Annotated in this window: 43 protein-coding genes and 4 pseudogenes (2 of these 47 cut by a window edge); 22 read left to right on the top strand and 25 right to left on the bottom strand. The window is 70.7% G+C overall.

What is annotated here, in order from left to right; translation table 11 throughout:
• The 4 genes from WME89_RS25160 to WME89_RS25145 form a co-directional block, all read right to left on the bottom strand.
• Positions 1–2,867 carry the 5' portion of an efflux RND transporter permease subunit gene (locus WME89_RS25160; protein ID WP_438011613.1) on the bottom strand. The gene continues 292 nt to the left of window position 1, outside the view, so only the first 2,867 of its 3,159 coding nucleotides appear in the window; it begins with the start codon at positions 2,865–2,867; its stop codon lies off the left edge, out of view.
• Positions 2,868–2,876: 9 nt separating this feature from the next.
• Positions 2,877–4,292 (bottom strand): efflux RND transporter periplasmic adaptor subunit, encoded by a 1,416-nt coding sequence (locus tag WME89_RS25155; protein WP_438011612.1) that lies wholly within the window; start codon positions 4,290–4,292, stop codon positions 2,877–2,879.
• Between the two features lies 1 nt (position 4,293).
• Entirely contained in the window at positions 4,294–4,641 is a 348-nt protein-coding gene (locus tag WME89_RS25150) for a hypothetical protein (RefSeq protein ID WP_438011611.1), read from the bottom strand.
• 315 nt (positions 4,642–4,956) lie between these two features.
• Positions 4,957–5,313: a hypothetical protein gene (locus WME89_RS25145; protein ID WP_438011610.1), complete on the bottom strand. Its 357-nt coding sequence runs from the start codon at positions 5,311–5,313 to the stop codon at positions 4,957–4,959.
• Between the two features lie 86 nt (positions 5,314–5,399).
• Here WME89_RS25145 and WME89_RS25140 point away from each other — a divergent pair, with 86 nt between their 5' ends.
• From WME89_RS25140 to WME89_RS25130, 3 genes are all read left to right on the top strand, one after another.
• Complete coding sequence (locus WME89_RS25140) at positions 5,400–5,732, top strand: YnfA family protein (RefSeq protein WP_438011609.1); 333 nt, start codon at positions 5,400–5,402, stop codon at positions 5,730–5,732.
• A gap of 1,396 nt (positions 5,733–7,128) precedes the next feature.
• On the top strand, positions 7,129–9,864 hold the full coding sequence (locus tag WME89_RS25135; protein ID WP_438011608.1) for an RICIN domain-containing protein: 2,736 nt from the start codon (positions 7,129–7,131) through the stop codon (positions 9,862–9,864).
• Between the two features lie 277 nt (positions 9,865–10,141).
• The gene (locus WME89_RS25130) at positions 10,142–11,089 is read left to right on the top strand and encodes a glycosyltransferase family 2 protein (protein ID WP_438011607.1); all 948 of its coding nucleotides are present in this window, start codon (positions 10,142–10,144) and stop codon (positions 11,087–11,089) included.
• 66 nt (positions 11,090–11,155) lie between these two features.
• Here the strand turns inward: WME89_RS25130 and WME89_RS25125 are convergent, their stop codons facing one another.
• Entirely contained in the window at positions 11,156–12,094 is a 939-nt protein-coding gene (locus WME89_RS25125; RefSeq protein WP_437627760.1) for a UDP-glucuronic acid decarboxylase family protein, read from the bottom strand.
• Between the two features lie 216 nt (positions 12,095–12,310).
• Here WME89_RS25125 and WME89_RS25120 point away from each other — a divergent pair, with 216 nt between their 5' ends.
• The 3 genes from WME89_RS25120 (at position 12,311) to WME89_RS25110 (ending at position 15,034) form a co-directional block, all read left to right on the top strand.
• The gene (locus WME89_RS25120) at positions 12,311–13,279 is read left to right on the top strand and encodes a radical SAM/SPASM domain-containing protein (RefSeq protein ID WP_438011606.1); all 969 of its coding nucleotides are present in this window, start codon (positions 12,311–12,313) and stop codon (positions 13,277–13,279) included.
• Entirely contained in the window at positions 13,272–14,072 is an 801-nt protein-coding gene (locus WME89_RS25115; RefSeq protein WP_438011605.1) for an SDR family NAD(P)-dependent oxidoreductase, read from the top strand. The genes WME89_RS25120 and WME89_RS25115 overlap by 8 nt, the downstream gene beginning before the upstream one ends.
• A gap of 74 nt (positions 14,073–14,146) precedes the next feature.
• Positions 14,147–15,034, top strand: coding sequence for a sugar transferase (locus WME89_RS25110; protein WP_438011604.1), 888 nt, complete (start codon positions 14,147–14,149; stop codon positions 15,032–15,034).
• A gap of 70 nt (positions 15,035–15,104) precedes the next feature.
• On the opposite strand, the gene WME89_RS25105 is transcribed toward WME89_RS25110, so the two are convergent.
• Positions 15,105–16,373, bottom strand: coding sequence for an oligosaccharide flippase family protein (locus WME89_RS25105; RefSeq protein WP_438011603.1), 1,269 nt, complete (start codon positions 16,371–16,373; stop codon positions 15,105–15,107).
• Between the two features lie 241 nt (positions 16,374–16,614).
• Here WME89_RS25105 and WME89_RS25100 point away from each other — a divergent pair, with 241 nt between their 5' ends.
• Genes WME89_RS25100 through WME89_RS25075 form a run of 6 tightly spaced genes read left to right on the top strand, consistent with a single transcriptional unit; the run spans position 16,615 to position 22,345 of the window.
• Complete coding sequence (locus WME89_RS25100) at positions 16,615–18,033, top strand: radical SAM protein (protein WP_438011602.1); 1,419 nt, start codon at positions 16,615–16,617, stop codon at positions 18,031–18,033.
• Entirely contained in the window at positions 18,030–18,809 is a 780-nt protein-coding gene (locus WME89_RS25095) for a WecB/TagA/CpsF family glycosyltransferase (RefSeq protein ID WP_437663599.1), read from the top strand. The genes WME89_RS25100 and WME89_RS25095 overlap by 4 nt, the downstream gene beginning before the upstream one ends.
• Positions 18,806–19,975 (top strand): DegT/DnrJ/EryC1/StrS family aminotransferase, encoded by a 1,170-nt coding sequence (locus WME89_RS25090; protein ID WP_438011601.1) that lies wholly within the window; start codon positions 18,806–18,808, stop codon positions 19,973–19,975. Before WME89_RS25095 ends, WME89_RS25090 begins: the two co-directional genes overlap by 4 nt.
• A gap of 36 nt (positions 19,976–20,011) precedes the next feature.
• Positions 20,012–20,638: a YdcF family protein gene (locus WME89_RS25085; RefSeq protein ID WP_438011600.1), complete on the top strand. Its 627-nt coding sequence runs from the start codon at positions 20,012–20,014 to the stop codon at positions 20,636–20,638.
• Between the two features lie 2 nt (positions 20,639–20,640).
• Complete coding sequence (locus WME89_RS25080; protein WP_438011599.1) at positions 20,641–21,081, top strand: hypothetical protein; 441 nt, start codon at positions 20,641–20,643, stop codon at positions 21,079–21,081.
• Positions 21,082–21,085: 4 nt separating this feature from the next.
• The gene (locus tag WME89_RS25075) at positions 21,086–22,345 is read left to right on the top strand and encodes an MFS transporter (RefSeq protein ID WP_438011598.1); all 1,260 of its coding nucleotides are present in this window, start codon (positions 21,086–21,088) and stop codon (positions 22,343–22,345) included.
• Between the two features lie 16 nt (positions 22,346–22,361).
• On the opposite strand, the gene WME89_RS25070 is transcribed toward WME89_RS25075, so the two are convergent.
• Positions 22,362–23,996 carry an amidase gene (locus WME89_RS25070; protein ID WP_438011597.1) on the bottom strand — a complete coding sequence of 545 codons (1,635 nt, stop codon included), beginning with the start codon at positions 23,994–23,996 and terminating at the stop codon, positions 22,362–22,364.
• 260 nt (positions 23,997–24,256) lie between these two features.
• Here WME89_RS25070 and WME89_RS25065 point away from each other — a divergent pair, with 260 nt between their 5' ends.
• Positions 24,257–25,177 (top strand): alpha/beta hydrolase, encoded by a 921-nt coding sequence (locus WME89_RS25065; protein ID WP_438011596.1) that lies wholly within the window; start codon positions 24,257–24,259, stop codon positions 25,175–25,177.
• 8 nt (positions 25,178–25,185) lie between these two features.
• Here WME89_RS25065 and WME89_RS25060 read toward each other — a convergent pair.
• Positions 25,186–25,551, bottom strand: a pseudogene (locus tag WME89_RS25060) (nuclear transport factor 2 family protein); the annotation flags it as partial.
• Positions 25,552–25,746: 195 nt separating this feature from the next.
• On the opposite strand from WME89_RS25060, the gene WME89_RS25055 reads away from it, so the two are divergent.
• Entirely contained in the window at positions 25,747–27,033 is a 1,287-nt protein-coding gene (locus tag WME89_RS25055; RefSeq protein WP_438011595.1) for a rhamnogalacturonan acetylesterase, read from the top strand.
• Positions 27,034–27,193: 160 nt separating this feature from the next.
• On the opposite strand, the gene WME89_RS25050 is transcribed toward WME89_RS25055, so the two are convergent.
• From WME89_RS25050 to WME89_RS25040, 3 genes are all read right to left on the bottom strand, one after another.
• Positions 27,194–33,208: an AAA family ATPase gene (locus tag WME89_RS25050; RefSeq protein ID WP_438011594.1), complete on the bottom strand. Its 6,015-nt coding sequence runs from the start codon at positions 33,206–33,208 to the stop codon at positions 27,194–27,196.
• Between the two features lie 65 nt (positions 33,209–33,273).
• Positions 33,274–34,260, bottom strand: coding sequence for a response regulator (locus WME89_RS25045; protein ID WP_438011593.1), 987 nt, complete (start codon positions 34,258–34,260; stop codon positions 33,274–33,276).
• Between the two features lie 682 nt (positions 34,261–34,942).
• On the bottom strand, positions 34,943–35,167 hold the full coding sequence (locus WME89_RS25040) for a DUF3459 domain-containing protein (RefSeq protein ID WP_438011592.1): 225 nt from the start codon (positions 35,165–35,167) through the stop codon (positions 34,943–34,945).
• 11 nt (positions 35,168–35,178) lie between these two features.
• On the opposite strand from WME89_RS25040, the gene WME89_RS25035 reads away from it, so the two are divergent.
• On the top strand, positions 35,179–36,120 hold the full coding sequence (locus tag WME89_RS25035) for a hypothetical protein (RefSeq protein WP_438011591.1): 942 nt from the start codon (positions 35,179–35,181) through the stop codon (positions 36,118–36,120).
• 153 nt (positions 36,121–36,273) lie between these two features.
• Entirely contained in the window at positions 36,274–36,492 is a 219-nt protein-coding gene (locus WME89_RS25030; protein ID WP_438011590.1) for a hypothetical protein, read from the top strand.
• A gap of 67 nt (positions 36,493–36,559) precedes the next feature.
• Here the strand turns inward: WME89_RS25030 and WME89_RS25025 are convergent, their stop codons facing one another.
• The 3 genes and pseudogenes from WME89_RS25025 to WME89_RS25015 all read right to left on the bottom strand — a co-directional run.
• Positions 36,560–37,768: a metallophosphoesterase gene (locus WME89_RS25025; RefSeq protein WP_438011963.1), complete on the bottom strand. Its 1,209-nt coding sequence runs from the start codon at positions 37,766–37,768 to the stop codon at positions 36,560–36,562.
• A gap of 119 nt (positions 37,769–37,887) precedes the next feature.
• On the bottom strand, positions 37,888–38,865 hold the full coding sequence (locus tag WME89_RS25020) for a HAMP domain-containing sensor histidine kinase (protein ID WP_438011589.1): 978 nt from the start codon (positions 38,863–38,865) through the stop codon (positions 37,888–37,890).
• A 145-nt stretch (positions 38,866–39,010) separates the two neighbouring features.
• A pseudogene (locus tag WME89_RS25015) lies at positions 39,011–39,589 on the bottom strand (response regulator transcription factor); the annotation flags it as partial.
• A gap of 334 nt (positions 39,590–39,923) precedes the next feature.
• Here WME89_RS25015 and WME89_RS25010 point away from each other — a divergent pair.
• The 5 genes from WME89_RS25010 (at position 39,924) to WME89_RS24990 (ending at position 46,601) form a co-directional block, all read left to right on the top strand.
• On the top strand, positions 39,924–40,430 hold the full coding sequence (locus tag WME89_RS25010) for a hypothetical protein (protein ID WP_438011588.1): 507 nt from the start codon (positions 39,924–39,926) through the stop codon (positions 40,428–40,430).
• Positions 40,415–41,848 carry a hypothetical protein gene (locus WME89_RS25005; RefSeq protein WP_438011587.1) on the top strand — a complete coding sequence of 478 codons (1,434 nt, stop codon included), beginning with the start codon at positions 40,415–40,417 and terminating at the stop codon, positions 41,846–41,848. The genes WME89_RS25010 and WME89_RS25005 overlap by 16 nt, the downstream gene beginning before the upstream one ends.
• Positions 41,849–41,853: 5 nt before the next feature.
• On the top strand, positions 41,854–42,366 hold the full coding sequence (locus WME89_RS25000) for a hypothetical protein (protein ID WP_438011586.1): 513 nt from the start codon (positions 41,854–41,856) through the stop codon (positions 42,364–42,366).
• 595 nt (positions 42,367–42,961) lie between these two features.
• Positions 42,962–44,950 (top strand): transketolase, encoded by a 1,989-nt coding sequence (tkt, locus tag WME89_RS24995; protein WP_438011585.1) that lies wholly within the window; start codon positions 42,962–42,964, stop codon positions 44,948–44,950.
• A gap of 712 nt (positions 44,951–45,662) precedes the next feature.
• Positions 45,663–46,601: an AEC family transporter gene (locus WME89_RS24990; RefSeq protein WP_438011584.1), complete on the top strand. Its 939-nt coding sequence runs from the start codon at positions 45,663–45,665 to the stop codon at positions 46,599–46,601.
• Positions 46,602–46,741: 140 nt separating this feature from the next.
• Here the strand turns inward: WME89_RS24990 and WME89_RS24985 are convergent, their stop codons facing one another.
• Positions 46,742–48,292: an Hsp70 family protein gene (locus WME89_RS24985; protein ID WP_438011583.1), complete on the bottom strand. Its 1,551-nt coding sequence runs from the start codon at positions 48,290–48,292 to the stop codon at positions 46,742–46,744.
• Between the two features lie 155 nt (positions 48,293–48,447).
• Positions 48,448–49,623, bottom strand: a complete 1,176-nt coding sequence (locus WME89_RS24980) for a hypothetical protein (protein WP_438011582.1) — start codon at positions 49,621–49,623, stop codon at positions 48,448–48,450.
• A 557-nt stretch (positions 49,624–50,180) separates the two neighbouring features.
• Here WME89_RS24980 and WME89_RS24975 point away from each other — a divergent pair.
• Positions 50,181–50,972, top strand: coding sequence for a hypothetical protein (locus WME89_RS24975; RefSeq protein ID WP_438011581.1), 792 nt, complete (start codon positions 50,181–50,183; stop codon positions 50,970–50,972).
• Between the two features lie 83 nt (positions 50,973–51,055).
• Here the strand turns inward: WME89_RS24975 and WME89_RS24970 are convergent, their stop codons facing one another.
• From WME89_RS24970 to WME89_RS24930, 9 genes and pseudogenes are all read right to left on the bottom strand, one after another.
• A complete protein-coding gene (locus WME89_RS24970) occupies positions 51,056–51,661 on the bottom strand; it encodes a hypothetical protein (protein WP_438011580.1) in 606 nt (201 codons plus the stop codon).
• 24 nt (positions 51,662–51,685) lie between these two features.
• Complete coding sequence (locus WME89_RS24965; protein WP_438011579.1) at positions 51,686–52,768, bottom strand: NADH:flavin oxidoreductase/NADH oxidase; 1,083 nt, start codon at positions 52,766–52,768, stop codon at positions 51,686–51,688.
• A gap of 231 nt (positions 52,769–52,999) precedes the next feature.
• Positions 53,000–54,127: a substrate-binding domain-containing protein gene (locus WME89_RS24960; protein WP_438011578.1), complete on the bottom strand. Its 1,128-nt coding sequence runs from the start codon at positions 54,125–54,127 to the stop codon at positions 53,000–53,002.
• A gap of 382 nt (positions 54,128–54,509) precedes the next feature.
• On the bottom strand, positions 54,510–54,875 hold the full coding sequence (locus WME89_RS24955; RefSeq protein ID WP_438011962.1) for a DUF5110 domain-containing protein: 366 nt from the start codon (positions 54,873–54,875) through the stop codon (positions 54,510–54,512).
• Positions 54,767–55,030, bottom strand: coding sequence for a hypothetical protein (locus WME89_RS24950; RefSeq protein WP_438011961.1), 264 nt, complete (start codon positions 55,028–55,030; stop codon positions 54,767–54,769). The genes WME89_RS24955 and WME89_RS24950 overlap by 109 nt, the downstream gene beginning before the upstream one ends.
• A gap of 45 nt (positions 55,031–55,075) precedes the next feature.
• A pseudogene (locus WME89_RS24945) lies at positions 55,076–55,318 on the bottom strand (TIM-barrel domain-containing protein); the annotation flags it as partial.
• Between the two features lie 103 nt (positions 55,319–55,421).
• Positions 55,422–55,655 (bottom strand): annotated as a pseudogene (locus WME89_RS24940) (NADH:flavin oxidoreductase/NADH oxidase); the annotation flags it as partial.
• A 227-nt stretch (positions 55,656–55,882) separates the two neighbouring features.
• The gene (locus tag WME89_RS24935; RefSeq protein ID WP_438011577.1) at positions 55,883–57,010 is read right to left on the bottom strand and encodes a substrate-binding domain-containing protein; all 1,128 of its coding nucleotides are present in this window, start codon (positions 57,008–57,010) and stop codon (positions 55,883–55,885) included.
• A 507-nt stretch (positions 57,011–57,517) separates the two neighbouring features.
• Positions 57,518–57,671: the 3' portion of a glycoside hydrolase family 31 protein gene (locus tag WME89_RS24930; protein ID WP_438011576.1), read on the bottom strand. It continues 2,375 nt past the right edge of the window; the window shows 154 of its 2,529 coding nt (coding positions 2,376–2,529); its start codon lies beyond the right edge, outside the window; it ends in the stop codon at positions 57,518–57,520.

The raw sequence follows: 57,671 nt of genomic DNA, 5'->3' as shown, positions 1-57,671 counted from the left end.
CGCCGCTCGGCCGCGAGCTCGATCGCCCGGCGCACGGGGACGCCGGCGGCGACGAGCTGCCGCAGGGTGGAGACGAGCACCATGTCCCCGAGCACCGCGACGCCCGACAGCGCCACGAAGCCGACCCCGGCGGAGATGCTGAACGGCAGGCCGCGCAGCCAGAGCGCGACGACCCCGCCGACCGCGGCGAACGGGACGCCGGTGAACACGCGGACCGCGTCGAGGAGCCGCCCGTAGGTGACGTGCAGCAGGAGCAGGATCAGCCCCAGCGCGATCGGCACCACGACGAGGAGGCGCGCCTGCGCCCGCTCGAGGTGCTCGAACTGCCCGCCGAAGCGGACGTAGTAGCCGGGCGGGAGCTCGACCTCGCGATCGAGCCGCGCCCTGGCCTCGTCCACGTAGCTGCCCACGTCGCGGCCGCGCACGTTGGCCTGCACCACGATGCGGCGCTTCGCCCACTCCCGCTGGATCGCGGCCGGTCCCTCGACCGTGCGGATCTTCGCGAGCCGCGCGAGGGGGATGCGCTCGCCGCCGGCCGACGCGACGAGGATGCGGCCGATCGAGGCCGGGTCCTCCCGGTAGCGGTCGTCGATGCGCAGCGCCACGGGGAACCGGCGCTCGCCCTCCTGGATCTGCCCCACCTCGCGGCCGCCGAGCGACTCGACCACCTCGAGCACGTCGGCGGCCGCGATGCCGTGCCGCGCGATGGCGTCGCGGTCGACCTCGATCTCGAGCACCGGCTGCCCCGTGATCTGCTCGGTCACGACGTCCGCGGCGCCCGGGATCTTCCTGAGCGCCGCCTCGATCTCGCGCGCCTTCTGCTTCAGCGTGTCGAGGTCGTCGCCGAACAGCTTCACCCCGAGATCGGACCGGATCCCGGCGGTCATCTCGTTGAGCCGGAGCTCGATCGGCTGCGTGTAGATGACGCGCATCCCCGGCAGCCCCGCGAGCTCGGACTCCATCGCCTGGACGAGCTCGTCCTGCGTCGCGGCGCGCTTCCAGCGCTCCCGCGGCCGCAGCGTGATGAACACGTCGGAGACCTCGAGCCCCATCGGGTCGGTCGCCACCTCCGCCGTGCCCGTGCGCGTCCAGACGCGCTCGACCTCGTCCGGGAACCGGTCGACCAGGACCCGCTCGATCTGCGTGCCGTACCGGATCGACTCGCCGACGGAGACCCCCGAGAGCCGCACCGTGTTGGCGACGATCGTCCCCTCGCGCAGGCGCGGGACGAACTCCGCGCCGAGCCGGGTCGCGAGGAAGGCCGCGTTGGCGAGGAGCAGCGCGGCGCCGGCGAGCACCGCCCACCGGAAGCGGAGCGCGCCCCGGAGGACAGGCAGGTACGCCCGCCGGAGGAGGCGCGCGACCGCGCCCTCGCGCTCGCTCGGGCGGCGCGGCAGGAGCAGGCTCGAGAGCGCCGGCATCAGCGTGACCGACAGGATCATCGAGCCGAGGAGCGCGAAGATCACGGTGAGCGCCATCGGCCGGAACAGCTTCCCCTCCGCCCCCTCGAGGGCGAGGATCGGCAGGTAGACGATCATGATGATCAGCTCGCCGAAGAGGGTCGGCTTGCGGACCTCGAGCGACGCGTCGCGCACCACGTCCGCGGCGCTGCGGTCGGTCCGGTCCTCCGAGAGCCGCCGGACCGAGTTCTCGACCATGATCACCGAGCTGTCGACGATCAGGCCGAAGTCGATCGCGCCGAGGCTCATCAGGCTGCCGGCCACGCCCGCGCGCAGCATGAGGCTCCCGGCGAAGAGCATCGACAGCGGGATGGCCGACGCCACGATGAGCCCCGCGCGGAGGTTGCCGAGGAAGGCGAAGAGCACGGCGACGACGAGCAGCGCGCCCTCGAGCAGGTTCCGCTTCACGGTGGCGAGCACCCGGTCGATGAGCTCGGTGCGGTCGTACACGACCGCGACGTCGACCCCGGGCGGCAGGCTCTTCTTCACCTCGTCGAGGCGCGCCTTGAGCCGCGTCGTGACATCGTGGCTGTTCTCGCCCATCAGCATGAAGCCGAGGCCGAGCACGACCTCCCCCTGGCCGTCCGCGGTGACCGCGCCGCGCCGGATCTCGCGCCCCTCGACCACCCGGGCCACGTCGCGGACCCGGATCGGCGCCCCGGCCTTCGCGGCGACCACGATCTCCTCGATGTCGCGCGGGCGGGTCGCGATGCCGATCCCCTGGATCAGCAGCGTCTCCCCGGCCTGATCGAGGTTGCCCCCGCCCACGTTGGCGTTGTTGCGCTGGAGCGCCTCGGCGACGTCGCCCAGCGACAGCCCCCGCGCCGTGAGCTCCGCCGGGTCGACGAGGACCTGGATCTGCCGCTCGTCGCCGCCCCAGGTGTTCACCTCGGCGACGCCGCGTACCGAGCGGAGCTGCGGCGCGATCACCCAGTCGTGGACCGCGCGGAGCTCGCCGAGCGGCACGCCCTTGCCCGTGACCACGTAATGGAGCACCTCGCCGAGGCCGGTGGCGACGGGGCCGAGCCGCGGGCGCTCGATGCCTGGCGGCAGCGCCACGGTCTGCAGCCGCTCCAGGACCACCTGGCGCGCCAGGTAGATGTCCGTGTCGTCCTCGAAGCGGACCGTCACCTGGGAGAGGCCGAAGCGGGACAGCGAGCGGACCTCCTCGAGGCCCGGCAAGCCGGAGATCGCCTGCTCCACGGGCGCCGTGATCTGGCGCTCGATCTCGACCGGCGAGAGGGCAGGGGCGACGGCGTTGATCTGCACCTGCACCGGGGTCGTGTCGGGGAAGGCGTCGATCGGCAGGCGGCGGAACGCCCAGAGGCCCGCGAGCGACAGGGCGATCGCCGCGAGGATCACGGCGAGCCGGTGGCGCAGCGACCAGGTGATGACGGCGTTCAGCATGGCCGCGCCTCAGTCCTCGCCGCAGCAGCCGGCGCCGATGCTCTCCTTGAGGGTCTCGGTCTTGAGCAGGAAGCTCCCTTCGGTCGCGACCTCCTCGCCCGGGCGCACGCCCTTGACCACCTCGACGAGGTCACCTTCCGTGGCGCCGATCTCGACACGCCGCGCCTCGAACTGGTCGTCCGCGAGCCGGACGAAGACGAGCTTCGCCGTGCGCGCGCGCTGGATCGCGGCGCGCGGCACCATGACCGCGGCGCGCGCGGGGGCGAGGATGCGCGCCCGGCCGAACATGTTGGCCCGCAGCGCGCCGCCCGGGTTGGCGAGCGGCACGCGCGCCCTGGCCGTGCGCGTCGCCGGATCGATGGCCGGCGACACGTAGGTGATCTCCCCCTCGAGCTTGCGCCCCTCGATGCCGTCGACCTCGATGACCACCGGCTGCTTCAGCGACACGGCCGGGAGCTCGGTCTCCGGGACGTCGAGCTCGGCCCACATGGTCGAGACGTCGACGATCTCGAACAGGGTCTCCTCGACGCCGACGAGCCGGCCCACGGTCGCGCGCCGCTGGGTCACGACGCCCGCGAGCGGGGTCGCGAGCGTGTAGCCGCTGCCCCCGCCCGCGCTCGCGCCCACGACGGCCAGGGAGGCCGCGAGCGACGCGTGCTCCGCGCGCGCGGCGTCGAGCTCCTGCTGTGCGGCGAGGACGCTCCGGCGCGACGCGAGCCCTTCCTTCTCGAGCTGCTCCTCGCGCCGCAGGTTCTCCTCGGCGGCCCTCGACCGCGAGAGCGCGCCGGCGAGCCGCGACCGGTCGGCGCCCACGTCGGCGCTGTCGATGACCGCGAGCGGCGCGCCCCTCTTGACCTCGGATCCCACGTCCACGAAGAGCTTCTGGACGACGCCCGGGGCGCGGGCGTTGATCTCGGCGACCTTGAGCGCGTCGTAGACGATCCTGGCGGTCGCCGGGATCCCGCCGCCGCCCTGCCGCTCGACGGCCTTCGCCGTGAGGATGCCGGCGAGCCGGGCCGTGTCCCTGGCCCTGAGCTTGACCTTGGTCCCGTCGGCCGGCGCCTCGTCGCGGCGCACGTCCGCGGCCGGCTTGCCGCCGCGCTCGGGGTGGCAGATCGGGCAGATCGACTCGGGGAGCCCGTGCTCTTCGCACCAGTCGCCCTTGGCCTGGAAGACCGGGGCGAGCCTCGGGTTGCACTTCGTGCAGAGCGCCTCGAGCACGCCGTGCTCCTTGCACAGGGCGCCGTCGGCGCTCGGCCCGGCCGGGGCCTTCGCGGCGGCCTTCTCGGGCTCCTGCGCGGCCCTGTCGGCCTCGCGACGCCCGCAGCCCGCGACGGCGGCGAGGAGCAGCAGCAGGACGACGTGGACGCGAACGGCGTGGACGCGGGTTGCGTGGACGCGAACGGCGTGGGTGCGGCGGGCCATGTCAGCTGCCCTTCGGCGGTCTCACGATCTTCAGGTCGGGGTTGCACTTCAGGCACTGCGACTCGGGCAGGCCGTGCTCCGCGCACCAGTCGCCTGTCGCCTTGAAGGCCGGGATCAGCTCCGGGTTGCAGCGGCTGCACTGCGACTCGGGCACCTGGTGCTCGCCGCACCAGTCCTCATGCGACCCGGGCTTCACGCCGCCGGGCGCGTGCGCCGCGTTGGCCGGGGCCTGCGCGGCCCCTGTCGGCGGTTCGGGCGCGGCCTTCTCCGCGCTCGGCGCTTCCCTGGAGCACGCCGCGCCGCCGAGGGCGAGGGCGCAGAGGGCGAGCGAGATGAGATGAATCTTCATGGTGGTCTCCGTCGTTGTCCTTCGTGCTGCCTTCTCATGACCGATCATGACGAGCGGACACTGGCGTGGCGTCGCGCTCGCGCGGCGACCCGCCAGTGTCCGCTCGCCCGGGCGCCGAGGTCCGGGCGCGCGCTCGTGGAGGCCTCCGTGCGGCAGCGCCGGTCGATGCCATGCCTCCGGCCGACCGCTTGCCTGGGCCTACGTGCAGAACGGGGGCGCCGAGCCTCGCCGCGAGCGGTCCGGGGCCCGTGAGGCCGGTCCGAGAGGCCTCCGGGCATCCGAGTCGTGGCCCCGCCTCGGGCGCGCGGCAGCGCTTCAGCGCCTCGCCAGCGGCTTTGGGACGTGCAGCACCTCGCGCGCGTCTGCGGACGGCGGCGCGCGCTCGGCGAGCAGCAGCAGGCGCTCCACGGCGGAGGGCCGGAACAGGACAGGCACGCTGGGGGAGAGCGGGATTCCGGCGACCCGCACGGCGCAGCACCCCGCGGCGCAATCCAGGGGGCAATCGCAGCCGTCGTCGTCGTCCGGGCACGACTCTTCGCAGCCGTCCAGGACCACGAAGGCGTACGCCGCCGCCGACTGGCTCACGACGAGGGCGAGCAGCAGCGCCGAGAGCAGCCGGACGACCTGCCGGGCCCATCTGGACGGGGAGCGCTGCTTTCGACGCCGGAGCACGTGCTGGCGGAGCGTACCACGAGTCCCCGGGAGCGCGAGCGCCGCCCGCGCGGCCTCCGCGCCCTTCCTTCTGGTAAGCTGCGCGCATGCGGGCTGGGCTCCTGTTCCTCGCCGCGGGTCTCCTCGAGATCGGCGGCGGGTATCTCGTGTGGCTCTGGCTGCGCGACCAGCGCAGCGTGGTCCTCGGCATGGCCGGGTTCGCCGCGCTCGCGGCGTACGGCGTCGTCCCCGCGATGCAGGCGGCGGAGCACCCGTTCGGGCGCATCTATGCCGCGTACGGCGCCGTCTTCATCGCGCTCTCGATGCTCTGGGGCTGGAGCGTCGATCGGAAAGTCCCCGATCGGCGGGACTGGATCGGCGCGGCGATCTGCCTTGTCGGCGCGGCGGTCATGCTGTGGCCTCGCCCGCCGCAGCGCTGACGCGCTGTCCCTGGAAGACGAAGGCCAGGGGCTGAACCGCCGCGCTCCTCCGCCTCACCCGGAGATCTCCGGGGCACGTGGCTCTGGACGCTTCGAGCTCGACGGCGAGGGAATCCTGGCGCCGCCCACGACGCGTGGCTCCAGGAGGAAGAGCGAGTCGCTCGCTCTTCCGGACAAGGCTGCTGAACGCCTCGCCACCGGACACACGGTCTTCGGCTCCTGTCGAAGCACGGGAGTCGACCCGCTCGCTCGGGCAGCGGGCGTGCTCGACAGCGAGCCAGGCTGCTGCGTCCACGACCCGACGAGCTGCTGCCCGACGCGCGGGCAAGGTGGCTTCTCTGGAGAGCCAACCGCCGGCGACGCCGGCGTGCCCTGAACGAGGCGGGCGGCGGGTGGATCGACGACCTCGTGCGGCGCGCATCTGCGCACCCCATCACACACCGTCTCTTGCCTGGCCGGGCCTGGCCCGAGTCGATGCCGCCGCGCCCGGCTTCGCTGACGTGCGATCGAACGTTGATCGCGTGATCAGATCGTCCTTGCTCGGGAATTATCAATAATGACCCTTGGATCTCGATCGGCTCCGTTCACCTGGACGGGATCGACGGTCGATCAGCGCGCGCTGCAGGCGCCAGCGCGGGCTTCAAGCGGCCCGGCCCATCCGCTTGGCCGGTCCGAGGCAGCGCAGGAGCCCGGATCGAGAAGGTCCGACAGTGACGCGAAAGGCGCCAAGAGCTCTGATAGGCCTGGATATCTGCAGGCACCAGAGAAAGCGACACCCTGGTCATCGGATGATCCATCGAGTGCCTGGTCATCGATGATCCAGCGAGTGCATGGTCATCGATTGATCCAGCGAGTGCATGGTCATCGATTGATCCAGCGAGTGCCAGCGCGTCTTGATTCAGGGACAGGGGCCCGAATTCCCGCACGAATCGGCGCTCGTAGGGATCTGGCATAGACCTGGTCATCAGTTGATCCAGCGCGCGTCAGCATGTATTATTCAGGCTAAGCTTAACCAGTTCAGCTGCTCTCGCGGCAGAGCCTGACCGGGGACCGCGCCATGTCGGATACTGCGCTACCCACCATCGCCCCCGCAACTGCCATTGTCGTGACTCCGGAATAGTCAGGTCGTCTCGCAAAATCTCGCAAAACGCATGATCGTCTTGACTCACAACCCGATATAGAACAAGAATCATCCTCTTCGCAGTGCCTGACCCACACGGAACGAGCCGACCCGCTCCGCGCACCGCGTGATTGAGATTCACTCCAGGATGATGGCCGTCGCGGTCATCCCTCGGAAGGCTTCAGCGCGCGGCGAGCGCCCCGATCATCGCAAGGGCAGCGTCGAGCTGTAGACAGATCGGTTTTTTTACTTACTCATTGTAATGAGGGGAGTCCTATGAGATTCGCATCCAGGCGTGTCTTGCTTGCCGCCGCGACGGGTCTTCTCGCCGTCTCATGCGTCGCCGGTGAGATTTCCGACAGCGAGGATGGAGACGCGCTCGACGGCGCCATCACCATCGACCCGAGCGCGGTCTATACGATCGTCGGCCGGCAGAGCAACAAGTGCGTGGAGATCCGGGGCGGGAGCACGGCGGCCTCGGCGGCCGCGCAGATCGCCACCTGCGTCGCCGGCGCCACGAGACAGCAGTTCCGGGCGGAGTCCGCCGGTGGCGGATACTTCCGACTGAAGAACGTGAACAGCGGCCTCTGCCTCGGGGTCAACGGCTCGTCGACAGCGAACGGCGCCACCATCGTCCAGTCCACCTGTGGCACCGGCACGAACCAGCAATTCCAGTTCGCCGACGTCGTCACCGACGTTCAGCGGATCAACATCCGCAGCAGCGGCAAGGTGTTCGACGTCACGGGGCGGTCGACCTCGGACGGCGCCGGCCTCCAGCAGTACGGCTGGGCGAACGGCGATAACCAGAAGTTCTCGCTCAGGGCCGTGGGGGGCACCTCGAGCTCGAGCTCGAGTTCGACATCGACATCGACATCGACCTCCACCTCGACATCGAGCTCGACCACTGGCACCGGCGGCGCTGGTGGCGCCGGCGGTACCGGCGGTACCGGCGGCACGGGCGGCACCGGCGGCACCGGCGGCACCGGCGGGACGGGCGGCACCGGCGGCGGCCCCGTCGGCTCTGGCGACGTGGGGGTCAAGCCGGCGGCAGGGTGCGGGATCGGCTATAGCCAGCTCCCGAACGGCAAGGGCGGTTACAACGTCGAGCCCGTCTGTCTCCCGAGCGACTTCAACATGGCGACGTCGCTGGCGTCTTTCCAGGAGACGGTCTACCCGCTGCTGAGGACCAACTGCGGGGGCTGCCACAGCTCGACGGGCAAGGCCCAGGCGCCCATGCACTCCGACGTCGATCCGGCGCTGGCCCACGAGTACGCGCTCACGCGCGTGAACTTCAAGAAGCCGGCGGACTCCAAGCTCGTCGTCCGGATGGGCATCGACCGGCACAACTGCTTCGGACGCGACTGCAAGGACGCGAACACGCAGATGCTCAACGCCGTCACGGCGTGGGCGAACGCTGTCGCGCCGACCTTGCCGGCGACCCCGCGCCCCGTCGCGGCGAGCGAGAAGGTCACCGAGGAGCAGGTCAGGTCGTGGATCGCGACGAACAAGGCCACGGTCGCCGCGGCCGACGCGGAGTTCATCAAGTACGCCTCGCTGCACGAGATCCACAACAAGGGCGTCACCGCGGAGGAGATGAACGTGGCCCGCGTGGGGCTGTCCAAGGCCCTGAACTCGACCGCGCGCTGGGCCCCCACGATCGTCAACCCGGTGGACATCAACGGCAAGGGCATCGTCTACCGCTTCGATACCCGCGATTACTGGGGCTACAACAAGGGCGTCACGAAGCTCCACTTCGGCGGGTCGGACGACGACGTCTTCTTCGGGAGGACCAGCGTCAACTACCTCGGCGAGCCGGTCGGCTCCGACGTCACCTTCAGGGAGCGATACAGGTACACGACGGAGGTCCAGCGGGATCCGAACTTCGCGAAGCTGGTCTGGGGGCGCGTCCTCGCCGGCAATGTGGAGGGCGCCACGGACGGCGGGGTGCTGCCGCCGTACGTCGACGGCTTCAAGACGGACTACATCGAGGCGAGCCAGCTCGTCTACACGCTGACCCGCCCCGACGTGTACAACGCGATCATGGCGATCCCCTGGTATGCGCAGGATCTCGAGACCGAGCTCGGCGTCATCAAGGACCAGGGGATGAAGTCGTACGAGTACATGCTCACGAAGCAGGCGATCACCGTCGACTCCCGCATGTACTTCCGGGCCAGGACGAGGCGCGGCGGGTACTACTGGAAGACGTGGGACGTCTTCACCGGGCAGCTCGACGGCGGCGTGACGACGATCGAGCAGGCGTACGAGCAGGGCCAGATCCGGTACCCCTTCTGGGCGCACCCGATCCCGAAGTTCATCAGTGGGACGGGCGGCGGCACCTCGGCGAGCAACTTCAGCTTCATCGCGACCCTGGCTCAGCCGCAAGGCACGGAGCCGGCGGGGTGCGAGGGGCAGCCGAGCTACGGCGGCAGCGGCTTCTTGAACTGCCGCTACTACACCGGGACCGACGGGCTCCAGCAGTCGGCGGAGGAGGTCATCTGGGATCTGCCGAACGGCCTGCAGGGGTACTCGCTGTGGGGCGGCTTCAACCAGCGCCGCGTCGACGCCTTCGTCAACATCGTGCGTGATCCGCGCATCGCCCGGACGGCGACGGACGCGCAGATCAACAGCCTGGTGGGCTTCGCCAGCCCGGACCGCCGCCTGAACACCGGCAGCTCGTGCATCGGCTGCCACGCGGACGGCATGAACCGTGGCAACAACGATCTGCGTGACTGGCTGGACGCCGGCGGCGAGCGCCTCCCGAAGGGCGTGCACGGGGTCGACGGGTGGATCAGCGACACCACGGTCGTGGATCAGGTCAAGGAGCTGTACCCGCCCTCGACCGTGATGCGGTCGCGCATGGAGGACGACCGCCGCGTCTTCCTGGCGGCGATGGCGAAGATGAAGCAGGGCATGATCCTCGGCACGGACAAGAACGTGTACGTGGAGCCGACGATCTGGACCATCGAGTGGGCGCAGAACTTCTACAAGTACGCGCCGACCCGCTCGAACTGACGCGACACCAGGCCGCGCCTGGTACAGCGACCCCGAGCTAGCAGGAGCGAGACGCCGCGGGCGCCAGGAGACGACATCTCCTGGCGCTCGTGGCGTCTTGTCGTCTTGCCGTCACGCGTTCCTGGCGCCCGGGCCAATCCCGCTCGATGGTGACCGATGGCTGACAGACGTGCCCGCGCTGGACGACCCGGAGCGGGCTCGCAGCAGGTCGCCCCGGCGGCGCTGCCCGCTGCCGCGCGTGACATCCGAGCCGGCGTGGTGCTATGCGTCGGAGGCGATGCCAGCCAGCATTTGCCTGCCAGCGTATAACGAAGTCCGCACCATCGAGGCGACCCTCACCGAGCTGTCGCGGCTCGGCCCCGAGGTGGACGAGATCCTCGTCTGCCTGAACGGGTGCACGGACGGCACCGAGGGCGTCGTCGAGGCGTTCCGGGGGCGGGAGCCGCGGCTCACCGTCATCGAGAGCGAGCTTGGCAAGAACAACGCCTGGAACGCCCTGGTGACCCGGGCGCGCAACAGCCGACTCGTGTTCACGGACGCCGACGTGCGCCCGGCCGCGGGCTCGATCTCGGCCCTGCTGCGCGCCCTGGAGCGCGCTCCTCACGCCGCCGTCGCCGCGGCGTTCGAGCAGCCGCGCGGGGCGCCGCCTCCGCCGCTCGGCACCGCCATCCGCCTGCTCACGACGAGCCTCGGTCAGGACTACATCTCCGGTCGTCTCTACGCCATCGACCGCGACCGCCTGGGCGCGGTGATGGCGAAGCGAGGGCTGCTGCGCGAGGGGACGCTCCCCCAGCTGCCCGTCGACCTCGTGACCGAGGACTCATGGCTCACGGCGCTCGTCGCCGGCGACGCGCTGGTCGTGGTCCCCGAGGCGCCCATTCACTTCGAGGTGGACAGCATGGCCGACGTGGTCCGCGCGCTGGCGCGCAACGCCGCCGCGAGAGAGCAGATCCGCTCGAGCTATCCGGAGCTCTATCGGCGTGACGACGCCCGCGTGCTCTCCATGCGGACGGCGCCGCGGATCCTCCTGAATCGGCTCAGCTCGGCTCCAGGGCCGGGGGCGGTCGCGCGCGGGCTGGGCGGGATGGCCCTGAGGGCCGCGCTCCACCGCGTGCTCGGACGGCAGATCGGGGCGCAGCGCGACCGGATCCTGGCCGACGTCTATGCTGGTCGCGGCGGACGCGTCATGGCCACCTCCGGCCGCCTCCCGTCGAAGGGAGGCTGAGCGCGGGCCGATCGACCGGGGTGGCGGGCGAGGGACCTGGCAGCCCTCGTCCGCGCGGTCCACACGTCAGACGCGCGGGCGGAACCAGTCGATCGTGCGGTCGAGGCCCGACTCGAGGTCCACGACCGGGCGCCAGTCAAGGAGCTCGAGGGCCCTGGAGATGTCGGGCTTGCGCCGCTGGGGGTCGTCGATCACCGCGTCGCCCACCGTCAGCTTCGCGCGCCCGCCGGTCTTGCGGATGATGAGCTCGGCGAGATCGAGCATCGTCGTCTCGGCCGGGTTCCCGAGGTTGACGGGCCCGGTCAGGTCCTTGGCGTTCATCACGCGAACCAGCCCCTCGATCAGGTCGCTGACGAAGCAGAACGAGCGCGTGCGGTGGCCGCCGCCGTACAGCTCCAGCGCCTCGCCGCGCAGCGCCTTGACCACGAAGTTCGAGATGACCCGGCCGTCGTCCCGCGCCATGTTCGGCCCGTAGGTGTTGAAGATGCGCACAATGACGGTGTCGACGTTACGAGTCTGGCGGTACTCCCAGAAGTAAGTCTCCGCCACCCGCTTGCTCTCGTCATAGCAGGCGCGCGGCCCGATGGGGTTGACGTTCCCCCAGTAGTCCTCGTGCTGCGGGTGGACCTGCGCGTCCCCGTAGATCTCGGACGTGGAGGCTTGCAGGACCCGGGCCCCCAGCTTCTCCGCCAGCTTGAGGGCGTTGATCGCGCCGAACACGTTCGTGTTGAGCGTGTGCACCGGATTGGCCCGGTACTTCGGCGGGGATGCCGCGCAGGCCATGTTGTAGATCTGGTCGACCTCGAAGTGGAACGGCTCGCTGACGTCGCAGCGGTGCCACTGGAACCGCGGGTTCTTGACCAGCGGGGCGAGGTTCTCCTCGAGCCCCGTGACCATGCTGTCCACACAGATCACATTGTTGCCCTCGGCCAGCAGCCGAGCGCAGAGGTTCGACCCGAGAAAACCAGCTCCACCCGTGACCAGGATTCGCTTGCTCGCGCTCATCGGAAAAGTGCCTCCTTAACGGCTGTTCAGTAAGAGCTCGGACCCGCTTTGATCGGGGTCAGACCTTACCATAAGAAATTCTATTTACAAAGGCAGATGACAACCGGAGGCGAGTTCTATATACTGGACCCAGTGCACCGCTCCCCTCGTTACCTCGGCTCACTCGTCCGCGCCAAGCTCGCCCGCGAGGCGCGTCCCATCTGGGTGGACATTTGTGTGACAAACCGATGTCACCTGAGTTGCGAATACTGCTACGGCGACTATCACCACCGCCGCGACAGTATCGGTCAGTTCCGCTATGAGCAGCTGTGCTCCATTGTGGACGAGGCGGCGTCGCTCGGGACCGCGGTCATGACGCTGACGGGCGGCGAGCCGATGCTGCACAAGTCCATCGGCCAGATCATCGACCGGGCGGTGGGTCTGGGGATCTCGGTGGGCATGGTGACGAGCGGATTCCGCGTCAAGGAGCGCGTGGATGAGCTCGTACGCCTGAGCTCGGTCGTGTTGAGCGTCGACGGTCCAGAGCCGATCAACGATCTGAACCGCGGCGAGGGGACCTTCGCCGTCTCCATGGGCGCGCTGGAGGTGTGCCGGGCGCGCGGCATCCCGCGCATCGTGAAGGCGGTGCTGAACCGCCGGAACAAGGACCAGGTCCCCTGGCTCCTCGACCTGGCGGCTCGCTTCGACGCGCGGCTCGAGGTCGTCATGAGCTATTCTCCGCAGTCCGACCGGCAGCTGCGGGTGCACGGCGACAACTCGCTCGACTCGGGCGAGCGCCAGGTCCTGGCGGACGCCCTGCTCGCCCTCAAGCGCGAGGGAGCGCCCCTGGTGTTCCGCGAGCGCGTCTGGGAGAACATGGCGCTCTGGTGGCAGCAGCACGGCGACGACCGCGTCACCGACGAAGGGAAGCGACCGAGCTTTCCTTACCTCCCGTGCAGCGCGGGCCGTTACTATGCCTTCATCGACGGAGATGGGCGCATGTATCCGTGCAACCAGCGACTCGCGGACTTCCCGGCCAAGAACGTGCTGGAGGTCGGGTTCCGGGCCGCGTGGGAGCACCTGCACGATCATGGCTGCTTCGCGTGCGCGGCGCCGTGGCTCAACCAGCAGCACCTCGTGAGCAGCCAGAGGCTCCTGGTGCGCAGCCTGGGCCGAGATCTGCTGGCGCGGGTCGCGCGTGCCTGAGCGAGCCCTCGCGATCGTCGTGCTCGGCGGCTCGCGCGGGATCGGGCGGGCCGTCGTGGCGCGCGCCCTGGCGGAGGGGCATCGGGTGTTCGCCGGCGCGCGAGACGAGAAGGCGCTCCTCGCGTTGCAGCAGGCTTTCGCGCCGGAGCACGCGGGCCGCCGGCTCGGCACCGGGCCTTTGGACGTCGGCGACGACGCCTCCCAGCGCGCCTTTTTCGGCGCGGCGCGCGCGTTCCTCGGCGGGATCGACGTCGTCGTCAACAACGCTGCCCGCGAGGGCTACGGGCGCCTCGACGAGATGGCCCTCGAGGACATCGAGTCGATCGTCCGCACCAACCTCGTCGGCGTCATCCTCGGCTGCCGGCACGCGGTGCAGGCGATGGGGGCAAGTGGCGGCCACATCATCAACGTCGGATCCGAGGTGTCGTTCCGCGCCGTGCCGCTGAAGAGCGTCTACTCCGCCACGAAGTTCGCCGTCCGCGGCCTCAGCGAGGCGCTCGAGCTCGAGCTCGCGCCCCGGGGGATCCAGGTCTCCCAGGTGCACCCCGGCTGGGTGGACACGGGCCTGCACGAGGACGAGCGGCGGCGCCGCGGCTCGGCGTCTCGACCGCAGGACGGCGGAGTCCCGGTGGACCGGGTCGCCGCCAGCGTGGCCGCGCTCTGGCGCGAGCCGCGGGCACACACGAGCGTTCCGCTGCGGCTTCGCCTCCGCAGCGTGGTGGGAGAGCTGTTTCCGGCGTGGGCGCGGTGGCGAACACGCCGGGCATTCGGGGAGCAGCTGAGAGAGAGCTGAGACGAGATGGCTGCGCGTCCGGCGGCGCGGGGGAACCGTCGCGACGCCGGACCGGACACTACCAGGAGGTTTTCTTGACCTGTGCACCGACGTCCTTCGCTCGTGATGAGACCGCGCCGCCTCCTCCGCTGGATCCGAGCGCTCCGATCGCCGTCGAGGGCCTCGACGCCATCGGGGAGGTGCTGAAGCGGGCGCGCGGGCGGGAGCAGGGCGTCGCCATCGCGTCGCGGGACCTCGAGTGGCTGGCGGCGCGCCTCGGCCTCACCGAGCGGACCGCGGAGGGGGTCCCGATCGTCCGGTTCGGCTCGGGCCAGCGGGGCGGCCTCGACGCCATGGCCACCCAGGCCATCGAGAAGCTCGTGGCGCTGTCGGTGCTGCTCGGGGGGGCGCCGCTGTGGCTGACGATCGCGCTGCTGATCTCCCTCGAGTCCCCGGGCGGGGCGTTCCACGTCGCCCCGCGGGCAGGGCTGGGCGGGGAGCCGTTCTCGTTCTTCAAGTACCGGACGATGCGGACGCGGCGCCAGGACGGCGAGGACCGGAGCGACGCCGCGCGGCTGGCGGTCATCCGCGGCGACATCCCCGGCTTCCTGCGCGAGGACGGGTCCGTCATCCCCAAGCACCCCAGGGATCCGCGCATCACGCGGCTGGGCGGCCTGCTCCGCTGGCTGTGCCTCGACGAGGTCCCCCAGCTCATCCACGTGCTCACCGGCGACATGGCCCTGGTCGGACCCAGGCCCTATCCGGTCGCGGAGCACAACGCGCTCAAGGAGTGGCACCGCCTCCGCAGCGGCGGCCGGCCCGGGATCACCGGCCTGTGGCAGGTCGCGGCGCGCAACCAGGTCACCTTCGACCAGAGCGTCATCCTCGACATCTACTACCTGGCCAACGCCAGCTTCTGGCTCGACCTCAAGATCATCGCGATCACGCCGCTGCGCATGCTCTTCGGTGTGGGGAGCTACTGACCCCGTGCGCTGGGCGATCGACGCAGGAGGCGACGCAGGAGGCGACGCAGGAGGTCCGCTCCGCTGCCGCTCACTGGACCCCGAGGTGGTCCCTGACGCGCCAGAGGACGATCACCTCGCCGGCCACCAGGCCGAGCGTGACGACGAGCTTCACCATGGCGGCGCCGGCGGCGCCGTGCGTCGGCACCGCCCACAAGTTCCCGGCCGCGATGAGGAGCACGCTCGTCACCCAGAGGACCGCGTGCGAGCGCTGCTGGCCCGTCGCGAAGAGCAGCGGCCCGATGGCGAACTCCGGCATCATCCACACGAGCGCCGTCGTGAGGAGCTGCAGCGGCAGCACGGCGCTCGCGTACTGTGGGCCGAACACGAGCCGCACGATCGGCCCGCCGAGCCACCACACGCCGGCGCTCATGAGCGCGCCTGCGGTCATCAGCCCGAGGAAGGTGAGCGCGGCGAGCCGCCTGCGGGCGCTCGCGGAGCGGCTCGCGACGAAGGCGGGGAAGACGGCCGCGCGCACGACGCCCGGCAGCATCATGGCGCCGCCGATCACGCGCTGGACCGCGCTCATGTCGCCGACCGCCTGGGGGGTGCTCATCCAGCCCAGCATCAGGAGGTCGATCTGGAAGTAGAGGGGGCTGGCGATCATCGCCACCGCGAGAGGCCCAGCCTCCCGGAGGAAGCTCCGCGGGAGCATCGCGCCCTCGCTGGACCACTGCCGGCGCTCGAGGAGCTGAGCGGCGAGGGCCACGGCCAGCGCGAGGGCGATCAGGTGGCCTGCGACGAGGCCCCACGCGAGGCCGAGCGCGCCCAGGCCGGAGAGCAGCGCCGCCGTCCCCAGCCCGAAGGACGCGATCGCCATGGTGACCGCCACCAGCACCTCGCGCTCCATGCGCTGGTGGCCGCGGAACACCTGGTTCAGCATCTCGACGAACGAGGCCATGAGCCACGCGGCGGTCAGCAGCCAGACGAGCGTGCGGCGCGGCGAGGCCGCGCCCGCGAGGAGGCCGACCAGGAGCCCCACGGCGCCGGCGGCCAGCGTCACGGCGAGCTTGAGGCGCACGAGCGGGCCGATGGGAGCGCCCGGATCCCGGGCCACTTCCCGCGCGATGAACATGTGCAGGCCGAGGTCCGCGAGCTCGCCGAGCAGGAAGCCCACCGCGAACGCGTAGCTGTAATCGCCGAAGCCCGCTGGCCCCAGCAGCCGCGCGGCGACGACGGCGAGGACCATGCGGACACCGCGCGAGACGAGATCGCTCACGGTCTTCAGCGCGATGTTGCCGGAGACGCTCCTCCTCGCCGGAGGCGGGCTGTCCTCGCGGCTGGCCGGCGACGTCGTCATGAGCGGAGGAGAGCCTTCGCCGAGGGGCGTTGTGTGAGCATGGCGCTCCTCTATCGCCTCGATCGACGCGCAGTTCAACTCTATGTCATCGAATCTCGACGAGCAGCAGGGCGCGCCGCCGCGCGGCGCGCAGCGCGCAGCACACGTCACCGCCGTCGAGATCGGGACGTTCGAAACCGTGTCGGCGCCTTCGCAGGGCGCGGCGGGTTGCCGCGAGTGATTGAACCCAGGAGAGGCACAAGTGAAGACCAGCACGGATGGTAACGGTTCGTTGGTGCAGCTCAAGCGGAAGGGGGCGCCGCAGGTCCCCGAGGAGATCGAGCCGCCGGACGTCCTGCTCGAGCGGGCCCTCGCCCTGGCCGTGCCGGCCACGCGCCCGCCCGCCGCGCCGCAATCGCACGGCAAGAGCCGGGAGATCACGCGCCGCGGGGTGCTGTGGCTCGGGCAGACATGCAATCTCCGCTGCCACTTCTGCTACTTCCTCGACCGGATCGAGGACAAGGAGCACCCCGAGCACCCGTTCATGTCGCTGGAGAAGGCAAAGGAGATCTGCCGGACCCTTGTCGACTTCTACGGGAACAACGCGATCGACATCCAGGGCGGCGAGCCGACCATCTGGCGCGACATCCACGCGCTGGTCCGGTACTGCGTCGAGATCGGCCTGGCGCCGACGCTCATCACCAACGCGCTGGTGCTCGACAAGCGCGACAAGGTGCAGCAGTTCAAGGACTCCGGCGTCGCGGACTTCCTGGTCAGCGTCCAGGGGCTCGGGAAGGCGCACGACCTCACCGTGGGCGCGGACCGCGCGCACGTGCGCCAGATGCAGGCCCTGAATCACCTCATCGCGCTCGATGTGCCGTTCCGGTTCAATTGCGTGATGTCCAGGCGCGCGGTGCCGCAGCTCCCGGCGATCGCGAAGCTGGCGGTGGAGGTGGGCGCGCGCAACGTCAACTTCCTCGCCTTCAACCCCTTCGCGGATCAGCGCAAGGCGGGGGCCCGCACCGCCGAGAACGTGCCTCGCTACGCCGACCTGCGGGAGCCGCTCGACGAGGCCCTCGACGTGCTCGCGCGCGCCGGCATCGAGGCGAACGTCCGGTACCTGCCCCATTGCGTCGTCTCCGAGCGCCACTGGCCCTCGGTGTACGATTACCAGCAGCTCCCGTACGACCCGCACGAGTGGGATTTCGCGAGCTGGACCTGGACCAACAAGGGGCCGCAGCGGATGCGGCCCGGTCCCGTGTCGCCGCCCGTTCCGCTCGGCGCGCGGCCGCGCCTCGGCCCGCTCCGGCAGCCGCTCCTCCGCCTCGCGGACGCGCTCGACCTCCGGGGCCGGATGCTCCGCGCCGACACCCACCCGCGGCTCGGCCCCGCGATGAGGAAGCTGGAAGGGCTCTCCTATCGGTTCCTCCGCCGCCGCGGGGATCGAGACGCGGCCTACCGCAATGACGCGTTGAACCGCGTCGAGCACAACGGCTACGAGAAGGGCGCCGCGTGCCGGAGCTGCGCGCTCCGCGACATCTGCGACGGGTTCCACGGGGACTACGTCGCCATGTTCGGCACCGACGAGGCGCGGCCCGTCCTCGATCGCGGCCCTGTCACCGATCCGCGCGCGTTCATCAGCACGCAGGCCAAGGTGACGCCGTCGAGAGGTGCTGTATGACCGTGGACGCCCCGTCCGCGCCGCCCCGGATCGACGTGCTCGGTGTCCCCGTCGCGCGGCTCACCTTCGAGGAGCTGCTGGCTCAGCTGGACGACGCCCTGCGGAGGACCGGCGGCAGGCCGGAGTACTACACCTATGTGAACGCCTACGGCGCCATCCTGGCGGCGCGCGAGGCGCCGTACCGCGCCGCGGTCGCCGGCGCCGACGTCGTGTACGCCGACGGCATCGGGGTGGTCTGGGCAACTCGCCTGCTGGGCGGCCCGTGCCCGGAGCGGATCAACGTGGGCCCGGTCGAGCTGGCGAAGATCGTGGACCTGTGCGCCGAGCGCGGGGCCTCGGTCTTCCTGCTCGGCGGGGCGCCCGGGATCGCCGACGAGGTCGCCCGGCGCCTCGTCGCCGAGCGTCCGGGCCTGCAGATCGCCGGTGTTCACCACGGGTACTTCGCGCCCGAGGAGGAGGCGGCGGTGGTCCAGAGGATCAACGACTCGGGCGCCGCCTTGCTCATCCTCGGCCTCGGCCCACCCAAGCAGGAGATCTGGGTGAACCGGCACCTCGCCGCGCTCCAGGTGCACGCCGCCTGGTGCATGGGCGGGCTGCTGGATCAGGTGGCCGGGGCCGTCGCTTATCCGCCCGAGTGGGTCCGCCGGAACCACGTCCAGTGGCTGTACCGCCTGATGACCGAGCCGAGGCGGCTCTGGCGGCGGTACCTGCTCGGCATCCCGGAGTTCATCGGCCGCGTCGCGCTGCAACGCCTTGGTCTGGAGAGACAAGCATGAGTGACCAGCGATCCTTCATCCCCATGGTCCTGCCGCAGGTGGACGAGCCCGACGCGATCGCGGCGCAGCTCGCCGACATCTTGCGCTCGGGGCGCCTGACCAACGGCGGCCCGTTCTCGGAGGGCTTCGAGCGCGAGATCGCGACGTTCCTCGGCGTCGACGACGCCGTGGTCGTCTCGAACGGCGCCATCGCGATCAGCCTCGCCATCGAGGCAGCGGCGGTGCGGCGGGGCAAGGCGATCCTGCCTGCGTTCACCTTCATCGCGACGCTGAACGCCGCGGTGCACGCGGGCTTCGAGCCGGTCTTCTGCGACATCGACCCGGAGACCTGGACGATGGATCCGGAGCACCTGCGCCGCCTGCTCGCGAAGCACGAAGCGACGCTGGTCCTCCCGGTCAACGTGTTCGGCGTGCCTCCCGACCTGGCCAGCGTCGCGCGGCAGGCCCGGGCCGCAGGCGCGGCCGTGATCTACGACAACGCGCACGGCATGGGCACCGAGACGGCGAGCCGCGAGGCGGAGCCGCTCCTCACGGCGACGACCTACTCGCTGCACGCGACCAAGGTCCTCGTGGGCGCGGAGGGCGGCGTGGTCGTCTCGCCCGACCGGGACGTGAGCGCGGCGATGCGCCGGCTGCGCAACCACGGGCTCGCGCAGCCGCTGAAGGCGTCGGTCCCGGGCATGAACGCCAAGATCGACGAGCTGCGCGCCGCCCTGGCGCTCGCGTCGCTCCGCCGGCTCCCCGAGGCGCTGGCCCGCAGGCGGACGTACCTCGACCGGCTGCGCGCGGCCCTGTCCCGGCACCCGCAGGTGTACCGCGCCCAGCGCATCCCGCCGGGCGTGAGCCCCAACGGACAGAACCTCGGGGTCAGGCTCGTCGACGTCCCGATCGAGGACGCCGTCGCCGCCTTCGCGCGGCGGGGCATCGAGGCGCGCCGGTACTTCTACCCGCCGCTGCACGAGCTGACCTGCCTCCAGGCGGGCGTCGCCCTGCCGCACACGGACAGGCTCTGCGCGGGCCAGGTCTGCCTGCCCCTGCACGGTCAGATGAGCGAGGAGACGCTCGCGCGCCTCGAGGACGCCATCCACGGCGTCGCCGAGGAGCTGGAGGCGCCGCGGCTCATCGCCGCGCGTCTGCTGCAGCCGTCCCTGCAGGGCGCCACCTAGGGTAAGACGCAGGGGCTGCTTCCGGGATCCGACTGCATGCGCATGGCAAGAGCGTGGGACCGCCTGAGCACGGCCGCCGGTATGGCCGGGCTGGCGGCCTTCGCCGTGGCCGCGTTCACCCCGGTGGCCGCGCCGCTCGATCGCTGGCTTTCGTCGGCGCCCGACGCCGGCCAGGCCGACGCCGTGGTCGTCCTCGGCTCGGACGTCGATCCGGACGGGCGGCTCCCGGAGGACTCCCTCCGGCGCGCCACCGAGGCGGTCGCGCTGTACAGGCAGGGGCGCGCGCCGCTCGTGCTGATGCTCGGCAGCCGCAACGGGGCGGCCAGCGAGGCCGCGTCGCGCGCCCGCCTCGCCGAGGGCCTCGGCGTCCCCGCGTCGGCCGTCCTCACCGAGCCGCGGGGGCTGACGACCGCGGTGGAGGCGCAGCGCAGCGCGGAGCTCCTGCTGCCCAGGGGCGCGAGGAGGATCCTGCTCGTCACCGGCGCGCACCGCGTCTGGCGGGCGCGCCGGTTCTTCGAGCGCGCGGGCTTCGAGGTCCTCGCCGCGCCCGTCCCCGAGGGGGCGCCTGCCTCGAACACGCCGGGAGAGCGCCTCTCGGCGATCGGCGGGCTGCTCCAGGAGCTCGCGGCGCGCGCTCTCTACAGGCTCCGCGGGCAGGTGTAGCGATGTCGGACTCGCTCTACATCCTGGCCGTCGTCGCGGCGACATCCGGCGCCGCCTACGCGGCGGGGCGCCGCCTGGGGATGCGCGCCGGCCTCGTCCCGGCCGCGCTCCGGCGCGCGATCCGCCTCGTGGGCGCGTGCCTCCTGTTCTGGGGCGGCAACATCGCGGTCGGGGCGGGGGTGGCCCTGCTCGTGCGCGGCCTCGGGCTGGGGTTCATCTGGCTTTACGTGAACACCGACGTCTCCGTCCTGGTCCTCTCGGCGGTCCAGGCGCTGGTCTTCGAGTCGTGGCGCACTCAGCACCAGCACGAGCAGGAGCGCGCGCAGCGAGCGCTGGAGCGCGCGCAGCAGTCGCAGGAGCGCGGCCCGCGGGCTGACGATTCCACCGGATGCCCGGCCGCGCCGGGCCTCGCGCACGAGCCCCTGCATGGGGCAAGGGAGTGAAACGATGAGCACTGCAACCCTGGAGGAGCGTTCGCTCCCGAGCCGGTGGAGCGACAAGGCGCTTCGCCAGACCGCCGGCTACTACGCGCTCTTCATCTGTCTGGGCCTCATCACGGCGATCACCGGGCCGACCCTGCCGGACCTCGCGCGGCAGACGGGCTCCAGCGTCGGGGACATGGGCTCGATCTTCCTCGGCGGCGGGGTCGGCTACACGCTCGGTACGCTCTGGGGCGGCAAGCTGTTCGATCGCGTGCACGGGCACACCCTGCTCGGGGGAGCGCACCTGGCCGCTGCCGCGTGCCTCGCTGCCATCCCGGCGGTCCCGTGGCTATGGCTCCTCGTGGTCCTGGCGTTCTGCCGGGGTGTCCTGGAGGGGCTGGTCAACACGGGCGCGAACGCGCTGCTCCTGTGGACGCACAGGGAGAAGGTCAGCCCCTACATGAACGGGCTGCACTTCTGCTTCGGGCTGGGCGCGTTCGTGTCGCCGCTCCTCGTGGCGCGCGTCCCGGGCGCCTGGGGCGGCTACCGCGCGGTGTACTGGGCCGTGGCCCTCTTCTCGGCCCTCATCGCGGTGAGCGTGCTCCTGATGCGACACTGTCCCGAGCCGCAGGAGAAGGCCGGGAAGGATGCCGGAGCGCAGGATCGCTCGCTGCGCCTCCTCCCGGTGTTCGTCGCGGTGCTGTACCTGTTCGCCTATGTCGGGGGGGAGATCTCGTTCGGGAGCTGGATCTACACCTATGCCCTCACGCTGGGCGTCGTCTCGGCGGCGGGGGCGGCCTATCTCACCTCGGCGTTCTGGTTCTCGTTCACGATCGGGAGGCTGATCTCGATCCCGGTGGCGATCCGCTTCACGCCGCGGCAGGTCATCCCCGGCGCGCTGGCCGGCTGCCTCCTGCTGTCCGCGCTGATGCTGTTCCTGCCGTCCTCGAGCGCGATGCTGTGGGGTGTCTCGATCGGGCTCGGGCTCTTCATGGCGCCGCTCTGGCCGAGCGGCTTCACGCTCACGGGGCAGATCGTGCCCATGACGGCGTTCGTGACCGGGCTGGTGCTCGTCGGCGACAGCCTCGGCGGCATGGTCCTGCCGGCCATGACCGGGAAGCTGATCGAGGGGGTGGGCCTGGACAGGCTGGCCTACTCGCTGCCGCTGCTGGTGTTCGGCAGCATGGTGGCCTGCGCGCTCACGTACGTCGCGCTGCTCTTCCTCGGCAGGAGGGCAGGGGAGGCGCCGGCGGTGAGCGCCGCGCGCGAAGGCGCCGGGCACTGAGCCGCCGCCGGGCTCGCTACAGGGTCAGGTCAGCCTCGATCCGGTGCCGGGTCGCCCACTCGTAATCGTAAGCGTACCCGAGCAGGCGGGGCTCGCTCCAGAGCGGGCCGACGAAGATCAGGCCGAACGGGGCCCCGCCAACGTACTGGCCGGCAGGCACGACGACCCCGGGCAAGCCGGCGATGTTGATCGCCGACTCCGTGGTCGCGGCATAGGTCTCAGCGCTGAACAGCTCTGGTACCGCCTCGTAGGTCTGGGGAAACACGAGGGCATCCAGATCGTGCGCCGCCATCACGGCGTCGAAGATGCCCAGGTACTGGCCTCGCAGGGCCCAGAAGCCGGACAGGTCGGGCAGATCTTCGGGGTGGAGCAGCGAGTCCGCCAGCACAGGGAGCGCGTCGACGTACCAGGACAGCGGGCCGCCGTCCGGCTGGAACGGAGAGATCCCGGTGATGAGCGCGAGCTCGTCGATCGTGCCCACCACGTCGCCGTTGAACGTCAGCCCTGCGAGGTAGCTCTGGAAGTCGTGGGCGGCCGACTCCGTTCCTCGGAAGTCGTAGGGCTCGCCGGGCAAGGCCAGCTCGGCGAAGCCGCTGCCGGCGAAGGGATCTTCCACGACGGTCGCGCCCTGGACCTCGAGCTCCTCGATGGCGCGCTCGTACAGGTCCTGCGTCTCCGGCGACAGATCGCTGAGGCGCCACCCCGGGCCGTACAGGCCGATCCGCTTCCCGTGGAGGGCGGTCTTGCTCAGCTGGCTCGTGTATCCGTGCGCGGGCAGGTGCCCATTGGAAGCGCTGGTCTTGGGATCCTCCGGGCTGTAGCCGGCGAGGACGTCCATGACCAGGGCGGCGTCGAGGACGGTCCTCGCGATGGGCCCTGCCACGTCCCGCGTGCTGCCCGCCAGCGGCACGATGCCCGTCGTGGGGACGAGGGCGAACGTCGGCTTGATCCCGACGAGGCTCTGAGCGGCCGCGGGGTTCTGGATGGAGCCGCCCGTCTCTTCCGCGAGGCCGAGCACCGCGAAGTTGGCGGCCACCGCCGTCGCCGTCCCGCTGCTGCTCGCGCCCGGCGCCAGGTCCCTGTCCACGGCGTTGTACGTGGGGCCTGCCCAGCTGCTGTTGGCGCGGGTCCCGTCGTCGCTGAACGCCGGGATGTTGGTCTTCCCGAGGATGATGGCGCCCGCGGCGATCAGCCGATCGACGACGACGGCGTTCTTGATCGGGAACAGATCGACGCCGCCCGCCTGGGAGCTGAGGGGAGCCCAGCCTGCCGTCGACGGCGAGCCGACGAAGTCCATGGACTCCTTGATGACCACGGGGATGCCCGCCAGGGGGCCGAGCGCCTCTCCATTCCTTCGCCTCCTGTCGATCTCACGCGCTTGCTCGAGCGCGCTCGGGTTCAGGAACGTGAAGGCGTTGTAGGACTCCTCGTACTGCTCGATCCTGTCGAGGTAGGCCTGGGTCAAGGCCTCTGCGGTGTAACGCCTGTGCCTGTAGGCCTTCATGATCTTCGAGACCGTCAGCTCGGCCACGTCGATGTCGGAAGCGTGGATCGGGCCCGCCGCACCATGGCTGGTGCCGGGTATCCCCAGGGCAGCTCCAAGGACGATGGCCGCGGTCCATTGGATGCGTGAGCTCGTGTTCTTGTTCATGTGAATCGCTCCTCTACCCCCAGGACACAGGACGCGCGCCGGCTCGTCGATCGCGCGTCACGAAAGGAATTCGTTTGCAATCGGTATGGCGATCTGCACGGCAGGGCTCCGCGAGCCTCCGCGTGATTTTTTTGGCGCACCCGGGGAGACGCCGGAGCAGCCCTGCGAAAGGCAGCCCAGCTTCAGCCCCGATGAACGTGCCCGTCACCGGTTGATGAGCCGGTGATACGTGACCTGCGCCCGGGAGCGAACGTGAAGCAGTGTTCTGGCTCTCTTTTCTCCGGGAGATGGGCTACCCATGGGTCACCATGCGCCGCCCCGTCCGCCTCGCGCTCCTGTCCCTGGCCGCCCTGACCCTCGCCTGGGGTGTGAGCGGCGCGCTGGTGGCGCGCGGGCTCACCCGCCGCGCGGCGCCGCCCTTCGCCGAGCCCCCGCTGGCGGGGTGGGAGGCCGTGTCCCTGACGGCCGAGGACGGCCTGCGCCTCGGCGGCTGGCTCCGCCGCGGCGACGCGGGGAGCGCGTGCGTCCTCGCCCTGCACGGCAACGGGTCGAGCCGCACGGGCCTGCGCGACGCGCTCGATGTCCTCGCGGAGGACGGCACCTGCGTCCTCGCGCTGAGCCTGCGCGCGCACGGCGACTCGGAAGGGGACGTCAACGACATCGGCTGGAGCGCGGCCAGCGACGTGCGCGCGGGCGTCGCGTTCCTGGAGCGCGAGCTGCCGGACCGCCGCCGCCGCGTCTTCGGCACGTCGCTCGGCGCGGCCGCGGCGCTCTACGCTGCGAAGGAGGTCGCCGGGCGCGTGGACGGGTACCTGCTCGAGTCGCCTTACCGCGACCTCGAGACCGCCGTGCGCAACCGGCTGGACATGCGGCTCGGACCCCTCGCGCCGGCGGCGTTCGCCGTCCTGTGGCCGTGGGGGTCCGTCGCGCTCCCGGTCGACCCGGCGCGGCTGCGGCCGGTGGACGCCGCGCGCGACCTGCCGTCCTCCACGCCCGTGCTCCTGCTGGCGGGCGACGCGGACGCGCACGCCACACTCGCGGAGGCGCGCGACATCGCGGAGGCGGTGCCGGGCCCGGCTCGCCTCGAGCGCTTCCCCGGGGCGGACCACGGACGCCTGCAGCGCAGCGACCCCGCCCGCTACCGCGCCGTCCTGCGCGCCTGGGTCGGCGAGCAGCGGTGAGGCACCGCTCAGCGACCCACGTCGTAGCTCGCGCCGAGCGCGTCTCCGAAGGCGCGCTGAAGGACGATGGGATCGAAGTATTCATGATACTCCGCGATCTGCCCGTCCCGGATCACGAATAGACCGGCGTAGGTGTTGTCGTAGGAGCCGCCGGACCTGAGGCGGATCTCGCCACGGTAAGTCACGAAGAACCGAGAGGGATCGACCATGTCGTGGATGACGAGACCGGGAAACCGCATGCTGGCGAAGTTGTCTGCCATGCTCCGGTACTGATTGAAGAGGGCGGCGCGCCCGTCGAGCGTCTTCGGGAAGCCTTCCGGAGAGAAGGGCATGATCTGCCGTCCCGTCTCCGCGAAGAGCGCGGCGAAGGATCTGAATCGCCGCCGCCTTCTGTTTCAGGTCGCTCCAATCGAGGTCGAGCCCGGCCTTGTATTTCCTTCCTCAGCGCAAAAATACCTTCGGAAGCGATCGTTTCGAGCCTCCAGAAAACTTGATCGACCCGTGATTGATCAGAGGAACCTCGGTTCACTTGGACTGCGTACCTCGACGCGGGGGAAAGGAGAGAATCGGTGCATCAAGCTGCCGTCGTTCCGTGTTTCGCGATCTTCTGGGCGGTCCTCGGCTTGGCCGTCGGCTGTGGGAGTGACGCTGCTCAGGGGCAAGGTGGCACGCCCGGCGAGGCGGGCGGCGCGCCTGCCGCGGGCAGCGGTGGAGCCGCGTCCAGCGGCGGCACGCCCGGCGAGGCGGGCGGCGCGCCTGCCGCGGGCAGCGGCGGGGCCGCGTCCAGCGGGATCACGTCGGGCGGAGGAGACGGCGGCGACGGAGAGGGCGCGGGAGGCGCCACCGGAGCCGGGGGCATCGCGGGGGGAGACTGCACGGCGCCTCCGGCGTTCGATCCCGCTCTCCTCGCGCGCTGCTCCGGAGGCGAGGCCCTGACCTGCTCGTTCGGCGGGCCCACGGGCGACTACGACGTCACCCTGCTCGTGGGCGGCAAGACGGTGGTCACGGCGGAGTCGCGGCGCTTTTTTTGGGAAGGCTCACCAGCGGACGATCCGCAGTGCGTGAGGTTCACCGTCAACGTGCGAAAGCCGGAGGGACAGCCCATCCAGGACGTCGACCCCGGGATCGATGGGTTGAACTTGTGGATCGGCGGGGAGGCCCCCGACCTGCGAGGCGTCAGCGTGGCGCCCGCGGACTCATCGACCGTCGTCGTTTATCTCGCGGGCGACTCGACGGTATGCGACCAGGCTCCTCAGCTGGACCAGGAGCCGCATGCTCGCTTCACGGGCTGGGGACAGCGGCTGCCCGCGTTCTTCGGTCCCGGGATCTCCGTCACGAACTACGCGGACTCCGGCGAGGGCACGGCGGCGTTCCGGACCGACGGTGGCGTCCTGTGGGATCGCATCTCGAGAGGCCTGAAGGCCGGCGACTACGTGTTCGTCCAGCTCGGCCACAACGACAAGACGACGCCCGGGGCGACGTATCGCTCGCGCATCGAGGGGATCGTCGACGCGACGAAGAGCGCGCGCGCCAACCCGGTGCTGGTGTCACCCATGGTGAGGAACAACGGTGACCCGCTCGAGCGACAGCACATCTATAACGATCTGAATGTCCGGCAGGTGCTGCTCCAGATCGCGCGCGACAAGGGGATCCCCTTCATCGACCTGATGACCGCCAGCGCCGCGTGGGTGGACAGCATCGGGCGAGCACGGGCCAGAGCCTTCTACGTGGACGGCGACGCCACGCACTCGAACGAGGAGGGGGCAAGGGTGTTCGCCGAGCTCGTCGTCGAGGGCATCCGGGCGCAAGTCCCGGAGCTCGCCGCGCGGCTGCGCGCGCGCGACGGTGAGCCTTGACAGCGAAGACTCCGCAGCGCACGTAACCGCGAGAGAGTTCCCGCATCCGGCTCTTCGGGGCGCTGCGACCAGGACCGGGATCACGGCCGCAGGTTGGGCTCACCGCTGCCTGCGCCACCACCGCCGCTCAGCGCCGAGCGATCTGAGCCCCACCGGCGATCTACGTCGAGCTCTGCGGCTCTGCCTGGCCGTCGACCCGGGCCGCGGCGCCCGGCGTGTACGCGCTGACGAACTCCCGCAGCTTCCGGGTCTGGTAGCCGCGCGCGAGCGCCGTGAGCTGATCGAGCCAGGGCCTGAGTCGCGGGTCGTTCTGCCTTATCCGCTCCGCCTCTTCCAGGATCTTGTGGACAAGCCCCTTGTTCGCGAGCGTCGACAGCAGCGCCAGCTCGTCGGTCGGCGGAGGCGCGAGGGGCCCGCTCCCCGTGGTCTCCTCTGCCGACGCACCCCGAGCGGGCGACTCTTCGCGGCGGAGCCACTCGATGCCCAGCAAGCGCGAGATCCTGTCCAGGAGCGCGCTCGCGTGGAGGGGCTTGGGCAGGAAATCATCACATCCGGCGCGGGCGCACGCTTGCTGCTCGGCCTCGGATACGCTCGCCGACGAGGCCAGGATGACGACCCCCTGCAGCTCGGGCATGAGCCGGAGTCGGCGCGTGGTCTCGTGGCCATCCATGCCCCGCATGTACACGTCCATCAGGATGAGCGCCGGCGCGTGCAGGGCAGCCATGCGCAGCGCCGCTTCCCCGCTGTCCGCTTCATGGAGGTCGAAGCCGAGCGGGCCGAGGAACCCGCGCGCCACGGCGCGATTGTGGGCGTTGTCGTCCACGATGAGTATCGTGCGGCGCTCCCCCCGATAGCCCACGATCGTGTCCCACCCACGGGCCTCGCCCTGGCTCGCCGTCGATCGCGCCTCGGATTGCGCCTCGGCCAGCGGGAGCGTCACCGTGAAGGCGCTGCCCGCGCCCACCTCGCTCCGTACCTCGATCGCGCCGCCCATCTGCTCCACGAGCTTCTTCGTGATCGCGAGGCCGAGCCCCGTGCCCTCGCTCCTCGCGCTCTGCGCGCCCACCTGCTCGAACGGCTCGAAGATGCGCGACAGGTGCTCCGGGGCGATCCCGGGACCCGTGTCCTCGACGCGGAAGCGCACGAGCCGCCCCGCAGGGACGCTCTCCTCCAGCGCCTCGACATGGAGGGACACGCTCCCCCGCTCGGTGAACTTGATGGCGTTGCCGAGGAGGTTCAAGAGCACCTGCATCAGCCGCTTCTCGTCGGCGCGGACCGCCTGGAGCGCGGGGCCGCGCGCCTCATGGGCGAACGTGATCCCCTTCGCCTCGGCGCGCACCCGGCACAGGTCGGCCACCGTGCGCACGAGCGCGGGCAGCCGGAACTCCGTCAGGACAGAGTCCATCTTGCCCGCCTCGATCTTGGCCAGGTGCAGCAGGTCGTTGATGAGCGAGAGCAGGTGCTCGCTCGATTTCTGGATGACGTGCAGCCCGTCGCGCCACGCCGGCTGGATATCGGGTGATCGCTCCAGGAGCTGAGCATAGCCCATGATCCCGTTGAGCGGAGTGCGCAGCTCGTGGCTCATGCTGGAGAGAAAGTCGCTCTTGGCCTGGCTGGCGCGCTCCGCCGCCTCCTTGGCGACGCGGAGCTCGACGGTGCGCTCCTTGATCTTGTCCTCCAGATCCCGGTAGAGGAGGGCGTTCTCCACGGCGATGGCGGCCTGCGCGGCGAGCACCGACAGGAGCTCTACCCGCCGCTCGGGGAACGCCGCAGGCACCTCGCGGTGCTCGAGGTAGAGCACGCCGAGGAGGCGCCCTCGGTGCGACAGCGGCAGCGCCAGGAGCGAGAGGACGGCGCGCGAGGCCAGGTACGGATCGGCCGCGAAGCGGGCGTCGGCCCTGGCGTCGTCCACCACGACCGGCTCGCTCGTGCGCGCCACGTAATGCGCGACCGTGCTCGCCACCTCGCAGCTCCGCGAGAGCGGCTCGGAGAGGCCCGTCTCGATCCGGCCTCCCTCCACCGAGAGCCGCGCCACGACCGAGAGCTCTCCTCCCGAGACAAGCAACAGGACGCCGCGCTGCGCCCCCGCGCTCTCCAGCACGAGCTCCATCAGCCGGCCGACGACCCGCTCCGGGTCGAGCTCGCTCGACAGCGCCTGCGCCGCGCGCACCGCGGTGTTCACGTCGAGCTGCGCGCCGCCGGTGCCGCCCGTGGTGGTCAGCGTGGCGACGCCCGTCGTGAGGCGGCGCTCCGCGGTAGACGGCTGGGCAGGCGCGCGGAGCAGGGCGGGCCACCTCGCCTCCAGGTGGGCCACCACGGCGTGCGCGTCCCAGCGGAGGTAGGCGTCCCTGGCCTCGCGCAGGTACAGCGCGGCGACGCGGCTCCGGCCCGCCGCGAGGTGGAACTCGGCGCAGAGCTGCGCGGCGAGGGCCTCGATGTGCACGAAGCGCTGCGCGCGAGCCAGCTCGATGGCCTCGTCGTACCTGGCCATGGCCTCGTCGGTCCTGCCCTGCACGCGGGCGTCCTCGGCCTCGAGGAGGCGCAGCTTGTGCAGGAAGTTGTGCGCGCTCCCCTCGGCGAAGTACCTCAGCCGCGCGAGGCCTTGCTCGATCTCTTCGCGGAGCCTGGCTTGCTCCTCCGCGTCCGCCGCCTCCGGCCAGCGCTTCGCGGCCGCGAGCGCGAGCCAGAGCGGTACGTCGGTCACCGGCGGAAAGCCGAAGATCGACATGCGAAACTGCTCTGCCTCGCGGGCCCGCGAGAGCGCCATCGGGTACGCGCCGGCCACGATGAACAGGTGCGCCTCGAGGATGCGCGCCAGCTCGGCCGCCATCCCGTCCCCGTCGGCCAGGAGGGAGCGCGACCCTCGTGAAAACGGCTCCTCCGACCGGAGCCTCCCCGCGCCGCCCGCGGCCGTCAGGGCGCCGCACCACGAGGCGATCGCCTCGAAATAGTGAGCCCCGAGCGCGGTCCCCGCGCGCTGCACGAGCCCCGAGCGCGCCGCCCGGTGCGCCTCGATCTGCCCGAGCGGCTGGCCGCGCCACACCCGGTAATAGAACAGGTCGCCCTCGAGGCCCCAGCTCGTCCCCTGGAACGAGCCGACCTTCAGGCCTGTCGCGCAGGTTCGCTCGAAGATGGGCCCCATCTCGTCCGCGGGGCGGGAGTAGGCCGTGTACTGCCCCTGGAACGACAGGCACTCTGCCAGGAAGGGCGACGCGACCCGCTCGGCCGCGCGCACCCCCGGGCCGACCCAGCACGCGGCGCGGCGGTACATGCCCCTGGTCAACGACCACACGTTCGCGAAGCAGACGATGATGAACGGAGCGACAGGCGTGAGCACGCCGTGCCGCCGCACCCTCAGCACGGCGCGCACGATCACGAGCCCCGACAGGATCGGGTGACCGCCGATCGCCGCGCACACCATGAGGTGCATCGTCAGCGCATCGACGAGCACGTGCTCCGGGGATGGATCGAGGGGCATCCGATCGAACGCGTCCGGGTCGCGCTCGAACCACCGATCCAGCTCGGCGGACTCCTCGAGGAGCGCGGCGCCGCGCTCCTCGTCCGTGCCCGGAAAGTCGATGTCCTGCTCCGCGAGCGCGGCGAGCCCCAGCTCTACCCCGCGCGCGAACTGGCCTGCTGCCTGGCAGCTGCGCACGCGCATCTCGTGCACCGAGAGCCGGGCGAGCGCCGGCAGCGGCATCGCGAGCAGCCGTACGGACCGCGCCTCGACGTCGTCGAACTCCCGCAGCAGAAAGGCCGCGTCGAGCCGCTCCAGCGCGAGCTGCGCGGACAGCTCCGGCTCCTTGCTCCACGCGTCGCCGTCCACGTCCAGCAACGCCTGCGCCGTCTCCGCGAGGCTCGCCAGGAGCCGGTGCGAGCTCGCCGCCTTGGCGGCGCGCGCTGCCTCGAGGTTCAGCCGCGCCAGCGCCTCGCGCTCCTCCGCGGAGTCCATCCGCGCCGCGCCCAGGTTCAGGTGCCGCACCAGCTGCAGGAGCTCTTGCGGTGTCCCCCCCTCCGCGCCGTAGCGCGCCCGGAGCCGCCGGCCGATCTCCAGGTGCGCGAGGACGCGCTGCTCCGGCGCGACCCGCTCGTAGCTCGCCTGTTGCACGCGGTCGTGCAAGAAGCGGTACTCCGCGTCGAGCGCTCCTCCTCCGGCCTGCCCCAGCGCCTGCGCGTGCCGGTAGTCTCCGTCGGCCGGCACCACCAGCTCCTCCTGCAGGGCCGGCCACAGCGCCCCGGTCACCCGGGCGCGCTCCCACCCGCTGAGCCGCTCCAGGTCGTGGAGGTGGAACGTGTGCCCCGCGCACGCCGCGAGCCCCAGGACCTGCTGGGTCGCCTCGGGCATCTCGCGCACCTTGTCCGTCAGGAGGGCGACGACGTTGTCGGTGACCTGCGCCTGCTCCAGCTCCTTTTGCCCCCAGCGCCACGCGCCGCTCTCCGGGTCTCTGACCACCTTGCCCTGCCGGTGCAGGGAGAGCAGCAGTTGCTCCATGAAGAACGGGTTTCCTCGCGTCTTGTGCGACAGCACCCGCGCGAGCGGCGCCGCCCGCGGCTCGTCGCTGTCCAGCGCCCGCGCCACCCACGCTCTCACGTGCTCCTCCGGCAAGGGGCGCACCGACATCCTCGACACCCTCGCCCCGCTCTCCTCCACCGACGCCACGAGCTGCCACAGCGGATGCTCGGGCGGCGCCTCGTTGTCGCGGTACGCCGCGATCACCAGGAGCTCTCTCCGCTCCGCGTCCGTGAGCAGCGTCTTCAGGATCTCCAGCGTGGCGCTGTCGGCCCACTGCATGTCGTCGAGGAACATCACGAGCGGCGCGTTCGGGGTCGTGACCGCCCGCACGAAGCTCAGCCAGGTGAGCCGCTGGCGGGCGAGCACCTGCTCGCCCTGCACCGGCGGCACCGGCGCGAGCTTGCCCATGATCAGGTCGAGCTGCGGCACCACGTCGGCGATGAGCCGCGCGTTGTCGCCCACGTCGACCCTGATGCGCTCCTGCCATGCCCTGAGCACCGGCTCCGGGCTCGCGAGCCACTGCTGCATCAGCGCCCCGAATGCTTGCGCCATCGCCGCGTAGGGCGTCGACCGCGCGAGCTGGTCGTGCTTGCCCGAGATCAAGAGCCCGCGCCTCGCCTTCGCGATGTCCCTGTAGACGGTGCGCACCAGCGCCGTCTTGCCGATGCCGGACGGGCCGCCGATGAGCACGAGCTCCGCCGCCCCCGCGGCGGCGCGGGCGAAGGACGCGCCCAGCAGATCGCGCTCGTGCTCTCGCCCGACGAGGACGTCCGGCAGCCGCAGCCGGTGCGAGAAATCCCTGTTGCCGAGCGGGAAGCGCGCCACCGTGCCGCTCTCGCGCCACGCCCGGAGCGCTCGCTCCAGGTCCTCCGCCGTCCCCCTGGCCGTCTGGTAGCGCCGCTCGACGTTCTTCGCGAGGAGCCTCTCCGCGATCGCCGCGACGCCCGGAGGCACCTCCGGGGCGACCTCGTCGAGGGCAGGGGGCTCCTTGGCCAGGTGCGCGTGCACGAGCGCCAGCGGGTCGCGCTCGGTGAACGGCAGCCGCCCCGAGAGCGCCTCGAAGAGCGTCACGCCGAGCGAGTAGAGGTCGCTGCGCGCGTCGAGCGCCCGCGCCGTGCGGCCCGTCTGCTCCGGTGACATGTACGCGAGGGTCCCCTCGAGCCCTTCAGGGATGCTCGCCGCCGTCGCCTCCAGCGGCAGCGACGAGGCGATGCCGAAATCGAGCAGCTCGACCTGCGTGTACGCCGCGTCGACCAGCACGTTCTGAGGTTTGATGTCCTTGTGCGTCACGCCCGCCGCGTGCACGGCCTCGAGGACCCGCGCGAGGAGCGCTCCCAGCCTCAGCCCCGCCTCCACCGGCAAGCGCCCGCGCTCGGCGAGCACGCGGTCGAGCGACCGGAAGCCGGGGTCCTCGAGCACCAGCCCGACCGTGCCGTCGTGCTGCAAGAGCTCCCGCGCCCGCGAGATCCCCGACACCGCCCCGAGCTGCGTCAGGATCTGGTGCTCGTGCAGGATGCGCCCTGTCACGCGCGAGCTCGGCGCGTCCGCCACGGGGAGCTTGAGGACCACCCTGTCGCCCGAGGGGCGATGGACAGCGCGGCACACGCGCGTCTCGGCCCCTTCGTGCAGCACCTCGCCCACAGCGTAGTCTCTCAGATGCATCCCGGTTCAGCTCCTCTTTCGGGTCCGGCGGAGATGCCGGGCTAGCAACGGATTCGCCCCCGCCATCAGGGCTCGCGCCTGTGCTGGCCCCGACGGCGGGTGCGCAGCGCGTGCTCCACGCCCGACTGCAGGGTGCCCTTGGTCACGAGGTGATCGAGGTGCAGGTCGAGCCCCACGAGCGTCTGCGCCACCTCGGGGCGGATGCCGGTGACGACCGTCCGCGTGCCGAGCAGAGAGAGCCCCATCGCCGCCTGGAGGAGCATGCGCGCGACGGTCTCATCGACCGTCTTGACCCCGGTGATGTCGATGATGAGATGGTCCGCGCCGCGCTCGCTCGCGCCGCGCAGCGCCGTCTCGATAGCTTGCCTGGCGCGCTCGACGTCCACCGTGCCGACGAGGGGCATCACGAGGATGCCATCGATGATCGGGATGAGCGGCGCGGAGAGCTCGAGGAGCCGCTCCCGCTGGGCCGCGATGATCTGCTCCTGGAGCGCCCCCCTGGCCGCCTCGGCGCGCTCGCTCTGCAACAGCTGCTGTGAGAGCTGTGCGTTGGTGTCGCGCAGCATCCGCACGGCCTCGGCCAGCGCCTCCTGGGCCCTGACGCGCTCCCGGATCTCCTCCGAGAGCCTCGTGTTCTGCTGCTCGAGCGCCCGCGTCGCGAGCCGGAGCGAGACCTGGGTGTGCACCCGCGCGAGGAGCTCGGTCTTCTCGAACGGCTTGGTCACATAGTCCACGGCGCCCGCGCGAAAGCCCTCGACCCTGAACTTCGCTTCGGCGAGCGCCGTCATGAACACGACGGGGATGCTCCGCATCGCCGGATCGGCCTTGATGCGCCGGCATGCCTCGAAGCCGCCGAGGCCGGGCATGAGCGCGTCGAGCAAGATGAGATCAGGCTGTGCTCGGCTGGCCAGCTCGATCGCCTCCTCACCGTCGCACGCGACGGCGACCTCCAGGCCATCAGCGATGAGCGCGCTGGACAGCACGTCCAGGTTGTCCGCGTTGTCGTCTACGATGAGGACGAGCCCAGAAGGCGGCGTTTCTTGCTCTTGCATGGATCTCTGCCGGTCTCAGCACGCCTGGACGAGCCTCCTGCGCCCGGTCGGCGACTCCGACCGGCCGGTGAGCGAGCAGACGCGTACAGTGTGAGCTGGCAGCTCTGTCACGGGAAATTGACCCCCCCTGGTTCCTCCCTCTGATACCACGAAATGGTCGGCCTCCGCAGACGATTTGTGAGCGGCGGAGGAGAGGGTGGGCTGCGTCGCACAGGCCATCCATCAGGGCCTTCCAGGGCCTTCGTGGTTGGCTGTATCTCCATGCAGCGTCCCAGAGGCCAGGGCGGGCGCACCCGGCCGCATGGCCGACATGGCCCGCGGCGGGCTCCGCCCCGCGCCGGAGGCTCCGTCCTCGCACATGACCGGTCGAGGAGCTCATTGGCCGCCACGAACCAGTCGAGCGTGGAGTCCGCGCGCCGCGTCGAGCGCGAGATGACCGCGACGCGAGAGCCATCGTCGCTGGGACGCCGTCCGCGTGCAGCCGGTCCATGCCGACTTGGAGCAGGGTGGCGCGGCTGTCGTCGGCTGCGATCTCCTCATCGAACGAGCTGCTCCCGCAGCCCAGCACGAGCGAAGTCGTGGATACGAGAGGGATAGGGAGCTTGTTGATTGCCGTGCTGTGGTGTTCCCGCTCGTCCTGATTCTGTTCGAGTCAGGTCCACTTTGATGATTATGAGTAAATCTACTGGGGCGCGATCCTCTCGGGCGGGTGTCGTGACGGCGACCCGACCGAGGTTGAGCGACCCGACCCAGGTTGAGCGACCAGAGCGACCCGACCCAGGTTGAGCGCGACCGTACGTGTGGCGCCACCGCCGCCGCCATGGCGCCGCCACCTGCCCGATGCGCACGCCACATAGCGGATTCCCCGGATTTCAGCCTCCCGAACCGCTGGTACACGATCTGCCATGGGCGCCGCGCATGGGAGACGCCGACATCACCTTGCGCCACCTCGCCCGAAGGCGCCCCGAGGACCTGGTACGCGCCCTCGTCCCCGAGACCCGCCCCATCCAGGTCCTCGGCTGGGTCGACAGCCAGGTCACGAACATCGAGCGCCGCCTCGACAAGGCCCTGCGCCTGCGGGTCGGCGGCGAGCCGCGGGTGCTGCACGTCGAGTTCTGCTTTGCGCTCCGCGACGACGTTCCGGATCGCATCTTCGAGTACCTCGGCTTCCTCTTCGCCGCGCTCCGGCTCGAAGCCACCGGCGAGCCGGTGCCGCCGATCGAGAGCGTCGCCGTGGTCCTGTCGGGCCGCAGGCGGCGCTTGCCGGCGACCGGGAATCGCCGCATCGCCTGGCCGGGGCGGCCGTTCAGCGGCGCGCGCTTCCGGATCGACGCCGTCTACCAGCGCACGGTCGGCGAGCTCCGGGCGCGAGGCAGCGTGCTCTGGCTGGTGTTCGCCCCGCTCGCGCGGGACGCGTCGGCGGCGGCGCTGCGGGAGGTCGTCGCGGAGATCCAGGCGAGGGCGAAGGCCGCCGAGGAACGGGCCGAGCTGTACACGGCGCTGCTGGTGATGGCGGCGATCGACCCCTGGGAGCATAATCTGCTGAAGGAGCTGATCATCATGGTGGAGGACAAGGAAGAGGGGCTGCTCCGGCGCACGCCGATCATCGGAGAGATGATCATCGAGGCCGAGCAACGCGGGGAGCAGCGAGGAGAGCAGCGCGGGGAGCAGAAGGCGATCGCGGCTTTGCTCGGCCGCCTCTTTGCGCGGAGGCTCGGGAGGCGCCCGACGAGCGACGAGGAGCGCCTGATCGTCGAGCGAGCCCGCGCTATCGGCCCGGGCGAGGTCGAGGATGCCTTGCTCGATCTCGAAGGTGAAGCGCTGATTCGCTGGCTCGCGGAGCCGATTCCTCCGTCGTGAGCTCCCGCACAAGCACACAACGCCGGGCCTGCGCGAGGGCAGCAACACCGCCGTTGGCGGCTGATGCTCAGGGTGAGGGGGAGGAGATAGAAGAAGGACCATGAGCATGAGATTTTATTGCGTTTTGATCTCGATGTCCCGAATCCCCATACGTTGATCAGTCAGGGGTTCGGGCCGGTCGAGCGCGAGGACGCGCGGCTCTACTTCTCGTCGGTGGTGATCGACGTCGACAGCGACGGGCAGCTCTGCGAGGACGATCTCGTGCAGGACTACGATCGAAGCGATTCCATGTCGTTCGCGGTCGAGCCGCCGGAGGAGCACCGGATCTTCGTGAAAGAGTCCGGCTCTGAATGCAGGCCGATCGATCAATAGCCAATCACCAGGGACACGGCGACTCGATCCACCATGGCCGGCATCGGAGCCACCATCGCCCCCGCGATCAGGCGCGCTCCAGCACGAGGAGCGGCGCCTCGGTCGGGCAGCCGAGGCGGAACGGGAACCAGTGGCCGAAGCCGGACGTCGTGTAGAGCCGGCTCTCTCCGCGGGCGTACGTGCCCCAGAGGTACTCGTCCGGCCAGATCGACTGGAGCGCGCTCCGGCCGAACAGGCCTATCTGACCGCCGTGCGTGTGCCCCGCCAGCGTCAGGTGAAAGCCACGCCTGGCCGCGAAAGGGAACCCCTCGGGGCGGTGGCAAAGGAGCAGCCGGAACGCGTCTTCCGGGGCGCCCTCGCCGCAGCGCGCGACCGAGCGCTCGAGGGCGCTCCGCAGCTCCTCGCCGCCGAGCACGACCGGATCGTCCGCGCCCGCGATGTACAGCCTGGCGCGCCCGACCGAGACCGTGGTGCCGCGGTCGACGAGCAGCGGCACGGGGCTCTGCTCGTAGAGGGGGCGCGTGCGCCGGATATCGTGGAGGTACTCGTGGTTGCCGAGGCACGCGAAGACCCCGAGCCGAGGCCGGTGCCGGTGCACGGCGTCGAGCGCGGCCCGGAGCTGCCCGTGGTCGTCGGCCACGTCGCCGGTCAGCACGATGAGGTCCGGCGCGAGCGGCGCGACGCGCGCGAGCGTCGCCTCGAGGTGCTCGACGCCCTTCGACACCCCGAGGTGGAGATCGCTGAGCTGGAGGATCTTGAGGCCCACCAGGTCGGGGTGCAGGCCGCGAAAGCGCATCCGGACGAGCGGGACGCGCGGCTCGTCCGGCGCCGCCGCGAGCCCGCCGAGGCTCGCCGCCGCAGCCGTGGCGGGCAGGAACGAGAGGGAGGCCTGGATCAGGGCCCGGCGCGAGCCGTCCGGCGCCGGAGCGGCCTGAGCCGCGGAGCGCGCGCGGGCCTCGGGGCGCGCGCGGCGGAGCGCGCCGAGCGCGGTGAGCCCGCGGAAGAGCAGCGCTGAGACGAGCAGCAGGGCCGAGGCGGGCGCGAGGACGACGAGCGCGGTCCACGCGAGGCGGACGCCCAGGCCAGCCCAGGGCTCGCGACCCGCGTCCCAGAGCGCGAGGCCGACCGCCGGGATCGCGTACGCGACGCCGAGGAGCGCGCGCGCGGCGCGCCGCCGGAAGAGCTCTCGAGCGAGCAGCAGGGCCGAGGCCGCGCCGAGCGCGAGGACGGCGAGGAAGATGTGCGTGGTGGGGGTGAGCGGCAGCAGCGGTAGCACGTCGAGAGGTGTGCTCGACGGCGGCGAGCGCCCTGCAAACCTCCGGTGAAACGATCTCGGGCCCGGTGTGAAAACGGCGTGAACGATGGCGACGAGCGACGGGCGATGAACGAGCCCGCTCAGGGCGGCGCCGCGAGCGGGAGCTCGACGCGGAACGTGGCGCCCTGCCCGGGAGCCGACGAGGCGCTCACGGCGCCGCCGTGCGCCTCGACGACGGCGCGGACCAGCGCGAGCCCGAGGCCGCTGCCCCGCTCGCCGCCGCGCGTCGTGAAGAAGCGCTGGAACACCCTGGGGAGCGCTTCCTCCGGGATGCCGGGCCCGGTGTCGGAGACGCTCACCTCGACGCGCCGGTCGTCGCGCGCGGCGATCGCGACGCGCACCTCGCCGCCTGGCCCCGAGAACGAGGCCGCGTTCTCGAGCAGGTTGCGGAGGACGGACTCGACGCGGTACGCGACGCCGATGACCTCCGCGCGCGCGGCGCCGGAGACGGTGAAGCGGACCCGAGGGAAGCGGTCGTCGTCGCCCATGGCCTCGGCGAGCCCCCGGGCGAGCGCGGCGATGTCGACGCGCGAGCGCTCCTCGTGCGGCATCCCGGCCTCGGCGCGGGCGAGCTCGAGGAACTGGCTGACGAGCGAGTCGAGGCGGTGGCTCGACTCCTTGAGCAGCCGCGAGAGCCGGGCGGCCCGCTCCCGCTCCGCGGGGGCGTCGGCGAGCGCGTCCGCGCAGCCGCGGATGGTGGCGACCGGGTTCTTGAGCTCGTGCACCAGGTCGGCGACGAACGCCTCGTTCGCCCCGCGGCGCTCCTCGAGCGTGGCCAGCAGCGCGTTGAAGGCCGAGGCGAGGTCCTGGAGCTCGGCCGGCCCCTGGAGGGGGAGATCGGCCCGCGGCGTCGGCTCGTCGATCTTGGCGAGCGCTCGCCGCCGGAGCGCCTCGACGGGGCGCACGAAGCTGCGCGTCAGCCAGAGCGCGAGGAGCAGCGACAGGGGCAGGGTGATGGCGACGAGCCGCGGCAGCGCGCCGCGCAGGTAGAGCAGGTGCGCCGCGGGCCTGCGCGAGCTGTCCTGCGCGTGGACGTACCCGCTCCGGCTCGCGCTCACCGCGTGGCAGACGAGCAGCGTGGCGCTCTTCGTGAACTCGCAGCCGCGCGCGGGGAGCCCGCGCCGCGCCTCGTCGAGCTCGGGGCGCCGGCCGAGCGGCCTCGAGCTTCCGCCGCAGCCGGCGCACGTAGGTGTCGACGATGCGGTCGATCACCACGGTGTCGTCGCCGCGGACGAGCGCGAGCAGCCGCGCGCGCGAGAGCACGACGCCGGGGCGGCGGACCAGCGCCTCGAGGAGCCGGAACTCGGTCACCGTCGTGACGATGGGGCGGCCGTGGAAGAGCGCCTCGAGCCGCTCGGGCGACAGCTCGAGCGGGCCGCTCGCGATCGACGCGGGCGCCGCCTCGGCCTCCCGGCGCGCGGCCTCCCGGCGCAAGAGCGAGCTCACGCGCGCGAGGAGGACGCGCATGCTGAACGGCTTCGCGATGTAGTCGTCGGCGCCGAGGTCGAGGCCGAGCGTCTCGTCGATCTCGCTGTCGCGCGACGTGAGCAGGATGAGCGGCACGAGGTCGCCCTGCTCGCGCAGGCGCCGGCAGAGGGAGAACCCGTCCAGGCCCGGCATGTTGACGTCGCACACGGCGGCCTCGGGCCGCTCCTTGCGGATCAGCGCCAGCGCCGTGGCCCCGTCGCGCGCGGTCTGCGTCGCGTGCCCGGCCTCCTCGAAGGCGAGGGTGAGCACGTCGAGCAGCGACGCGTCGTCGTCGGCGAGGAGGATGCGCGCCATGGCGTCTCAGGATGTCAAAGCAGGAGGCCGGCGTCCATTCCCGCCATGATCTCGGCACGATGTCAGGGCCCGGCCTGCCGGCAAGCCAGGCCTCGGTACCTCGAGGTGAGTGCGGCTGCTGGTGCGCGTGCGCCGAAGGGCAGTACGTGCTCGCGTTTTGCTCACCTCATGCCCGCTGCGCATCGCCCTGCGCTGAGGACAAGCGCTCGGGCTCCCGGGCCGAAGCCTCCCCTCGCTGCCGCAAGGCCCTCACTCATTGACAGGGGCGGATGATGTAAGCGAACCTGACCTCGTGTTTTCCCGCCCTTCGTGTTCGAGCACAAGGCGTCTTGCCGTGGCGTGTCCGGTCCTCGCGGCGCTCGTCGGCGTCGGGTGCGGTCCGCCCAGGCCCCCCGCCTCGGCCACGCGCATTCCCCTTGCCGGCCTGTGCGGCGTCACGCAGGTGTCGGATCGGTGCCCGGACTTCGAGGGCGACGGCGGCGGGTCGCTGAGCGCGACGCTCTCCTTCAGCACGTACATGTTCTTCCAGCTGCGGGACTGTCGCGCGTCTGTCCAGACGGTGGGCCTCGCCTGGGCGACAGAACATAAGCTCCCGGTCGTCGATGAAGAGAGCGCCCCTGGTCGATACTGGTTGCTCGTGTGGTCCGAGCAGCGCAATGGCTGGTTCGCGTTTCGTTATGATTATACGAGGCTCCCGCCGCGCGCGCATGCCCAGGTCGACTTCCTGGACCTGGCTTTGAGGAAGCTGAACCCCGCGATGGAGAAGGACTTCCAGGAAACTTACAGTATGAATTCATTGCATGGTAAGTTGACGGAGGCTATACGATGCGCCGCACCGTAGGCGCGTTCGCGCTCGCATTCATGGCGCTCGGGTGCCAGCCGAGCGCCGGAAACAAGGAGCTCAATACGCCGCCTCCCACGGCACCACCGCGCTCGTTACCCCCTTCAGCGCAGCTGGGTGGCAGCATCACACTGAAGATCTGTTCCGACAAGGACACACGCGAGCAAGATCGCGGCTGGAAGACGCCTCTCCTCTCGTCTTTCGGGCGGCTGGTCGGCGGCATCCTGAACGTTGGGGCCCGTGTCTCCATGCGGATCGGTCCTTGTACTGCCGATTTCCAGGTACCGACGTGTCACGCCTTCGCGGGGGAGGTGATGTGCCGGGAGAACTTCATCGCTCGCGTCCTCCAAGCTGCCGCCTGGGGGGGAGCGCTGTCGGCGGTCGCGACGCGACGCCACGCGGGCGCGGGGGATTGGTACGACATCATGGCGCGTGTGGGCGGGGGCGATCTCTTCGAGCTCGTCGCCGTCGAGCCCGACAGCTTCGACAGGCTCGCGGCGGCCTGGGAAGGGGAAGGCGCGTGGCGGGCTGACGAGCTTCACACGGCGCGGGATCTCGTTGAGCGGATTCGTCACATCGAGAGCAAAGGCGAAGAGCCGAGCGGGCCCGAGGAGACGATCGCTCACCGCATCTATATCACGACGGCCGGCCACCTTGTGAGCTTCATCTACGGTCACGAGATGTCGCACTACTTCTCGAACGACTGTATGTTCAGCGAGCCATCGCGGGTGGAAGCGGCCCGCCGTATCGAGGCCATGCATAGGCTCCAGGTGGAGGGGCCCTTGTGCTCGTCGATGATCCTGCCGAAATCGACCGAGGCTCTCCTGGTGCGACCGGAGGAGCTGAAGGCCGACACGTGCGCGTTGCGCGGCATGGCGTACCTGGAGCGGCGGCTGTTCAGCAAGAGCTGGGGCACGCCGGAGCCTGAGCTCTCCCTGACCATGGCATTCGTGGCGCGCCGGCTGGTCGTGGACGTTGCGAGCTGGTTCCTCGCCTACGGCCCCATGTCCCGCGGGCGCGCCGATTTCGGCAACGATGGCAACCCCACGGCTATCCTGCTGTCCCTCGTGCCGGGTTACCTCGTCCCCCAGCACCGGCTTGCGCTGATCGCGCGCGAGCTCGGCGAGCACGCTGCTGCCGAGGGTCGCGCGCCTCCGCCCGTGCTCTGCGAAGATGCCGCGCGCATCTTCGTACTTCAGACCCGTCGATCCGTCAGCGCGTGCCGGTGGCGCAAGATGGATGAGATACGAAAGGCCGAACGAGCTCTCGTTCCGGCGCTCTCGGATTTCGTCCCTTCGGGGGTTCTGGGGGTACTGAGGACGGGCAACTTCGATCACGAGCACGCGTTCCGCTGTCAGCCTCCTCTGCTCGAAGCTGCGCCGAATGGGGCGTTTCCCGGACCCTCCAGAAGCGAGTAGTGAATATGTCTATCGAGTTCATGGTGACCCTCGACAACAAAGATTGGGACCCCATCACCGGCAGCTGGCGTTGTGACGCGCTTCAGATCCCTGACGCGGAGATCGCCGCCATCTATCACGGGCGCCGCCAGGCTGACGAGCGCGACTACAGGAGAAAGGGCACGCTCATCCTGTGGACGGGCGACCCGCCGAGCACGGTCGCCGTGCGGATCAGGTTGACGTCTGATTTGACCAAGCTCGCGGAGGTGAACAGGGTCGAGCAGCAGAAGCTAGAGCTGGAGAAGGAGAAGCTCTCCTCGGAGAATCGTTGGAAGCGAAATACGATGCTGGCCGGTGTATTCGCGACCGTCGTGACTGCATTGACGACCTACACGGTTTCAAGTCGGCAGCTGCCCGCTCCTTGCAAGCAAAGCCTCTCGAGCCTGCGCGCGGCCGCCAGCTCCTCGGTCACAAATCAGACGCTGGATAAGCTGCGCGACGCCGTGGACCGGCACGCTGCCGCCTGCGCCGGTGATTGATCGCTGCCTGGGCGGCGCTCCAGGCTGCAGCGCAGCGCGGCCGAGGCAGCGCGCGCCTGCCTGGCGCGGAGGAAGTCGGCGGACGCCACGGGACCGCCGCGGGGCTTCGAGGTCCGTCGCGGGGGTCTCGAGGTCCGTCGCGGGGGTCTCGAGGTCCGCCGCGGGGGGTCTCGAGGTCCGCCGCGGGGGGTCTCGAGAACTGGAGGTTGGGTCTCGAGGTCCCCCGCGGGGGTCTCGAGGTCCGTCGAGGGGGTCTCGAGAACTGGAGGTTGGGTCTCGAGGACCGCGCCGACCCTGTCGCGCGACCTAGAGACCCCGGATCGCGGTCGCTGGAGCCGTCTCTCGGGACGCGCGACCGCGAAGATGCGGTCGGCCGGGCGCCGAGCGCGATCTCCAGGCTCTCCGTGCGGAAGGCGCGACCCGGGTGTGAGGTCGTCCGAGCGCCGATCGCGTTCTGCTTCCACCCCGGCCGGCATCCACCACCGACGGGGTGCTCCCGCCGAGGGCCCCTCGAGGCGCACCAGGCGCCGGGGCGCGAGGGGGGAAGGTGCGCGAAGTGGCCCGCTTCGCGGCGAAGTAGGTTAGAGTGCGCGCCATGCCTGATTTCGCCAAGCTCGCCGCCGCGGCCTCGATCGCCCGCGGCCTCGCCATGGACGCCGTCCACGCCTGCTCGTCCGGTCACCTCGGCCTGCCGCTCGGGGCCGCCGAGATCGGCGCCGTTCTCTATGGCGACCTCCTCCGCCACGACCCGAGCGAACCGCACTGGCTGAACCGCGACCGGTTCATCCTGTCGGCCGGCCACGGCAGCATGTTCCTGTACGGCTGGCTGCACCTCGCGGGATACCCGGTGTCGCTCGATGACATCCGCCGCTTCCGACAGTGGGAGTCGAAGACGCCCGGCCACCCGGAGTACCACTACACCGAGGGCGTCGAGGCGACGACGGGGCCGCTCGGTCAGGGCGTGGGCAACGCGGTGGGGCACGCGGTGGCCGCCAAGATGCTGGCCGCCCGCTACAACACGCAGGAGCACAAGATCTTCGATCTCAACGTCTACTGCCTCGCCGGCGACGGCTGCCTGCAGGAGGGCGTGGCCGCCGAGGCGGCCTCCTTCGCCGGGCACTTCAAGCTCGACAACCTGATCCTCATCTACGACGCCAACGACGTCACCCTCGACGCGATGGCCGTGAAGACCCAGAGCGAGGACACGGGCAAGCGCTTCGAGGCCTACGGCTTCGAGGTGCTCCGCGTCGAGAAGGGCAACGATCTCGAGGCCGTGCACAAGGTGCTCGGCCAGGCGCGCGCGTCGAAGAGCGGCAAGCCGAAGTTCGTCATCGTCCACACGCTGATCGGCAAGGGGATCCCGGAGGTCGCCGGCACGCAGAAGGCGCACGGCGAGGGCGGCGCCAAGTTCGTCGACCAGGCGCGCAAGAACCTCGGGCTGCCCCCGGAGCACTTCTACGTGAGCGAGGAGGTCAAGCAGTTCTTCGCGAAGCGCAAGGAGGAGCTCGGCAAGGCGCGCGTGGCGTGGGAGTCGACCTTCCAGGCCTGGCGCGAGAAGAACCCGGAGCTCGCCCGGCAGCTCGAGGAGGGCACCTCGCGGAAGGTGCCCGCGGACCTCGACGCGCGCGTCCCTGCGTTCGCCGCCGGCACCAAGGTCGCGACGCGCAAGGCCGGCGAGACCGTGCTGCAGGCGGTCGCCGAGGCGGTGCCCGCGCTCATCGGGTCGAGCGCCGATCTCTACGGCTCGACGTTCAACTACATCGCGTCGAGCACCGACTTCGATCCGGAGCACTGGGGTGGCCGGAACATCCGCGCCGGCATCCGCGAGCACGGCATGGGCGCGATCATGAACGGCATCGCCTACCACGGCGGCCTGCGCCCGAGCGGCGCGACGTTCCTCGTCTTCGCGGACTACCTGCGGCCGAGCATCCGCCTGGCCGCGCTGTCGCACCTGCCGGTCATCTACGTCTTCACGCACGACTCGGTCGGCGTGGGCGAGGACGGGCCGACGCACCAGCCGGTCGAGACCGTGGCGGGGCTGCGCGCGATCATCGATCTCGACGTCATCCGGCCGGCGGACGCCGAGGAGACGGCCGGCGCCTGGATCGCGGCGCTGGAGCGCACCGACGGCCCGACCGTCCTCGCGCTCACGCGGCAGGCCGTGCCGTTCCTGCCGGGCGACGCCGCCGCGAAGCGCGAGGGCGTGCGGCGCGGCGCTTACGTGCTCGTCAAGGAGACGGCGGCGCTCGAGACGATCCTCATCGCGACGGGCAGCGAGGTGCAGCACGCGGTCGAGGCAGCGAAGAAGATCGGCCCCGGCGTCCGCGTCGTGTCGATGCCGTGCGTCGAGCGGTTCGCGCGCCAGGACCGCGGCTACCAGGAGGCCGTGCTGCCGGCCGCGTGTACCCGGCGCGTGTCCATCGAGGCCGGCGTCACCTTCGGCTGGCACAAGTGGGTGGGCTCGAAGGGGCTCGCCCTCGGCATCGACCGCTACGGCACGAGCGCTCCCGGCGACATCGTCATGGACAGGCTGGGCATGAATGCTCAGGCCGTCGTGCAGGCGGTGCAGGACCTCGTTCCCTGAGGGGAGGGGGACGGCCAGCGCGAGCGCGTCCCGCTCGTCAATCCGTCCCCGTCTTTCGTCCTCCGTCATTCGTCCTCCGTCCCCCCGTCTTTCGTCTCCCGTCCCCGTCCCCCATCCCCGTCCCCCGTCCCCCGTCCCCCGTCCCCGTCCCCGTCCCCGTCCCCGTCCGCGTGCGCGTGCGCGTGCGCGTGCGCGTGCGCGTTCCCGTGCTCGGTCGTACCGCTACACGTCTCGCGTGACGGGAGAACGGGATGGAGCGGGAACGCGCACGCGCACGCGCACGCGCACGCGCACGCGCACGCAAGACGAGGACGGGGGACGGGGGGACGGGAGACGGGGGGACGGGAGACGGGAGACGGGAGACGGGACATGGGGGACGGGAGACGAAAAGCGCGAGACGCACAACGAGAGATAGATAAATAAGAGCCCCTGCCCCGCTCGGTACGACCCATGCGCTGCCCCCTCTGCACTTCGCCCCTCGCGTACGTCCATGGCCACGCTGCCTGCGTGAACAACCGCTGTCCGATGTTCGGCGCCAATCAGGCCGAGTGCTGCACCGGCGAGACAGCGGAGAGCTGCCCCGCCGCGGCCGACAGCGGTGCGCCGCCGCGGGGGCCCGCCGAAGCGCCGGGAAGACGCGCCCGGTGACGCGCGGGCCGGTTGAGCGCCCGAGACCGCTGGACGTCCCTCTTCTCCGAGCTAAAAGCCGCCCGTGCCGTCGGGCGATCTGATCTCGCAGCTCCTTGCCCTCTTCGCGGTGCTCGGGGTCGGCGTGCTCCTGCGCGCGCTCGGCCGCAGCGGCCAGGCCGACGCGGCCGTCCTGAACCGGCTCGTCATCGACGTCACAACGCCCGCGCTGATCGTCTCCGTGCTGCGCCGCTCCGGCATCGGCCAGGGCGCGTGGGGCGCCGTCGCCGCCTCGACGATCGCGCTCTTCACGTGCGCCCTCGCGGGCATCGCGGTCGCGCGGGCGCTCGGGCTCCCGCGCGCCGCGCAGGGCGCCGCGGGCCTCGTCGGCAGCTTCTCCAACACGGGGTTCCTCGGCGTCCCCCTCGTGCTCGCGCTCTACGGGCAGGCGGGCGGCGCGGCGGGGACGGCGATCCTCGTCGACAGCATCGTCACGACGCTGATGCTCTGGACCTTCGGCGTCGCGCTCGCCGCGCGCATGGGCGCGGGCGGCGACGCGGACGCGCGCGGCTTGCTCAGGGTGCTCCTTCACCCCAACGTGCTGTCGATCGCCGCCGGCCTCGCGCTCCACGCCCTGCCGATCCCGCTGCCGGCGTGGGTGGAGCGCGCGCTCGACGCGCTCGGGAGCGCCACCCCGACCCTCGTGTTCCTCGCGCTCGGCCTGAGCCTCGACCTGCGCTCGCTGCGCGGCCGGGTGCGCCCGCTCATGGCCATCGCCGCGGTGAAGCTGCTCCTCGGCCCCGCGGTCGCGCTCGCCGCCGCGTTCGCGCTCCACCTCGAGCGGCCCACCTCCGAGGTGGCGGTCCTGCAGTCCGCCATGCCGACCTCCATGGTGTCCGTGATCATCGCCGCGCGGTACGGCTGCGATGGCCAGTTCGCCGCGGCCACCGCGGTCCTGACGACGCTCGGGTCGCTGGCGAGCTTGCCCGTCGTGGTCGAGGCGCTGCGCCGCCTCGCGCCCTGATGATGGTCGAGGCGCTGCGCCGCCTCGCGCCCTGATGATGGTCGAGGCGCCGCGCCGCCTCGCGCCCTGATGATGGTCGAGGCGCCGCGCCGCCTCGCGCCCTGATGATGGCCGAAGCGCCGCGCGGCCTCGCGCCCTGACTACGCCCCGACCTGGTAGACGCGCTGGTACCCCGCCTCGACGTCCGTGATCGTCACCTCGACGATCCCGTGCGGCGTGATCGCGTACTGCTCCTCGATCAGCGGTCCTTCGTTGTTCATGCGCTCCACGGTCACGGCGGCGAGCTCGGCGGCGCGGTCGCGGAGCCGCCGGTCGAACGGGAACACGACCTCGTTGAAGGCCGTGATGTCGCCGTGGGGCACGCCGAGCCGGTCGAGCGCGGCGCACTCGACGAACCGGTAGCGGCCGACGTTGTGCGCCGCCCGGTACACGCGGCGCGAGACCACCGGCGCCTCCTGGCTCGACGGGATGCGCGCCTCGCGGTCGAAGATCGGATCGAAGACCACCTCGTCCCCGCCGCCGCTCTCCCGGAACACCCCGAAATGGCGCGACAGCCGGTCCGAGAGCTCGAAGCCCGCGTCCTCGTCGACCGCGATGGCGAGGCCCATCGCGATCGCCGCCGAGGGGTACGGGGACCGGTGGACGCGCCGCCCGAAGCGCTCGCGCAGCGTCCGGGCGACGATCGGCAGCGAGCTCGCGCCGCCGACGACGTAGATCCCCGCTATATCGGCGAGCGCCTCGCCCGCGCCCGCGTCGAGCCGCGCGGTCACCGGCTGCATCGCGGTGATCGTCGCCTCCACGAGCGGCACGCACTGGTCGTAGAAGTCGGAGGCCGAGATCGTCACCTCGTGGGCGGGCGCCAGGTCGCCGAGGCACGCCTCCAGGTCGATCACGATCCGCCGGGAGTTCGGGTTGAGGCGCTCCTTGGCCTCGCGGCACTGGTCGGCGAGCGCCGCGAGCGCGCGCGCGGGCAGGTCCTCGGGCTCGACCTTGGCCGCGGCGAGCGCCATCGAGGCGAGCACCGCGTCGAAGTCGTCGCCGCCGAGGTGGTTCAGCCCCGCGGTCGTCACGGCGTCGTGGCTGCGCCCGGTCATGTGGACCAGCGAGGCGTCGAACGTCCCGCCCCCGAGGTCGTACACGACGATGTGCTCGCGCTTCGACGTGATGGTGCTGCGGTGGCGGTGGGTGTACTCGAACCCGGCCGCCGACGGCTCGTTCAGGAGCGCGATCACCTCGAAGCCCGCGCGGCGGAAGGCGTCGAGCGTCACGAAGCGCTGCGTCCCGTGCGCGTTCGCCGGGGTCGCCACGACGCAGATGAGGCGCCCGTCGTCGTCCTTCTTCCTGGGCCGGTTCGACCGGTTCAGGACGGCGTCGCGGAGCGACCTCAGGAACAGGGTCAGGAGGTCGAGCACCCGGAGCTTCGTCCCGCCGATCTCGACCTCGAAGTCGGGCGAGGCGCGGGGACCCGAGAGCACGCGCTTGAACGACCGGAGCACGGTCCACTCCGGGTCCGAGGCGACCGCGAGGGCGTCGAAGCCGAACCGGAGCTCTCCCTGCCGCTCGGCCGCCACGGAGGGGTAGAAGTCCACGGTGTCCCCCGCCGCGTCCAGGAAGCTGATGACGGGGTAGTTTCCGCGGTCGCAGCACGCGACGACGGTCCGCGTGGTTCCGAAATCGATCCCGAGGCGCACGGTGGGGGTTCCTCCGGCCCGCATGCTGCCACATCCGGCCGCCCGCGGTGAAACTCCGCGGCCTCCGCGCCGTTCACGAGCCAGCGGAGATGCGCGCCGAGGCCGGGATCTCTACGGGCCAGGCGGCTCGTGGGGCGCTCGACGCGCGCCGCCGCTCACGCCAGGAGCCCGAGCACCCGCGCGGCCAGCTCCGGATCGACGCGGTGGCGCACCCTGCCCTCGAAGAAACACGCACAGCGAATGAGCGGGACCATGAGCGCGCTTCCCTTGATCCGGAGGTGCGGGTGACGTCGACTGCGGATGACGAAATCGTTCGACGCCCGATGACGACCCCAGACGAAGGGATCCTCCTGGAATCCTTTGTAATGGATCACCTGCTCGACCTCGAAGGGCGCGTCGTCCTCGCCCTCCAGCCCTGCGTTCCGCGCGAGCTCGGCGACCCTTGCGGCGCTCGCCCTGAATTCACCGAAGCGGTCGCTCGTCTCGGGCAAGGCTGCCAGTCGCTCGCTCGGACGCTCATGCCACGACAGCCCGAGCTCGAGGCGATCCGCCAGCGCGTGGCGGCTCACGCCGAGCTCACGCAGCCGGCGAGCGTCCGCGGCGATGACCTCGCCGAGGCGCTCTCCAGGCGCCAGGAAGCCGCTCTCCGAGGCCTGACCGGGGAGGAGCCTCTGCTCGAGCGCGGCGATGGACAGACCGCCATGGGCCTCGAAGAGCGCCGCGATGTCGTCCGGGCTCAGGTCGTCAAGGCGCGCTGGCAAGATGTCGGGCAGGGGATCTCCCGTGATCCTGCTGCGGAGAGCGTCGCGCATTCCTCCGGGGAGATCGAGGGTATCGAGCAGCTCGACGCCCAGGCGCCTGGCGAAGAGCTCGCCCCCGTCTCTGTAGGCAGCGTGCAACGAGAGAAAGGCATCCTCGGAGGTGCAGTGGCAGCGGTTCACCTCGGCAAGCATCAGGAGGCCGGCGCGAGGCTCGATGGCCTCCATCGTCTGCCGGAAGTACCTGAAGCCGTCCAGGAAGTACTCGAGCTCGGACTCCCTGTACTGCCCATCCGGCCGTGCGCGCTGGGCCAGCTCCGACAGGCCTGCGAGCAGCCGCTGCTCGAACGCGCCCGGGTGGGCCCGGGCGAAGGCAGCGAGGCTCCTGTCCGCGGGCTCGTGCTCTTCCGTCGTGTCGGGGAGCCCGAGTCGGCTGCAGAAGAAAGCCCACGCGTCCTCTGCACTCGAGAGCTCGGGCAGGGGCGCCGAGGACTGCTCCTTCACCGCCCGTGTCGAGGGGGCCGCCGCCTGCTTGCCGTGCAGCAACGCGTTGAGCCGCTCCTTGATCTTCATCCATGCGATGAGAGCGCTCTGCCTGGAAAGGGTCAAGCGGCACAGGCGCATGGTGCTCCTCCGTCGTGGCGAGCCAGACGCCGTTGTCCTGCGCTGGCGCGGTCTTGTCGCGCAGGATGAGGACGAGCTCGTCCTCCACGTAGACGGCCACGCAGCCGAACATCGGCCGCGTCTCGGACCCGAGCGGGCGAGCGCCTCGAGCACGAGCTCGTGCGGCACCGGCTTGCGCTTCCTCGCGCCGAACACGTCGTTCGCAGCACGCGACGACGGTCCGCGTGGCTCGGCAATCGATCCCGAGGCGCAAGGCGGGTTTCCTCCGGCCCGCATGCGGCCACACCCGGCCGCCCCCGGTGCAACTCCGCTGCGCCTGGCGGCCCGGCGGGCACAGGTGCCACGCCGAGGACACGTTGTGCCATGACCCGCCGTGGCACAGCCCGACCGCATCGTTCTTCCTGGCCGAATACTGGGCCATCCGCAGCGAGGGAGGGGGGCTCGCGCGTGGCACAACGGTTGCCATGCTGCAGATCATGTCAATTCAACAAGACCTTCTTCTGGGCATGCTCTCACTCTCTCTCTTCGCCGGCTGCGCCTCTTCCGAGGTCGTCGAAGGCGGGGACGCGGGCGGCGGCGGCGCCGCCGCCGAGTGTCCGATCCCCCCGATGGACAGGATCACGTGGTCGCTGACCACCGCGGCTGGCACCACCTTCTCGTCGGAGAATCCGGTCGGCGAGGCGGGCGATCCTCCGACGCAGAGCTCGATCGAAGGGCAGGTTGTCTCCTCCACCCCGGGCGAGATCGCCATCGACTCATGCGCTCCCGACGCGGATTGCGATCAGGCGCCCACCACGCTGACGCTCGCCGCAAGCGGGTTGCCCGACGTGCTCGTCCCGGAGGGCGCCTTCGTACGGCTCGACTTCCAGGCTCAGCGAGAACGGAGCGGTTACGGCGACTATGGCGACTACACCGGGATGCACCTCAACATCGAGAATCTCTCCGAGTGGCGCGGCCTCTCGAACCCGGTGGCCACGGACGACCGCGTGTGGCTGGCGGCGCACGAGCGCTTCGTCACCGGCGGGCCCAACTCGCTCACCGCCGATTTCGACCCCTTCACCGTGGAGCGCCTGGACGTCTGCTTCTCGACCGAGTTCGGCAACCCGGTCTATGCAATGCGGTTCTCGATGCCGGACGCGAGCCCGTCGTCCGTGACGTTGAATGCCGGCGAGGAAGCCTCGATCACCATCACCGGCGCGCACGCGGGGGAGTACACGTTCCGCAATCTTCGCTCGTTCGAGTACGCGGAGCCGGGCCACGAGTTCGCCTACTGGCTCGCGTTCTCCGAGGCCCCGTGAGCCGGCGTCGCTCGCGAGGCGCCCTGTCGTTCACGGCGCCGCGATCCCGGCCGTGACCGCTGGAAAGCTGTTCTCGGTTTCGTTCATCCGCGCGCGCGGCCGGTCGCGGGCAGCTTCGCCGCGGCCTTCCTGGCCGGGAGCTTTGCCGTCGCCTTCTTGGCCTTGGCCGGCGGCTTTGCCGCGGCCTTCTTCGCCGGCGGCTTTGCCGCGGCCTTCTTCGCCGGCGGCTTTGCCGCGGCCTTCTTCGCCCGCGGCGAGGCGCTCCGCTGCCGCCGCTGCCCAGGCACCTTTCCGATGCGCGGGTCGCCCGCCAGGATGAGCGCGCACGCCCGCAGCGCGGCCTCCTCGAAATCGGGCGACTCCGCCGGGAGCACCTGCCAGCCGGTCACGCCGCTCCCGAGCACCTCGATGCTCCGCATGCTCGGGAACTCCGGGCGCAGCGCCGCGTGGTGCTCCTGCGTCGTCGCGAGCCAGACGCCGTTGTCCAGCGCGGGCGCGGGCTTGTCGCGCAGGACGAGGACGATCTTGTCCTCCACGTAGACGGCCACGCAGCCGAACATCGGCCGCGTCTCGGGCCCGAGCGGGGCGAGCGCCTCGAGCACGAACTCGTGCGGCACCGGCTTGCGCTTCCTCGCGGCGAACACATCGTCCGCCGGCGCGGCGCGACCGCTCCTGCTCCGCTTGACCATGGCGCTCCCGCGGGTCCGCTCCCCTCAGCGCTTGAGCCAGTGGCCGTACGCCGGCGGGAGCACGCTCATCGGCTGCTCCACGCCGAGCTTCTTCGCCGCGTGGTAGGCCCAGTGCGGGTCGTCCAGCAGGGCGTGCGCCAGGATGATGAGGTCCGCCTGGCCCTCCTTCAGGGCCGCCTCCGCCTGCTCGGGCTCGTTGATGAACCACCCGCCCGCGACCGGCAAGCCCGCCTCCTTGCGGACGCGCCCGGCGTACGGGAGCAGGAAGCCAGGGCCCCACGGGATCTTCGAGACGTCGGGGACGACGAACCCGTGGCTCACGTCGAGGAGGTCGAGGCCGGAGGCCTTGAGCCGCTTCGTCAGCTCGATCGACTCCTCGACCGTGATGCCGCCGTCCACCCAGTCCGTGATCGAGAGGCGGACGGTCAGCGGCAGGCGCTCCGGCCACACCTCGCGCACGGCCTCGAACGTCTCGACAAGGAAGCGGATCCGGTTCTCGAACGGCCCGCCGTACTCGTCGGTGCGCGCGTTCGAGAGCGGCGAGTAGAAGCTGTGCGCCAGGTAGCCGTGCGCGTAGTGCAGCTCGAGCCACTCGTAGCCTGCCTCGCGGGCCCGCCGCGCGGCGGCGACGAAATTGCCCTTCACGCGCGCTATGTCGGCCTTCGTCATCTCCTTCGGCACCTGAGGGAGCTTGTCGCCGAACGCCTTTGCCGAGGGCGCCAGCGTCTCCCACGCGCCCTCCTGCTGCGTCAGGTGATCATCGCCCTCCCACGGCCGGTTGGTGCTCGCCTTTCTCCCCGCGTGCGCGAGCTGGATCCCCGGGACCGCGCCCTGCTCCTTGAGGAACCCGACGATCCGCCGGAGCGGCTCGATCTGCCCGTCCTCCCAGAGGCCGGCGTCCCGAGGGCTGATGCGCCCCTCCGGGGAGACCGCCGTCGCCTCCGCGATCGCGAGGCCGACGCCGCCCCGCGCCATCGAGCCCAGGTGAACAAGGTGCCAGTCGGTGGCATACCCATCCTTCGAGGAGTACTGGCACATGGGAGAGACGACCACGCGGTTGCGCAGCGTCACGTCCTTCAAGCGAAAGGGTTCGAACAACCTTGCCACAACGACCTCCTTGCCGACGGGGGCGCAGCTTCGCACGCCCGGGCGCGCGGGGGCAAGCGGAGGCGCCCTCCGCCCTCGGCCGGTCTCCCCACGGGGATGTTCGACCACCGTCTGTCTTCGGTCTTGCAGGCGGTCTTGCAGCATCCCCGGCGCTGACGGGCCGGACCCAGGAGCCTCGGGCTTCGAGCGCCCGCCGGCGCCGCGCGAGGTCTCCCACGAGCGGCGATCCCGCTACTGACCTGCGCCGATCTCGTCGAGGAAAGCGTTGTAAGCGTCGATCTTCTCCGACGGGACCACGTCGAGGCCGATGTTGACCCGGCTATCGCCGTCCATCAGCGGGGCGAGGATCTCCCTGGTCGCGTCGAGGCCGATGGTCTTGATGCCATAGAGGATGTAGGGCACGAGGTAACCCTCGTAGTACTGCCGCTGGGTGTGTGTGGCCTTGATGCGCCCCTGACGCATGTAGTCGACGGTCCTGGGGTCGAAGTCGAACGCGACGATGGGGACGTCCGGTATGCCCGCGGCGTCTGCGCCCATCACGCACCGGTACGAGATGTTGAACAGGCCGACCATGCCGACGACGGGCGGGTTCGCGGTCTCGATGTTGGTCTTCATCCAGTCGATGTCGAAGGCCTCGTCGGCGGAGAAGACGGCCTCGCTCACCACGGGCGCGTAACCGGCTGCCTGGAGCACCTCCTGGGCTCCCCGTGTCCGAGCGTACCCGTCGACCCAGTCTGCTCCGATGGTGCCGTGGACTATCACCGTACCTGGAGGCGGGGGCAGCATCGCGAGCAGGGTGTTCGCCGCCGTGGCGCCCACAGACGTGTTGAGCGCTCCGACGTAGAGCGAGCGCTTCGAGGTCGCCACGTCGGTGTCGAGCGTCACCACGTGGACCCCGTTCGCGACAGCCTTGTCGACGGCGGCCGCGTTCGTGTCGCCGTAGGGCGAGACGCCGATCCCTTCGGCGCCGCCCGCTACCGCCTGATCGATCTGCTGATTCTGGAGGTCCTGCGATGTCGTGGGATCGTCCGACTGGTCGGTCGGCCCGAGCACGTTCCCCGTGACACCGAGCTCACCCATGGCTCGGCTCGCGCCCGTGGCGATCGGCTCGAAGAAGGTGTCGAGGTTCTTCAGCAGGACCACCATCTGTATCGGCTCGACCGTGCTCTCGTTGATCATGGCGAGCAGACGATCGACCGTCGCCTCGAGCACCACCGGAGTGAACTCGCTCGCTGGCGTCGGCGGCCGCTCGATGTGTCCGACCTCCGTGCCGGCGTCGGCGGTATCGCTCGACCCGCACGCCGTCGTCGTCATCAGGAGCCCGAAGGCCGCCGTCCAGCATCGTCCCATCCTTGTCATGAGAACCCTCCTCGTCCGTGGTTCGCTCGATCGCGCGCTGCACCCCTGCGTCAGAATCCCTCCTCCGCGAGCTCATCCCCAGGTGTGGCATGCGACATAACCCAGGTGACCGGGCGCTGCCGGCGCGCACGATGCCCAGAGCGGGGACGCGATTCCCACGTGCAGCTCGGTTTCCATATAGCACATGCGTCGTCCGCCGTACGCGAGCCGCACATCATTCCACGGAAGCGATTGCGAAGCGCCAGGCGCCCCGGAGTCCATGCTCGATCCATCGTGATACGAGGTCGAGGACCGCGCTGTCAAGGGTCAGGAGGCGAGCGACGAGGAGCGGGAATGGATCGCGGGGGGAAACCAGGCTATCGGTGTTGTTCGGGGCACGGCGTCAGGCGTTCGTTCCGCTCGTTCCGCTCGTTCCGCTCGTTCGTGGAGAGTGCAGCGCGAGCTCTCTCCGTGGACCGCGGTCTTCAAGCAGAAATGTGTGCATGCTCGCGCGCGGAGAGAGACCCCCGGGCGACGCCGGCGAGGCTGCCCGCGATCTCGCCCACCTTCGCGGCGCGCGGAGCCATGGCAGGTCGGCGAAGCGCGTCCCTGTTTCATGAGAGAAGGAACCGCATAGGCTGCCTGTCCTTGCGCCGATGGTCAACTTCCTGACGGACTCGTCCCACGTGAGCGGGATGAGCGAGTACTTGCCGTCCTCGTAGTCATAGCTGTCGCCCTTGTCCTCGTAAAGAGTGAAGGAGCCGTCCAGAATCGTACCAGGTCCCCGCGGGGAGATAAACGGAGCGGCTGGTAGCGCCCCGCGGTGGTCACCGGATTGATCAGGAAGGCAGGGCCGAACAGGAACTGATCCTTGATGTTGAACACCTTCTCGTCATTGGGATAGTCGAAGACCAGGTGCCGCATCATGGTGTAGCCTTCGCTGGTCACCTTCCATGCCAACGAGTAGATGTACGGCATCAGCCGGTAGCGCAGGTTGTCGATCTTGAGGAGATTGGCCTTGGTGGCGGCGCTCCAGCTGTTGCTGTACAGCTCCCTCGAGCCGCCTCCATCGATCCGGAAGATCGGGGAGAAGGCGCCATACTGGAACCAGCGGGTAAAGAGCTCATTGTTCGCGCTGGTGGTCCAGTCCACGTTGTGGCCCCAGTACCCGCCGATATCGGTGGTCCAGTACGGCATCCCCGCGAGCGAGAAGTTGAGCTGACCCCCTCGACGGTCACGGGTGTCAAGGCCGCTCGCTCAAGCGAGACTTGCGGTGTCCTCTGGTGGATCGCCCTGCCAGAACGCCGAGCACCATCTGCCCGTCCTCCCAGAGGCCGGCGTCCCGCGGGCTGATGCGCCCCTCCGGGGAGACCGCCGTGGCCTCCGCGATCGCGAGCCCGGCGCCGCCCCGCGCCATCGAGCCCAGGCGAACAAGGTGCCAGTCGGCGGCATACCCATTCCTCGAGGAGTGCTGGCACATGGGAGCGACGACCACGCGGTTGCGCAGCGTCACGTCCTTCAAACGAGAGGGCTCGAACAAGCTTACCACAAAGACCTCCTTGCCGACGGGGGCGCAGCTTCGCACGTCCAGGCGGGCGCAAGCGGAGGCGCCCTCCGCCCTCGGCCGGTCTCCCCCCGAGCATGCTCGACCATCGTCTGTCTTCGGTCTTGCAAGCGGTCTTGCGGCCTCCCCGGCGCCGCCGGGCCGGATCCAGCCTGCTCGGGCCTCGAGCGCCCGCCCGCGACGCGCGAGGTCTCCCACGAGCGGCGATCCCGCTACTGACCTGCGCCGATCTCGTCGAGGAAAGCGTTGTAAGCGTCGATCTTCTCCGACGGGACCACGTCGAGGCCGATGTTGACCCGGCTATCGCCGTCCATCAGCGGGGCGAGGATCTCCCTGGTCGCGTCGAGGCCGATGGTCTTGATGCCATAGAGGATGTAGGGCACGAGGTAACCCTCGTAGTACTGCCGCTGGGTGTGTGTGGCCTTGATGCGCCCCTGGCGCATGTAGTCGACGGTCCTGGGATCGAAGTCGAACGCGACGATGGGGACGTCCGGTATGCCCGCGGCGTCTGCGCCCATCACGCACCGGTACGAGATGTTGAACAGGCCGACCATACCGACGACGGGCGGATCCGCGGAATCGATCTGGCCCTTCATCGAGGCGACGTCGAAGGCCTCGTCGGCGAAGAAGGAAGCCTGGCTCACCAGGGGCGTGTAACCGGCTGCCTTGACCACCTCCAAGGCTCCCTGCGTCCGAGCGTACCCGTCGCCCCAGTCTGATCCGATGTTGCCGTGGATCAACACCGTACCTGGAGGTGGGGGCAGCATCGGGAGCAGGGTCTCCCCCGCCGTGGCTCCCGCAGACGTGTTGAGCGCTCCGACGTAGAGCGAGCGCTTCGAGTTCGCCACGTCGGTGTCGAGCGTCACCACGTGGACCCCCTTCGCGACAGCATCGTCGACGGCGGCCGCGTTGATCTCGCCGTAGGGCGAGACGCCGATCCCTTCGACGCCACCCGCTGCCGCCTGCGCGAGCTGCTGATTCTGGAGGTCCTGCGATGTCGTGGGATCGCCCGACTGGTCGGTCGGCCCGAGCACGTTCCCCGTGACACCGAGCTCACCCATGGCGCGGCTTGCGCCTGTGGCGATCGGCTCGAAGAAGGTGTCGAGGTTCTTCAGCAGGACCACCATCTGCATCGGCTCGATCGTGCTCTCGTTGATCATGGCGATGAGGCGATCGACCGTCGCCTCGAGCTCCACCGGGGTGAACTCGCTCGCTGGCGTCGGCGCCCGATCGATGCGTCCGACATCCGTGCCCGCGCCGGCGGTATCGCTCGACCCGCACGCCGCCGTCGTCAGCAGGAGCCCGAAGGCCGCCGTCCAACATCGTCCAATGATCGTCATGAGAGCCCTCCTCGTCCGTGGTTCGCTCGATAGCGCCGATGCTCGATCCATCGTGATACGAGGTCGAGGATCGCGCTGTCAAGCGGTAGGAAACGATCGACGAGGAGCGGGAATGGATCGAGGTGGGAAATCAGGCTGCTCGTGTGATTAGGGACACGGCAGCCGGCGTCCGTTCGTGGAGAGCGCAGCGCGATCGCTCTCCGTGGATCGCGGTCTATAAGCAGAGATGTGTGCACGCTCGCGAGCGGAGAGAGCCCCTTGGGCGGCGCCGGCGAGGCGGCCCGCGACCCCGCTCACCTTCACGGCGCGCGGAACCACGGCAGGTAGGCGAAGCGCGTCCCTGTTTCATGAGAGAAGGAACCGCAGAGGCACAGAGGACACAGAGGAGAGAACAACGAGACGCTGTGCTCCTCCGTGCCTCTGTGGCTCGAATCCTTCCCCATCTCCGCGCCGGGGGGCGGGGCCTGGGCGGCGCGGCGCGTTGACGAGAGCGCCAGCGGCCGGCGCTCAGTTTGCGGTCACGACCACCTCCGAGCCATCGTATGTGACCACTTGATCTGCAGCAGCAGTGACATCGACGCCGGCGCCATGATTGGAGCCTACCCACACGATCCTGAACGTCCTGCTGGCCGGCATTCCGCTGTAGCTCCCTGTCCTTGCG

The organism is Sorangium sp. So ce321, from assembly GCF_051530195.1.
In the GTDB taxonomy this organism is placed as follows: Bacteria; Myxococcota_A; Polyangia; order Polyangiales; family Polyangiaceae; genus Sorangium.
Note: the sequence above shows the minus strand (reverse complement) of the source record. Positions and strands in the feature narration are given on the sequence as shown.

What these genes read in the sequence shown, in the direction of transcription:
- WME89_RS25155 (WP_438011612.1), bottom strand. Translation starts at nt 4,292, where the DNA reads ATGGCCCGCCGCACCCACGCCGTTCGCGTCCACGCAACCCGCGTCCAC.
- WME89_RS25130 (WP_438011607.1), top strand. Translation starts at nt 10,142, where the DNA reads ATGCCAGCCAGCATTTGCCTGCCAGCGTATAACGAAGTCCGCACCATC.
- WME89_RS25135 (WP_438011608.1), top strand. Translation starts at nt 7,129, where the DNA reads ATGAGATTCGCATCCAGGCGTGTCTTGCTTGCCGCCGCGACGGGTCTT.
- WME89_RS25000 (WP_438011586.1), top strand. Translation starts at nt 41,854, where the DNA reads ATGTCTATCGAGTTCATGGTGACCCTCGACAACAAAGATTGGGACCCC.
- WME89_RS25085 (WP_438011600.1), top strand. Translation starts at nt 20,012, where the DNA reads ATGCGCATGGCAAGAGCGTGGGACCGCCTGAGCACGGCCGCCGGTATG.
- WME89_RS25035 (WP_438011591.1), top strand. Translation starts at nt 35,179, where the DNA reads ATGGGAGACGCCGACATCACCTTGCGCCACCTCGCCCGAAGGCGCCCC.
- WME89_RS25050 (WP_438011594.1), bottom strand. Translation starts at nt 33,208, where the DNA reads ATGCATCTGAGAGACTACGCTGTGGGCGAGGTGCTGCACGAAGGGGCC.
- WME89_RS25005 (WP_438011587.1), top strand. Translation starts at nt 40,415, where the DNA reads ATGCGCCGCACCGTAGGCGCGTTCGCGCTCGCATTCATGGCGCTCGGG.
- WME89_RS25105 (WP_438011603.1), bottom strand. Translation starts at nt 16,373, where the DNA reads ATGACGACGTCGCCGGCCAGCCGCGAGGACAGCCCGCCTCCGGCGAGG.
- WME89_RS25075 (WP_438011598.1), top strand. Translation starts at nt 21,086, where the DNA reads ATGAGCACTGCAACCCTGGAGGAGCGTTCGCTCCCGAGCCGGTGGAGC.
- WME89_RS25070 (WP_438011597.1), bottom strand. Translation starts at nt 23,996, where the DNA reads ATGAACAAGAACACGAGCTCACGCATCCAATGGACCGCGGCCATCGTC.
- WME89_RS24975 (WP_438011581.1), top strand. Translation starts at nt 50,181, where the DNA reads ATGCTCTCACTCTCTCTCTTCGCCGGCTGCGCCTCTTCCGAGGTCGTC.
- WME89_RS25140 (WP_438011609.1), top strand. Translation starts at nt 5,400, where the DNA reads ATGCGGGCTGGGCTCCTGTTCCTCGCCGCGGGTCTCCTCGAGATCGGC.
- WME89_RS24960 (WP_438011578.1), bottom strand. Translation starts at nt 54,127, where the DNA reads ATGACAAGGATGGGACGATGCTGGACGGCGGCCTTCGGGCTCCTGATG.
- WME89_RS24980 (WP_438011582.1), bottom strand. Translation starts at nt 49,623, where the DNA reads ATGAAGATCAAGGAGCGGCTCAACGCGTTGCTGCACGGCAAGCAGGCG.
- WME89_RS25080 (WP_438011599.1), top strand. Translation starts at nt 20,641, where the DNA reads ATGTCGGACTCGCTCTACATCCTGGCCGTCGTCGCGGCGACATCCGGC.
- WME89_RS25150 (WP_438011611.1), bottom strand. Translation starts at nt 4,641, where the DNA reads ATGAAGATTCATCTCATCTCGCTCGCCCTCTGCGCCCTCGCCCTCGGC.
- WME89_RS24950 (WP_438011961.1), bottom strand. Translation starts at nt 55,030, where the DNA reads ATGCGGCACCTGGTCTTCGACTATCCCAATGACGAGAAGGTGTTCAAC.
- WME89_RS25090 (WP_438011601.1), top strand. Translation starts at nt 18,806, where the DNA reads ATGAGTGACCAGCGATCCTTCATCCCCATGGTCCTGCCGCAGGTGGAC.
- WME89_RS24970 (WP_438011580.1), bottom strand. Translation starts at nt 51,661, where the DNA reads ATGGTCAAGCGGAGCAGGAGCGGTCGCGCCGCGCCGGCGGACGATGTG.
- WME89_RS25125 (WP_437627760.1), bottom strand. Translation starts at nt 12,094, where the DNA reads ATGAGCGCGAGCAAGCGAATCCTGGTCACGGGTGGAGCTGGTTTTCTC.
- WME89_RS25095 (WP_437663599.1), top strand. Translation starts at nt 18,030, where the DNA reads ATGACCGTGGACGCCCCGTCCGCGCCGCCCCGGATCGACGTGCTCGGT.
- WME89_RS25040 (WP_438011592.1), bottom strand. Translation starts at nt 35,167, where the DNA reads ATGGCAGATCGTGTACCAGCGGTTCGGGAGGCTGAAATCCGGGGAATC.
- WME89_RS24935 (WP_438011577.1), bottom strand. Translation starts at nt 57,010, where the DNA reads ATGACGATCATTGGACGATGTTGGACGGCGGCCTTCGGGCTCCTGCTG.
- WME89_RS25045 (WP_438011593.1), bottom strand. Translation starts at nt 34,260, where the DNA reads ATGCAAGAGCAAGAAACGCCGCCTTCTGGGCTCGTCCTCATCGTAGAC.
- tkt (WP_438011585.1), top strand. Translation starts at nt 42,962, where the DNA reads ATGCCTGATTTCGCCAAGCTCGCCGCCGCGGCCTCGATCGCCCGCGGC.